A 53,951-nucleotide genomic window follows, 5' to 3' on the forward strand; every position below is an offset into this window, starting at 1 on the left:
ATAGTGACGGGGAGAAGTGCCCGGCAGGGCGATGAGGGGCAGCGCCGACCTGGATCGTTTCACTGCCAATCTCGCGCCACGCCCCGTCTGCTGGACCATGAGCCTTTGCTTGCCGCCGGCTGGAGGAAACCGTACGCACGACCGCAACTCCGTTTCCGACCTCCGACCACACGCAACCTCTCGCCACCCACCCATCATGAAACCCAGGGATATCGCCGCCTACATCTTCCTGGCCATCACCTGGGGCTTGTCCTTCCTGGTGCTGCTCAAGGTGGTGCATGCCTTCGGCTGGGTCGGTGCGGTTACCTTGCGCGCGCTGATCGCCGGCATCACGCTCTTCCTGCTCGCCACGGCGACGCGGCGGCGGCTCGATTTCAGCGCCGGCTGGCGGCACTTCGCCGTGGTCGGCGCGACGACGGTCGCGGCGCAACTGATCGGCCTGTCCTACGCCACCCCGCGCATCGGCACCGCGATGGCGGCGATCCTCGTTGCCGCGATCCCGCTGTTCTCGATGATCCTCGGCCAGTTGTGGGGGCTTGAACGCATCACTCTTCGCGGACTGGCCGGCCTGCTGCTCGGCGCCGCCGGCATCACCGTTCTGGTCGGCTTTCCCGCCGTCCCGGTCACGGCACCCTTTGCGTTCGGCTGCGCCGCCTCGCTGTTCAGCTCCTTCTCCGCCGCCTTCGGCAGCAACTACGCCAACCGCCATCTGCGCGCGGCCGGCTCGTTCGAACTCACCAGCGCCGCCTTCCTGTTCGGCGGCCTGATGACGCTGCCGCTACTGTTGGTCGTGCCGGTGCCAGCCATGCCGCGTCCCGTCGACTTCCTCTACCTCGTACTCCTCGCCTGCGCGATGAGCGCGCTGACCTACCTCGTCTATTTCCGGCTGGTTGCCAGCATCGGCGCCACCAGGACGATCAGCGTCGAATTCGCCGTGACCACGATCGCGGTGCTGGCCGGAACGCTCCTGCTCGGCGAGCAGCTGACCATCGTCCAGGGCTTCGGCGCGGTGGCAATCATCGGCGGCTGCATACTGGTGCTGGACCCGTTTCCGCGCCGGACGGAAGCGGCCGTCTTGCCATCGGCCCCGCCTTTGGTGTAATCGCTCCGCACACTCGAACGTCTTGAAAGGAGGGCTCACGTGTTTACGTTCTATCGTCACCATCGTCAGCGTGGCCCGATTTCCGCCCTGCGAGCTTGCTTGCAGGGCTAACCAGGGACGGTCCGGGTTTTTCCCGCTTCGATTTTTTGGTCTGCCCTTCGTGGTGCCGCTAAGCCGAGCCTGATGGCCGGCACGCGCACCGTCAAAGTGCACCCGGAGTTGTCTCCGGCAAGACCAGAGAAATCCAAAATGGCCCTGATCAGCCTCAAATCCCTCGGCGTCACCGTGAGTGCGCCGCTGTTTTCCAATCTCGACCTCACCATCGGCACCGGCGACCGGCTCGGCATCGTCGCCGCCAATGGCCGCGGCAAGTCGACCTTGCTCAAATGCCTGACCGGCGAGATGGAGCCGACCTCGGGCGACATTACCCGCACGCGCGGCCTGCGCGTCGGCCATGTCGAGCAGTCCGTTGCCCCTGCCCTGCTTGCCCGCACCTTTTATCAGGTGGTGGCCGATGCCCTGCCGGCGGAACAGGCCGAAAGCGAGATGTGGCGCGTCGATGTGGTGCTCGACTCGCTCGACGTGTCGGAGGCGATGCGCGAGCGAGAAATGCCGGCGCTGAGCGGCGGCTGGCAGCGACTGGCGCTGATCGCCCGCGTCTGGGTCACCGATCCCGATGTGCTGCTGCTCGACGAGCCGACCAACCATCTCGACCTTGCCCGCATCAGCCAGCTGGAAACCTGGCTGAACGCGCTGCCGCGCGAGGTGCCGGTCGTCATCGCCAGCCACGACCGCGCCTTCCTCGACGCCACCACCAACCGGACGCTGTTCCTGCGCCCGGAACAGTCGCCGGTGTTTGCGCTGCCCTATTCACGTGCCCGACAGGCGCTCGACGAGGTCGATGCTTCGACCGAGCGCAAGTTCCAGCGCGACATGAAGGTGGCGCAGCAATTGCGCCGGCAGGCCGCCAAGCTCAACAACATCGGCATCAATTCGGGCAGCGACCTTTTGACGGTCAAGACCAAGCAGCTCAACCAGCGGGCGGAAAGACTTGAAGAGTCGGCGGCCCCTGCGCATCGCGAAGAGTCGGCCGGTGCCATCCGGCTCGCCAATCGCGGCACCCATGCCAAGGTGCTGATCACGCTCGACGACGCGGCGGTCGAAACGCCGGATGGGGCGCTGCTGTTTCGGACCGGCAAGCGCCACATCTGCCAGGGCGACCGCATCGTCCTGCTCGGCCGCAACGGCGTCGGCAAGTCGCGTTTTGTCACCCTGATCCGCAACGCCATTCTCGAGCCGGAAACGGTGCCGAATGTGAAGGTGACGCCGTCGACGGTGCTCGGTTATAGCGACCAGGCGCTGTCCGGCATCAGCGGCGACGACACACCGCTGGCGATGGTTTCGCACCGCTATGATGTCGGCGAGCAACGCGCGCGCTCACTGCTTGCCGGCGCCGGTGTCAGCATCGAGATGCAGGCGCGCAGGATCGGCGTCCTGTCCGGCGGCCAGAAGGCGCGGCTGATGATGCTGGCGCTGAGGCTCGCCAATCCCAACTTCTACCTGCTCGACGAACCGACCAACCATCTCGACATCGACGGCCAGGAAGCGCTGGAGGAGGAATTGCTCAAGCATCAGGCAAGCTGCGTGCTCGCCTCGCACGACCGCTCCTTCATCCGCGCCATCGGCAATCGCTTCTGGCTGATCGAGAAGCGTCGGCTGACCGAGGTGGAGGACCCGGAGGATTTCTTCCGCTCCGTGGCTGAGATGGCGGGTTGAGGCGAAGGATCGATGTCCCGCCGGACTATGAAGGATCAATCGGCCCGTAAATTATTTGCTTACAGGCTCTTGATGAGCGTAAGCAATCTGTTTACATATGTCGATGATCAAGTCCTTCAAGAACGAGGCACTGTCGGACCTCTTTCAAACCGGGAAAACCGGAAAGATCGATGCCAAGATGCACAAGCGCATTCTTGTCCGGCTTGACCGCCTGGAAGCTTCGGAGAAGCCGGAGGAGATGAACCTCCCCGGCTTCGACTTCCACCCGCTGAAAGGCTTCGATCCCATCCGCTACACGGTTCATATCAATGGCCCGTGGTGCATAACATTCGAATTCGACGGTAAGGACGCCGCCCGCGTCGATTTCGAGCAATACCACTGAGGCGGCGAGATTGGAGAAGTTCGACTTATGACCGTGCACGAGCCGACGCGTCCGATTGAGCGTTGTCCGTCCCACCCGGGAGCGCTGCTTGAGGACATTATCCCGGCAACTGGAAAGACCAAGGTGGAAATTGCAAACCTGCTCGGGATCTCCCGGCAGCAGCTCTATGACATCATCCGCGAAAAGAAGCCGGTTTCGCCGGCTGTGGCCGCTCGCCTTGGGAAGCTGTTCGGCGACGGCGCCGCGATCTGGCTTCGGATGCAGGCGGCTTTCGATGCCTGGCACGCCGAGCGTGAGGTTGATGTCTCAGCTATTCCGACGCTTAAGGTCGCATAGGCGCCGCTCGGCGGTGCCTGAATCAAACCCCGCCACAAAATAATTTCGACGACCTGTCGGATCGTCCGATCCTGCCTCGTCCTTGGGATGCCGACACGATGATGCCGGCGCCAACCCAGGGAGAACTATCATGTCGGTCCTGTCATCAATTGGTCGCATCGCAACCCGGTACGCGGCGGCGCGCGCCCGCCACCGCAGTGATCGCATCCTGCTTTCGCTGCCGCCCGAACTGCGCAAGGACATCGGCTTTCCGGAAATCTTGGACGCACGAAACAGCCGTCGCGCGGCCACCTTCTCGGCCAAGGTTATATGACCGCGGCGAACCAGCCCAGGTGCCTTTCGTTCGAATCCGCCGGTTGCCCGGCCTGTCCGGGCGCGGCCTTCGAACAAATTTTCGCAGCCATGTAGGATTGCCGTCACCTCACGCGTCCTATGGCTCGCAAGGCCCACGCCATACGCCAAAGCCATACGCCAAAGAGGAGTAACACATGACTGACCAGACCCCCGTTCAGCCCAGGGCAGAAGTGCTCGGCGGATTGACCCCCTATCTGCAGGTGGACGGCGCCTTCAAGGCGGCCGAATTCTACAAGAAGGCCTTCGGCGCGGAGCAGGTCTTTGCCTATCCGGCAGATGAAAAAGGCCGCACCATGCATGTCCATCTCCACATCAACGGCTCGACGCTGATGCTGGGCGACGCCTATCCCGAACACGGCCATCCGCACAAGGATGCTCAGGGCTACACGCTGCAGCTTCATCTCGGCAGCGATGCCATCGACAGCTGGTGGCAGCGCGCCATCGACGCCGGCTGCGAAGTGGTCACGCCGTTACAGGTGATGTTCTGGGGCGACCGCTGGGGCCAGGTGAAGGATCCGTTTGGCGTCGCCTGGGCGATGAACGCGCCGGTGAAGTAGGTTTCCTAGCGAGCTGGCGTCGCCCGCCAATGGCAGGACTGACGCGCTCACCGCCGGGTCGTATCCCCGCCGACCCGGCGCTCGTTTTTCAGCAGAGGAGTTCACCATGTCCTATGTCGATGGTTTCGTGCTCGCCGTGCCAAAGGCAAAACTCGACGACTACAAGAAGTTCGCCAGCACCGCTGGCGCAATCTGGAAGGAGTATGGTGCGCTCGCCTATGTCGAATGCGTCGGCGAGGACGTGCCCTATGGCGAGATCACCTCGTTCCCGCGTGCCGTGCAGGCCAAGGACGACGAGGTCGTCATCTTTGCCTGGGTGACGTATGAATCGAGGCAGAGCCGCGATGCTGTGATGGCCAAGGTGATGGCCGATCCGCGCCTGCAGCCGGACTGGGCGACCATGCCGTTCGACGGCAAACGCATGATCTTCGGCGGCTTCGAGACGTTCATAGAGCTTTGAGCAGCTGGTGGAACGCTATCTGACTGATCGTAGGCCTTGGAGATTGGCCTAAGCGCCCATCGCTTCGTCCTATGGCGGAGCAAGGAGCGAAGCGACGCGGCTACCCGCCGAGCTTATCAAGCAGCGGCTTCAGCCGCTCGCCATAGCGCTTCCACAGGTCGACCGAGCCTTGGTACATCGGCTGGCGCACTTGCGCGGCGGATGCCGTGCGCACCGGCCGGTCGGTCTCGTGGAACGACAGCACGGCATCGTCCCATGGCAGCCCGAGATAGTCGATGAGTGCCCGGCTCTGCCCTTCCTGGTCGGCGACGAAATCCTCATAGCGCACGTCATGCACGACGCCGGGCAACACCCTGTCCCAATGCGCCATGATATCGGTGTAGAGATTGTGGAAGTCGGCGAGTTCGCCGAGATCATAGCCATAGCGATGGCTGTCGCCGCGGAAATGCACCTTGTAGATCGAAAGGCAGGTTGCCGCCGCATCGCGGGCGCAGTGGATGATCCTGGCCTTCGGCATCATCATGTGGATGAAGCCGACAAGCAGGAAGTTGCCGGGCATCTTGTCGGTGACGTGGCTGATATGGGGATAGCGGGCATGCAGCATGTCGAGATAGGCCTGGCCTGCCTCGGCAAAATCCGCGTCGCCTGCGTCAGATACCCCCCAGGGAAAGCCGCCCGGCATCGTCGCCGAGAACTGCTTGCCGACCGCCTGCTTCAAGATGCTGAGCTCGCCCGCGCCATAGACTCGCGGATGGCTGGCAATGATCTGCTCGACCAGCGTCGTGCCCGAACGCGGCATGCCGACGACAAAGATCGGCGCGTCATCGGTGATCGGGCTCGGCTTGTGCCTTTCGAAGAAGCCGGCATCGAACACCGTCTTCATCGCCTCGAATTCCGCGCGCGTCCTGACGGGGTCATAGTTGATCCCCTTGCGGCGAATGGCATTGCCTTCGGCGAAATAGTCGAAGGCCCTGTCATAATCCTTCAAATCGTCATTCGCCTTGCCGAGGCCGAAGGATAGCTGCATGCGCGCCACGCTGTCCTGCGGCGCCTTGGCGTGCTGGGCTTCCATGCCGGCCAATTCGGCATCCCGCTCCTTCTGGCGCTTGACCTGCGTCAGCATCAGCCAGGCTGTGGCCATGCCGGGGTTGATCGTCAACGCCTGCCGGAACAGATCGGCCGCCTCGTCGAGCTTGCCCTTTTCCATCAGCCCAACGCCGAGCCCGTGCAGCAGGTCGGCATCCCTGGGGCGTATCGCCAGCGCTTCGCGGAAGACAGCCAGTGCCTCGTCCAGCCGCCCGGCTTCCTGCAGGGTTTCGGCAAGCCCGATGCGGGCGCGCACATGAAACGGGTTGCGTGCGACCGTGCCGCGATAGATCTCTTCAGCTTCCTCGAATTGGCCGAGCTGTTTCAGCGACGAGCCGAGATTATCGCGCGCCGCGAGCTGGTCCGGCCGCAGGTCCACCGCGCCGCGGAAGAAGTCGATGGCCGCCGCGACGCGGCCGAGATCGCGCATCACCGTGCCGAAATTGTTCAGGAAATCGGGATTCGTCGGCTGCAGGCTCACCGACCGTTCGATGAGATCCAGCCCTTCTTCACTGCGCCCGGTCTGGTGCAGCAGCAACCCCAGGAAATGCGCGGCGGCCGCGTGTTTGGGCTGACGCGCCAGCACCTGCCGGTAGATCGACTCGGCCTCTTGCCGACGTCCGGCCTGGTGCAATTGCAGCGCCTGCTGCACATACTGGTCGAGGCCCAGCGGCGGCTGTCCTCCCGCGCCAGACCTGGCTCCCGCACCCGCCGCTCGTCTTTGATCTCTGTTAATGGGAAACCTGCCGTATTTGTCCGCCTGCCGCGATCTAGGCCATTGGCGCGGCAGGTTCAAGGCTTTGCGTGGTTCTGCGCCTTTCTGTCGCCGTGAAAACGATCAGATCAGGCGGTTGTTCTCGGCAACCTGCCTGGCCCGCCTCACGGTGCCATCGGTGTCGGAGATCATTCGCCTTGCCGCCTCATCGCTTCGGATGGTCAGCCGTGCCGACTTGACGATCATCGGCTGGCCAGCTGGGTCGACGGCAATGGCGTGTATGGCGGTTGGCCTGATGATCGGATTGACCGCTACGGTCTTCGAGGTTCTGACTGAGACCATGATTTCATCCTTGTTCCGGAGCAAATAAAAATAGAGGCACCAGGGCAAATCCCCTGCGCGTTCTCAAGACTTTTTTAGAAATATATCGGACCATAGCAGAATTGTTCAAACGTTTATAGCGATCTGTTTTTCCATCAAAGCGGGCGGATTTTGTAAATCTTCTTGAAGATCGAGCTCAATCGAGCTATATAGCACTGATCGTTTGGGCCAGAATTGGCATCTCGGCGTCAGAGGTTCTCGACCCGCCAATCTCATTCCAAATCGTCGATACCGGATGCACGGCGCACTCGCCCTGCGATTTCTCAATCCCCGAAAGACACCAATGAACACCGGAACCGTGAAATTCTATAATGGCCAGAAGGGCTTCGGCTTCATTCAGCCGACCGATGGCGGCAAGGACGTTTTCGTCCATGTCAGCGCGCTGGAGCGCGCCGGCTTCCCGGGCCTTGCCGAAGGCCAGAAGCTGCAGTTCGAGTTGGAGCGTGACGGCAAGGGCCGCGAGTCGGCCGCCAACCTGCAACTGATCTGATCTGGCCGAATTCGATGAACGCTGACCACGGATGTACTGGCAGCTCTCGAAAGCGGCTTATTTCCAGCGATTGCCGGAAATAGGAAAGCGGGGCTCGTCCCCGCCTTTTTGCTTCAGGATCGCCGTCTCGCATGCACGCCAAGGCATAAAAAGATCAAGGCCAAGACAATGCCGGACCGCACCACCCATTCCATCGCCCATTTCACCGCACCCTTCGGGCTCGGCGGGTTGGAGGGACAGCTGCCGGCCGGCGACTACGACATCGATCACGACGAAGAGCTGATCGAGGGCATGTCACGCATTGCCTGGCGCCGCGTCGCCACCTTCATTCACCTGCCGGCAAGGGCGGTGAAGAACCCGACCACCAGCCAGCTTGTCGCCATCGATCACCTCGAACTCGAAACCGCGCTGAAGCGCGACCGGGAGAATGCAGCATGATCCGTTTCCAGCAGAATGCACGTCCGCGCACCGATACGCCATCGCACCTCTTCGCCGTCGGCCAGACCGTGCGCATGAAGAGCCGCACCGGCGTCCTCAACAAGACCGCGGAACTGTTCGAGATCAAGAGCAAGCTGCCGGTCAAGGACGGCTCGCCGCAATACCGTATCCGCAGCGAGCAGGAGACCCATGAGCGGGTCACCACGGAAGACAATCTCGAACCGGCCGACAATCCGATTGTTGTCAACAATCCGGCGATCTGAGCCGTCGGCAACGCCAAGACAACCCGCACGAGGAGCAGACAAGATGGCCAAGGGTCAACAGCGCAGCAACCGCGAAACACGCAAGCCCAAGAAGGACAAGGTGGCGACCAAACCCGCCTCCCCGTTCGGCTCCGCCGTCAAGCAGGCGGAGAGCGGCCTGAAGCCGAAGTCCAAGAGCTGACATCCCTTGGGGGGCGCCTCATGCGCCTCTCCGTCATCTCCCGTGTGAGGCCGACGGGCGCAACAGGCCGATGCGATGCTCGGCCACGGAGGCTTGCTTGAATTTCGTCATCGAGTTCTACCGTTCACGCGACACCGAGGAAGCGACGCTCGACAGAGTGCCGCTGGAAGCTCCGACCCTGCGCGCCGCGCTGCAGGGCGCGACCGCTTTGTTCCACAGCCTGGCCATGCCGCAAATTCCCGATCGCCTGCGCATTTCGGATGAAAACGGCAGCGAGCTTTATGCTGGGCCTGCCGATGGAGCCTATCCGGTCTAACCCATGCATGTCGCCCAAAAGTGATCTCGGTTTTGGGAGAACGACATGCATGGGGACCAGAAATGGCTCTCAAGGTCTAGATAACCAGGTCCCATTAGCAGAAAATAGGCGGCGCTTCCCTTCTCCCCTTATTGAACCAGGAAAAACTCAGCACTGCCCGCCGCCAACGATGCGATAGTCCGCGGCGCGGGCTTCGCAGGCGTTGGGGAAGGTGCGCATCTCGCCGTGTCGGCGGGCGCAGACGGGCGCGTATTCGCGGGTACAGAACGTCTGCTCTTCGCCATCGACGCCACCACCGCCGCCACCGCCGTCGCGACAGGGACCGTCGCGCACGATGCGGTAGCCGGCGCGGTCGGCAAGGCAGGCATTGGCGAAGGTCTGGCGGTCGCCGCCGCGCCGGGCGCAGACCGGTTCGTATTGCCTGGTGCAGAATTCCGGTTCGGGCCGCGGCGGGCGCGGACGTGGTCCCGGCCCGTCATCGACGACGACGGTGCAGGCGGCCAGCAGCGACGACAGGAACAGGACGGCAAACCCTTGCCGCGATAAGCGAAACCCTGGCCGCGAAAAGCCAAATCTTGCCTTCGAAAAGAATGCCGCCAGAAACTGCATGCTGATCTCCCTCGATCCCATACCCGATCGCGATCCTCGCCATTCCCTTGTCAAATGCAACCGCAGTTTGCGGCTCTCCACACGGGAAACGGGTGGTGGGCCCGTGACGGGCATCGGTTGGCGCCGCTGGCAACCCTGGCCCATGCGTGACCCTGCCCGTGGGCCGATGACCGGCCCGGCAACGAAGCCTATTTGCGGCCGGTCGACGCTCAGATCGGTCGATTCGTGCGTCGGGATGCGCCCATCGGGGCGGCCCGCGGTGCTATCTTGCAACCTTCACGTTTCCGTGCGATAAATTCCGTGTTCGGGCATTTGCGACCCGGAGAGCGGAACGTTTTGGACGACCTTTCCCCGATACTGTGAATCTCTGACGGCCCCGTTTTTCGGCGGGGGGTTTGACCATGCGCCAATGCATGACTGCCGAAAGCAACCACCGGGAACTGCCCTCGACGCCGGGCAGGACCACCAAAGACTGAACGGGTGAAGGAGTTTCCCCAATGGCCCAGACCGGCACCGTTAAATTCTTCAACGCGACCAAAGGCTTCGGTTTCATCACGCCCGACGGCGGCGCCAAGGACGTGTTCGTCCACATTTCCGCGATCGAGGCATCGGGCCTGCGCACGCTCGTCGACGGCCAGAAGGTCACCTTCGACGTCGAGCCGGACCGCATGGGCAAGGGCCCGAAGGCGGTCAATCTCCGCGCTGCCTGAACCCTTCGCACCGCGCGTCCTCGATAGCGAGCGAACGACACCCTGAGCTTGCCCGCCTCTGGGGCACGCAGACAGATTTTTGAAAGGCGCGGCGATTTTCGTCGCGCCTTTTTCATGTCCGCCACACAGCATAAAAGCATGTCGCCCGGAAGTTGATCCGGCTTCGGGTCGACGACATGCATCATAACAAAGACTTAAGCGCGTCGCGCTTTAAGTGCCTGCAAAAACTTTCTCTTGCCGATGACGCTAAAATAAAGGACAAATTTCCTCTCGGGCATTTGCCGGCCCGAGACTGGAATTTATGGGATCAAAGGAGCTTCCCATGCCGCAGACCGGCACCGTCAAATTCTTCAACCATGCCAAAGGCTTCGGCTTCATCACGCCGGACGATGGCGCGAAGGATGTCTTCGTCCATATTTCGGCCGTGCAGGCGTCGGGTCTTCCCGGTCTCGAAGATGGGCAGAAGGTAACGTTCGACACCGAGCCGGACAAGCGCGGCAAGGGGCCCAAGGCCGTTAACCTGTCGATCGGCTGAGCCGGCTTCACACTGTCGGCTCCGACAGGCAGCCGGCTCGTTTCGAGCGTGGTTTTTGGCGACCCTCTTGAATCGGCAGTCGAAATCCGTTCAGCCTCCGTTCAGCCACGGTCGCATATTAGTCTTGGGTAAAGCCGGACCGCATCCCCTGCAAGACTGCACGGCCCGGTACGAAGGAGACCAAGATGAACCGAATTTTCAAGACAGCCGTGCTGTCCACCGCCGTGGCCGCTACCATGCTTGTGGCCCTGCCCGCGGCCAACGCCGATGAGTGGCGTCATCACCGCCATCATGGTCATGGCGACGCGATCGCCGCCGGCGTGCTCGGCCTCGCCGCAGGCGCACTGATCGGCGGCGCGTTGGCCAACCAGCAGCCGCCTCCGCCTGACTATTACGATGACAGCTATGACTACGATCGCGAAGTGCGCATTATTCGCCCGGCCCCGATCCGCCGCTACTACGCGGAGCCGCGCGTCGTCTACCGCCAGGCCTATGCCGAGCCGTGGACGCGTGACTGGTACGAGTATTGCTCGGACCGCTATCGCAGCTTCAACAGCCGCACCGGAACGTTCACCGGCAATGACGGCGAACAGCATTTCTGCACGGCAAACTGAGGCTTCCCTACCCCCAAACAAAAAGGCGCTGACCGCAAGGCCAGCGCTTTTTTGTTGTGGCATTCTCCGATCCAGTTGGCCACCAGGGTGTGTCGAGATTCAGGTCAGGCCGAGTCGAAAATGGCAGCATCAGAGAACCGGAGCGGAGCGTACTTTTGGGTACGTGAGCACCGGCCTACGCCGGCCGTAGCCCTTGATTGCCACGACCATTCATAAATGCTTCGGCCGGCGAAGGCCGGAAGCGCAGGAAGCTGCCATTTGCAGACCGGCCTGACCTGAATATCGGCACACCCTAGACCAGAAACGGATTGGTCCTGCGCTCCTCGCCGAAACGGCCGCCAGGACCGTGGCCGCAGATGAAACCGATATCGTCGCCGAGCGGCAACAGCTTGTCCTTGATCGAGGCAATCAGCGTCGCGTGGTCGCCGCCCGGCAGGTCGGTCCGGCCGACCGATCCGCGAAACAGCACGTCGCCGACATGGGCGAACTTGGCCGCGCGGTTGTAGTAGACGACGTGGCCAGGCGCATGGCCGGGACAATGCAGCACCTCGAACACATGCGAACCGAACGACACCGTCTCGCCTTCGGTCAGGAACCGGTCGGGCACGCAGTTGCGCGAACCGCCAATGCCATAACGCCTGCCCTGGTTCTCCAGATTGTCGAGCAAGGGCTTGTCGGCTTCGTGCGGCCCGATGATCTCGACGCCGAGTGCTTCCTTCAACTCCATCGCGCCGCCGGCATGGTCGATATGGCCATGCGTGATCCAGATCGCCCCGGCCGTGATCGCATTGTCCTTCAGCACCGCCAGCACCTTGTCGATATCGCCGCCCGGATCGACGACGACTCCGTGCTTGTCGTCCATGTCGAACAGGATGGTGCAATTCTGCTGGAACTGTGTGACCGGCACGATGCCGGCGTTGAGCTGACCCATGATCGTCCTTTCGGTATCTCGGCGGTGATGTAGAGACATCGGCGAAAGCCGTCCACCGCTGAAAGGGCAAACAGTGCGTCTCAAAGAAATGGGCGGCCGAAGCCGCCCATTTGAAAAGCAGAATTAGACAGAAATGGCTTACTTCTTCATGGCGCCCATGACCGCGCCGAGAATGCCGGTCAGGATCGCGCCGCCGCCGGCGCCGCCGATGATGTTCTGCAGATTGAGCGCGCTGCCCAGACCGCCCGTCGCCGCCGCGGCCGCCGCCGGATCGACGCCGTGGCCAAGCAGGCTGCCCAGGATCGCCGCGCCGCCGACGCCGCCGATGGCGCCGCCCCGGATTTTGGGAAGCTGCCCCATCGCCGCCGTCTTGATCGCCGCGCCGACCGCCTGGCCGCCGATGATGCCAGTAATGATCTGAATGATGATCGGAAGAAGCGTGTTCATGTCCATATGATTAGTCCCTCCATAGCGCCAGCCTCCCGGGCCGGACACCATCATGAGACGCCGAATTGGATGAAAGTCAAATGCAGAAACGCTGAAATAAAGAGGCGGCCCGAAAACCGCCCCTGCTTGCGTGAAAAGCTGTGACTATCGTTATTCTGCGGCTATCGCGTGCTTGGGCTGAACGGCCACAGAATAGTCATTCATGAGATTCTTGGCGATTTCACCAACCTCGAATCGGTAAGGGCCGATCTCCGAAACCGGCGTTACTTCCGCCGCTGTCCCGGTCAGGAAACATTGCTCGAAACCCTCGAGTTCTTCCGGCATGATGGCGCGTTCGATCACCTCCAGGCCACGATCCTTGGCCAGGCCAATGACCGTGCGGCGGGTGATGCCGTCGAGGAAGCAATCGGGCTTGGGCGTATGGATCTTGCCGTCCCTGACGAAGAAGATGTTGGCGCCCGTTGCTTCTGCAACCTGGCCGCGCCAGTCGAGCATCATGGCGTCGGCATAGCCTTTTGCTTCAGCGGCATGCTTGGACATGGTGCAGATCATATAGAGGCCGGCGGCCTTCGACTTGGACGGCGCCGTGCGCGGGTCGGGCCGGCGCCATTCCGCCACATCGAGGCGAATACCCTTCAGCTTCTGCGCCGGATCGAAATAGCTCGGCCACTGCCAGATGGCGATGGCGCAGTTGATGCGGTTGTTCTGTGCCGAAACGCCCATCTGCTCGCTGCCGCGCCAGGCGATCGGCCTGACATAGGCGTCCTTGAAGCCTTGCTTCTTCAACAGCGTGGTCGAGGCGTCGTTGAGCTCGGCCACCGAATAGGGAATCTTGAAGCCGAGCAGGCGCGCCGATTCATGCAGGCGCTCGGTGTGCTCGTTGAGCTTGAAGATCTCGCCGCCATAGGCGCGCTCGCCCTCAAAGACCGCGCTGGCGTAGTGCAGACCGTGGGTCAGCACATGGATCTTGGCGTCGCCCCACGGAATAAACTCGCCATTCATCCAGATGAAGCCGTCCAGTTGATCGAAGGGAACGGATGCCATGGTAACCTCCCGCGGACCGCGGCCCGCATATCCTTGGTGTCGTTGCGTGTTCTTTTTGGCCGCGCCACGCGATTGGAGACGCCGGCCGGTATCTCGAAAGGTAGGAGGATAATAGCACTCTGGCAAACTCAGGAAATTCCGGAAAAACCGGTCTGCCTTGCCTTTTCGTTCGCAATCCGCCCAAAAGCTTGTCAAAAATTACCATTGCAGGGAAATTACGTCAATAGTACTGACATAATCTCCCGTTTCCATGGAGAAATGATGACGGATCGAAGCCACGCAGCCAGGAAACCGATAAGAACCGCGATTACGGACGAGGACGGCATCGATTTCGCCATCATCGAACTGTTCTTCTTCGCCTATCGCGACTTCACCTCCGATCCCGACCAGATCCTGGCCGATTACGGCTTCGGCCGCGCCCACCACCGGGTGCTGCATTTCGTCAACCGCCGGCCGGGCCTGACGGTCGCCGAACTGCTCGACGTGCTGAAGATCACCAAGCAAAGCCTGGCGCGCGTGCTCAAGCAGCTGATCGACACCGACCATGTCGTGCAGTTGCAAGGTCCGCGCGACCGCCGCCAACGTGAGCTCTACCCCACGGCCAAGGGCCGTGCGCTGGCCCTGGCGCTGGCACGGCCACAGTCACGCCGCATCCGTGCTGCATTGGAAGATTCCGGAGCCACCGAACGGACCTTGGTGGAACGCTTCCTCGAAGCGATGGTCAATCCGGAACTGAGAGCTCAGATCGACGTTGGGTCCGCAAAAATGTCAGGAAAAAGCCATGGAGAGCACTGAGAGGGTCGATCAGGCGGCCGCACCGGACGACGACGCGCCGCATCTGCTTGTGGTCGACGACGACACCCGCATTCGCAATCTTCTCAAGCAGTATCTGACCGAAAACGGCTTTCGCGTCACCGTTGCCGGCAATGCCGGCGAGGCCAGGCGCAAGCTCGCCGGTCTCGATTTTGACCTGCTTGTGCTGGACGTGATGATGCCGGGCGAAAGCGGCGTCGACCTCACCAAGGCGCTGCGGGCCGAAAAGAACGTGCCGATCCTGATGCTGACGGCGCTGTCGGAAACCGACAGCCGCATCTCCGGACTGGAAGCCGGCGCGGACGACTATCTGCCAAAACCCTTCGATCCGCGCGAGCTGATCCTGCGCATCAACAACATCCTGCGCCGCGGCGGCCCGGCGACCACGCCCAAGGTCGAACAGCTGGTCTTCGGCCCCTACACCTTCCAGATCGCCAGGCGCGAACTGAAGCGCGGCGGCGAGGCGCTGAAGCTGACCGACCGTGAGCAGGAGATCCTGGCGATCTTTGCCGCGCGCGCCGGCGAAACCATCCCGCGCCACGAGCTGGTCGGCGACGATTCGGAAGTCGGCGAGCGCACCATCGACGTGCAGATCAACCGGCTGCGCCGCAAGATCGAGCGCGATCCCTCCAACCCGGTCTGGCTGCAGACCGTGCGCGGTATTGGGTATCGGCTCAGCGTGGAATAGAGTACCGGCCGCGGCCCTAGAGCATGATCCCGAAAAGTGGGAACCGGTTTTCGGAAAAGATCGTGCTCCAACAAAGAGTTAGATCAGGATGACGATTGAACAAAACGTCGTTCTGATCCAGTGCCGCCGACGGATGAAAAGAGCCAATGGCGACCACGGAACTGGAACAGCCGGGGGATGACGGCTTGAGCGCACGCGCCACGCGAACGCTCAAGGCGGTGCCGCGCATCTGGAACCGGTTCTGGCGTCTCGTCTCGCTTTACATGCCCAAGCGCCTTTATGCGCGCTCGCTGATCATCGTCATCGCGCCGATGATCCTTCTGCAATCGGTGGTCGCCTTCGTGTTCATGGAGCGCCATTGGGCAACCGTGACGCAGCGCCTGTCGCAGGCCACCGTGCGCGACATCGCTGCGATCATCGACATGATCGAGACCTATCCGCACGACGCCGACTACGCCAACATCATCCGCATCGCGCAGGACCGCATGCAGCTGAAGGTCGATCTGCTGCCGCCGGACCCCTTGCCGCCGCCCGGTCCAAAACCGTTCTTCTCGATCCTCGACGACGTTCTCTCGGCCGAAATCACCCGCCAGATCAACCGGCCGTTCTGGATCGACACGGTCGGCAATTCCAATATCGTCGAGGTGCGCGTCCAGCTCGAGAACAAGGTGCTGCGCGTTTTCGTGCGCCGCAGCCAGGCCTATGCCTCGAACACCCACATCTTCCTGATCTGGATGGTCGGCACCTCGCTGGTGCTGCTGATGATCGCCATCCCGTTCCTGCGCAACCAGATCCGGCCGATCCTGACGCTTGCGGAGGCTGCGGAAAGCTTCGGCAAGGGCCGGCCGATGCCGCGCGATTTCCGTCCGCGCGGCGCCGAAGAGGTTCGCCGCGCCGGCTTTGCCTTCATCCAGATGCGCGAGCGCATCGAGCGCCAGATCGAACAGCGCACCGCCATGCTGACCGGCGTCAGCCATGATCTCAGGACCATCCTCACCCGCTTCAAGCTGCAGCTGGCGTTGGCCGGTGGCAAGGCCGAGACCAAGGCAGCCCTCAACCAGGACATCGACGACATGCAGTCGATGCTGGAAGGCTATCTCTCCTTCGCCCGTGGCGAGGCCTCGGAGGATCCCGGACGTTTCGATCTGGAAGCCTATTTCCAGAAGCTCGGCGAGGAAGCAACCTTGCGGAAATGCAAGCTGTCGACGACGCTTTCCGGCGATCCGACCGTGCATGTGCGGCCGAACGCCTTCGCGCGGCTCCTGTCCAACGTCATCGGCAATGCCTTCCGCTATGCCAAGACGGTAGAGGTCGACGCCAATCACGGCCGTGGCTCGCTTGTGGTCACCATCGACGACAATGGTCCCGGCATTCCAAGCGACAGGCGCGAGGATGTGTTCAAGCCTTTCATGCGGCTCGACGAAGCCCGCAACCTCGATGCCAGCGGCACCGGGCTCGGCCTGTCGATTGCCCGCGACATCGCCCGCAGTCATGGCGGCGACATCACCCTCGACGATAGCCCGCTCGGCGGCCTGCGCGCCATCATCCAGGTTCCGGCGTAATCGGAGCATGATCCCGAAAAGTGGAACCGGTTTTCTCGGACAAACGGAAACCGTTTGTCCAGAGATCATGCTCCCAAAAGACCTGCTTCATCCGCCCGTCATGAAATCATGGTGAAGAGCGCGCATGAAGCGCGCGACCACTCTTGATTCGGCCCAGGCGCCTCACTTCGACTCCGTACCCGCCCGGGTGCGTTGGAGCGAAGCGAGGGCTGCAGGTTGGTCGCCGTTCCGGCATCGTCTCAAGGCAACCGTCGACCTTTCCAGCAAAGGGCCGCCATGCGCATATTGATGGTCACCGACGCCTGGCGCCCGCAGGTCAACGGCGTCGTCCACACGCTGGAGCGGCTCACCGAAACGCTGAAATCCTTCGACGTCGCGGTCGATTTCCTGACGCCCAACATCTTTCGCACGCTGCCCTTGCCGACCTACCCCGACATCCGGCTGGCGCTGACCACGCCCCGCCATGTCGCGCGCCTGATCGACGGCTATAAGGCCGACCACATCCACATCGTCACCGAGGGACCGCTGGGCATCATGGCGCGGCGCTATTGCCGCAATGCCGGCCGGCCGTTCACCACCAGCTACCACACGCGCTTTCCCGAGTATTTGAGCGCCCGCCTGCCGGTGCCGGAAAGCTGGGCCTATCGCTGGCTGCGCGATTTCCACAATTCCGGCCAGGGCACGCTGGTCGCCACCCAGTCGCTCGCCGACGACCTTTCGGCGCGCGGCTTCAACAAGCTGAGGCCGTGGACGCGCGGCGTCGACACCGACCATTTCCGCCCCGACAAAAGGAAGGACCTCGGCTTTCCCGGCCCGATCTTCCTCTGCGTCGGCCGCGTCGCCATCGAAAAGAACCTCTGCGCCTTCCTCGATCTCGACCTGCCCGGCAGCAAGGTGATCGTCGGCGAAGGGCCTGAGCTCACCAAGCTGAAGGCGCGCTACAAGCAGGCGCATTTCCTGGGCCATCGTCCCAATGACGAACTGGCCGAGATCTATGCCTCGGCCGACGTCTTCGTCTTCCCCAGCCGCACCGACACGTTCGGCAACGTCATCATCGAGGCGCTGGCCAGCGGCACGCCGGTCGCCGCCTATCCGGTGACCGGGCCGATCGACATTGTCGGCGACGGCGTTGGCGGCGCGGTCTCAAACGATTTGCGCGAGGCAGCGCTCGCAGCCCTTGACGTCGATCGCACCGAGGCCCGCGAACGCGCCATGCGCTACAGCTGGAAGGCTTGCGCCGAAATGTTCCTCGATGCGGTCGACGAGGCATTGGGCAGGACGCGCAAGCTGGCGGCCTGACGAGGGCCAGCTAATCTCCAACGCAGCGGGACAGCGCCCCCCTCTGTCCTGCCGGACATCTCCCCCTCAAGGGGGGAGATTAGATGTCGTGACTGCTTTCGCCAATTTTCAACGCTGAAAAGAGAGCGGTGGAGACGAAGCTGCCAATCTCCCCCCTTGAGGGGGAGATGCCCGGCAGGGCAGAAGGGGGCGTGAAGGAACGCGGCGGAGGTGTCCTCTCTAAAACAGCCGCCCGCCGTCCGGCACCTTGCGCTCGATGGCGCCGAGCACCACGGCGCCTTCCTCGTCGGGGAAGCCGAGCGTCAGCACTTCCGACATGAACGGCCCGATCTGGCGCGGCGGGAAATTGACCACCGCGAACACCTGCCGGCCGATCAGCGTTTCCGGTGTATAATATTTGGTGATCTGCGCCGACGACTTCTTGATGCCGATATCGGGTCCGAAATCGATCTTCAGTTTGAAGGCCGGCTTGCGTGCCTCGGGAAACGGCTCGGCCTCGACGATCGTGCCGGCGCGGATGTCGACACGATCGAAGTCGGCAAAACTGATCTGCGGCTTGCGCTCGCTGCTTGAACTCATCTCCCCGCCCTACAGCGCTCAGGCGTTGCCGAAGGTCTCGAACAGCACGCCGGCCAGCGCGTCCTTGGCCGAGGTTCCCGACCAGACGACGAACTGGAAAGCCTGGAAATAGCATTCGCAGGCTTCCAGAGCCGAGGACAAAAGCACCTCGACCTGCTGGCTCGACGGTTCGACTCCGCCGGCGAGCAGCAGCGACTGACGGAACATGATCGCGCCCTCCTGCTCCCAGAGATCGAAATGGCCGAACAGCATCTGTTCGTTGATCAGCGACAACAGCCGCATCACTTCCAGCGCGCGGGTTTCCGGCACCTTGATGTCGAAGGCACAGGCCAGATGTAGCGCCTCGAAATCCTCCATCCAGGAGAAGGAGACGTGATAGTCGGTCCAGCTGCCGGCAACAGAGATCGAAATTTCATCGTCGCCGGCCCGTTCGAAGGACCAGTCATTGTTGTGGGCCACCTGCTCGATAACATCCACCGGATGGATTTCGCGGGAGAATTCGAGTTCGAGAAGTTCCATGGAATGCTTCCTGTCGTTCTGAGGAGCGCCGCCACACGCTCCGCGGGAGGGCACACACAACGAACAATCTGATCTAGAACTCGGACGGCCAGGACTTCTCGACGCAAAGACCCCAGACCGGACCCCACCGCCCGGCCGCATGACCCTGCTCCGAATCATGCAACAAATTCAGTCTATTGATCGGGAGTCGCGTGAACAGCCCAATTTTTCGCACTGCGTCATTCGCATGTGGAAAGGCGCTGTCACAAAGATTCATGCAATGCCGTTAAGCGATTCACGGCAAAGCGCTTTTCAGACTTGGACTATGTGGAAAAGTTTAACGATTATTTTTTTGCGCGGGGCTTCGCCGCCGCCGCTGGTGCGGCATCACCGGCCAGCTCGGCGAGCCTGGCTTCGAGCGCCTCGATACGGGCGGCAAGGCGGGTATTCTCGTCGCGGGCCTTGGCGGCCATCTCGCGCGCAGCCTCGAATTCCTCGCGCTGCACCACGTCCATCGAATTGAGGATCCGCTCCGCCTGGCCCTTGAAGGCGGTCTCGACCTCGCGCCGGACGCCTTGCGCGGCACCGGCCGCGTCGGTCATCAGCTTGGCGAATTCATCGAGAATGCGGTTCGGTCCGGTCGACATGGCAAATCCTCGCTTGCTCGAAGTGACGTAATGGCGCTGGGCGCCGAATGCAAGAAGGTTGAAGGCTGGTGCGGCCTCTGCGTTGCTATGGCGCATGGCGATGCCGTGCTTATAAGAAGCTCTCAACCGCCCCAAGCTGTACTTGAGGTCGCCAAATCGCCTCGTAGTAGGCGGTCCTACGCCGAAGAAACTGGTGGCGGGCTTAGGCCGCCACCTCCTGTGCTCGATATTGTGATTGGTCTATCCTATCATCGGGACGCATGCTGGCCTTGGGTCAATCGGGGCCCGCGGATCCGTCTAGAGCTATGCCCCAGGACCCCATCCGAATTGAACAGTTTTGGGATAAGAACCCATTGGTAATGCAATGGATGGAGCAATTCCTTCCGACAGATCGTATGTGGCAAGATGCGGTGGCCACGGTAATAGGTATATTCATCAATGGCTGTATAGGTTGGACGGTATTATCTCTATTTGTCCCGAATAACGTAGTAATTTGGATAATTAGTGTAATGCCAGCATCGTACCTTTTGGCAGGTCTCAATAATAGAATGGCCCGTGCACAGCGTAAATTCTTCCACGCCAAGAGAGATGATGGAAGAAGTGGCGACGCCAATAGTGCAACTGGCTCAAACGGCCCCTTTGTGGAGAGGTAGCTATCAACCGCAGAGTGTGGGGTTTATGAAATATAAAATCGCGTCGCCTATTGTGTTTCATCGCGTCCCGCGTCCCAGCACTGCTCATCTCCAACACAGGGTCAACCAAATGGCAACGCCCCCGCGCCGACCGACAAATCCGATGGCAGCCGCCGAAGCTGCTTTCAAGCCGGTGAAGAAACTGGCGCCGCCAATTCGCGAAGCCTCGGCCGCGCCTAATGTCCGCGAGCTTGTTTCGATCAGGATCGACCGCGCGGTGCTCGATCATTTTCAGGAAGACGGTCCCGGCTGGCAGGACAGGATCAACGATACGTTGCGGCGGTTGGTGGCAGCCAAGCCTCAGGATTGAACGGGGGCCTGCACGGCGCGATCGCCCGCGAAGGTGATCCCGGTCGCGACACTTGACGGCGACCGCCTTGCCTTGACCCTGCCAAAACCCTGCCGCATGGTCCGCGGCCGAACGCGACCGCAACCGAGAGCTTCCCGTTGAACGAATATTTCCTGCTGCCGCTGGCCTCGCTGCCTTTTCCCCAGATCAACCCGATCCTGATCCAGATCGGGCCGCTGGCGGTGCACTGGTACGGCGTCGGCTACATCGTCGGTATCCTGTTCGCCTGGTGGTATGCCAAGCGTCTCGCCGCCAATGCGAGGCTGTGGCCGAACGGCGTCCTGCCTATGAAGCCCGAAGATCTCGACGATTTCATCGTCTGGGCGGCGATCGGCGTCGTGCTGGGCGGCCGCACCGGTTATGTGCTGTTCTACGATTTGGCGCGCTATATCCAACACCCGCTCGACATCTTCGCCGTCTGGCAAGGCGGCATGTCGTTTCATGGCGGCCTGCTCGGCGTCACCCTCGCCATGACGCTGTTTTCCCTCAAGCGCGGCATCCGCACCTGGTCGCTGTTCGATGTCGTGGCCGCCGGCGTCCCGGTCGGCCTCGGCCTTGTGCGTGTCGCCAACTTCATCAATTCCGAACTCTGGGGCCGGCCGACCGATGTGCCCTGGGCGATCGAATTCCCCAATGGCGGACCGTTCACCCGCCATCCGAGCCAGCTCTACGAAGCCCTGCTCGAGGGCCTGGTGCTGTTTATCGGGCTGCGCATCCTCACCCATTCGCGCCTCAGGCTGAAGACGCCGCGCTTCGTCGGCGGCGCCTTCATCTGCGGCTACGGCCTGTCGCGCATCTTTGTCGAGTTCTTCCGCGAACCCGACCAGCAGCTCGGCTACCTCCTCGGCACCAACTGGTTGACCATGGGCATGATCCTGTCGACGCCGATGGTGCTGGCCGGCATCTGGGCGATGGCGACCGCCAAGCCGGTGCCGCAACCACGGCCGCAGGCGACATGACACGGCTGAAGACCCGGATCGTCGACCTGATCGAGGCGGTTGGCCCCCTTCCAGTCAACGAATACATGGCGCTGTGCCTGTTCGATCCCAGCGACGGCTATTACACGACGCGCGAGCCGTTCGGCGCTGCCGGTGATTTCGTCACCGCCCCCGAGATCAGCCAGATGTTCGGCGAACTCGTCGCCGTCTGGCTTTACGAGGCTTGGGCAGGGATCGGCCGGCCGATGCCGGTGACCATCGCCGAGATCGGCCCCGGCCGCGGCACGCTGATGAAGGACATGCTGCGCACCCTGTCGCGGCTGGAACCGGCACTGGCCAACGACGCGGCCTTCGCCATGATCGAGACCAGTCCGCGCCTGGCCGAGGTCCAGAAACAGACGCTTGGCGCTACACCTTTTGTCATCGGCTGGCACGAAACCATCGACACCTTGCCCCATCAGCCGCTGTTGATCGTCGGCAACGAATTGTTCGATGCCGTGCCGATCCGCCAGTTCGTCCGCGCCGGCGCAGGCTGGCGCGAGCGCATGATCGGCCTCGACGACAAGGGCGAGCTTTGCTTCTTTGCCGGCGCCGGCTCGGTCGATCCGACGCTGCTGCCTGTCGATGCCGCCGAAGCGCCACAAGGCGCGATCGTCGAGATTGCTCCCGCTCGCGCGGCATTGATGGCGGCCATCGCTGAACGCATATCCGGACATGGCGGCGCCGGCCTGTTCCTCGACTATGGCCATCTCCAGCCCAGTGTCGGCGATACTTTGCAGGCCTTGCGCCGGCACAATCACGAAGATGTGCTGGCCAATCCCGGCGAAGCCGATCTCACCTCCCATGTCGATTTCGCCGCCCTTGCCGCGATCGTGCGCGCGCATGGTCTGGACGCCCATCTCTCGACCCAGGGCAATTTCCTGCTCGGCATGGGCATTCTCGAGCGTGCCGGCCGGCTTGGAGCCGATGCCGGCCAGGCGGCCCGCGACAAGATCGCTGCTGATGTCGAACGCCTCGCCGGGCCGCAAGCCATGGGCGAGCTGTTCAAGGTGCTCGCCGTCCTGCCGCGTGGTGTGGCCGCCCGCCTCTCTGCAACGACGCCCTTCGCCACGGCGGATTGACTTTTCATCGCTGCCCCTCCCAATCTCCCGTCCGGTGAAAGAGCGGTCGAACCGCCGACCGCTTTTTCTTGACGAAACCGCCCACACGGACAACAACGCCCGCATGCTGAATCAGACCAAACCGGATCCCGTTCGGTCGCCGCTGCTGGACAAGGCGCAGGCACAAGGCATCCGCCACGGCTATTTCACCCGCACGGGCGGCGTCTCGACCGGCATCTACCAGGGCCTCAACATCGGCACGGGATCGGATGACGACCAGGCGCTGGTGGCGCAGAACCGCGCCCGCGTCGCCGCCTGGATGGGCGTGCCGGCGAACCATCTGTTGACCGCCTGGCAGGTCCATTCCCCCGACGTCGTCGTTGTGAGCGGACCCTTTGCCGGCGAACGCCCCAAGGCCGACGCTATCGTCACTGACCAGCCGGGCATCGCCATCGGCGCCTCGACGGCCGATTGCGGCCCAGTGCTGTTCGCGGATGCCGGGGCGCGCATCATCGGCGCCGCGCATGCCGGCTGGAAGGGCGCCTTTACGGGCGTGCTCGAAAACACCATTGCCGCCATGGAAAGCCTCGGCGCCCGGCGCGAAAACATCGTCGCGGTGCTCGGCCCGTCGATCGGCCCCGAAAACTACGAAGTCGGGCCGGAATTCGTCGCCCGCTTCGTCGAGGCCGATGCGGAAAACAACATTTATTTCAGGCCTTCGGCACATGCCGGCCACGCCATGTTCGACCTCAACGGCTACACGGTCGACCGGCTGACAAGGGCTGGCGTGACGGCCGAGGGTCTCGGCCGCTGCACCTATGCCGAGGAAGATCTGTTTTACTCCTACCGGCGCACCACGCACCGCGGGGAATCCGATTACGGCCGGCAGGTTTCGGCAATCGTTTTGGAGAGGGAATAATGGCGCTGCATTTTGAACGATCGGAATTTGACGCGCGGCGCGACCGGCTGATGATCGAGATGGCCGAGAAGAAGCTCGACGCCATCCTGCTGTTCGCGCAGGAAAGCATGTACTGGCTGACCGGCTACGATACGTTCGGCTTTTGCTTCTTCCAGTGCCTGGTGGTGAAGGCCGACGGCTCGATGGTGTTGCTCACCCGCTCGGCCGATCTGCGCCAGGCGCGCCAAACCTCGATCATCGACGACATCGTGCTGTGGACCGACCGCGATGGCGCCAATCCGGCGGTCGACTTGCGCAATCTGCTCAACGATCTCGACCTGCTTGGCGCCCGCATCGGCGTCGAATACGACACCCATGGGCTGACCGCCTACAATGGCCGCCGGCTGGACGAGCAGTTGCAGACCTTCGGCCAGATCGCCGACGCCTCCGGCATCGTCGGCCGGCTGCGTCTGTTCAAGAGCCCGGCCGAGGTCGCCAAGGCTGAGAAGGCCGCCAACCTCTCCGACGATGCATTGGACGCGGCCTTGCCGCTGATCAAGCAGGGTGGCGACGAAGCCCTGATCCTGGCCGCCATGCAAGGCGCGATCTTTGCCGGCGGCGGCGATTATCCGGCCAACGAGTTCATCATCGGCTCCGGCGTCGACGCGCTGCTGTGCCGTTACAAGGCCGGCCGCCGCAAGCTCACCAAGAACGACCAGTTGACGCTCGAATGGGCAGGTGTCTTCCACCACTACCACGCGCCGATGATGCGCACGGTTCTGACCGGCAAGGTCTCGAAGCGCCACCAGGAGCTGTTCGACGCGGCTCGCGCCGCCCTTCTAGCCGTCGAAAAAGCGATGACGCCGGGCAGTAGTTTCGGCGACGTGTTCGACGCGCATGCCCGCACCATGGAAACGCACGGCCTGACCAAGCACCGGCTGAACGCCTGCGGCTACTCGGTCGGCGCCCGTTTCACCCCATCCTGGATGGACATGCCGATGTTCTACCAGGGCAACCCTGAGCCGATCGCGCCGAACATGACGCTGTTCGCTCATATGATCATCATGGATTCCGAGACCGAGACGGCAATGACGCTTGGCCGCACCTACCTGACCACCGAATCGCAGCCGAAGCCGCTCTCCCGCCATGATCTCGACTTGATCGTACAGTGAATCCATAATGGGAGGCGTTCTTCGCCAAGGAGTTAGAAGGCAAATGAGACGATCGCACGTGACGACCGTGTCATTGCTTGTGGCATTGGCTCTGGCTGCCTGCACCAACGCAAAGGACGTTCTCGAACCTTCCGCCATCACCCCGCCGGCGGCCTCGGGGCAGACCGCGCCGGCAGCCCAGGGCAGCGCGGCGGCCACGGCTCCCGCGACGTCGGCAACCGCGCCTGCCAACACCACCGCCGGCGCCCCCGTGACCGCTGCCGCGCCGCTCACTTCAGCCCAAAGCGCTGCCATCCTGTCGAAGACCCGGCTGCAGATCGCGCCGATCGTCGGCGCCTCGGTGGAAGCCGCCACGCCGTTGACGGCGGAATTGCAGGCGCGGGCCAAGCAGCGCGGCATCACGCTGGCCGGCAGCCAGGACCAGGCCGCGACCCATGTGCTGAAGGGCTATTTCTCGGCCATCTCGGAAGGCAAGGACACCACCGTCATCTACGTCTGGGACGTCTACGACCCCGCCGGCAACCGCCTGCACCGCATCAACGGCCAGATGAAGGCACCTTCGGTCAATTCCGGCGGCGGCGGGGGCACTGACAGCTGGAAGGCGGTCTCATCAGCCACCATGCAGGCGATCGCCGACCAGACCATCGACCAGTTCGCGGCGTTTCTGGGCGGCAAGGCGGGTTAGGGCATCGGACCCAAGAGTGGAAACGGTTTTGGGAAAATCCGATGCGCAAACGAGAAGAGGGAGCAGCGGCGGGACTCCGCTGCTTCCTGTTGCCTGCCGGTGATGGTGTCCAGCTTCCTGGGATTAGCCGGCGGATTCCCGCTTGCAATACCGGCGCGGGCCGCTAAAAGCCCGGTTAACAGGTACAGGCGAGTCCGTCAGGTCTCTCCATCCTCCACCAGGAACGGTGCATGAAACTCTTCGCGGGCAATTCCAACAGGGTGCTGGCCGAAGCGGTCGCCCGCTATCTCAACGTCCCGCTGGGCAAGGCCAGCGTCAGGCGCTTCGCCGACCAGGAAATCTTCGTCGAAATCCAGGAAAACGTGCGCGGCGAGGATGTCTTCATCCTGCAGTCGACTTCATTCCCGACCAACGATCACCTGATGGAACTGCTCATCATGATCGATGCCTTCATGCGTTCGTCGGCCAAGCGCATCACGGCGGTCATTCCCTATTTCGGTTATGCAAGGCAGGACCGGCGCGCCTCCGGCCGCACGCCGATCTCGGCCAAGCTGGTCGCCAACATGATCACCCGCGCCGGCGTCGACCGCGTTTTGACCCTCGACCTCCATGCGGGCCAGATCCAGGGCTTTTTCGACATCCCGACTGACAATCTGTTCTCGGTGCCGGTGATGGCCCGCGACGTGAAGGCGAAATACAAACAGCTCGGCAATGTCGTGGTGGTGTCGCCCGACATTGGCGGCGTGGTGCGGGCGCGTGCGCTGGCCAAGCGCTTCGATGCGCAACTCGCCATCGTCGACAAGCGCCGTGAGCGTCCAGGCGAATCGGAAGTCATGAACATCATCGGCGCGGTCGCCGGCAAGGATTGCCTGCTGATCGACGATATCGTCGATTCCGGCGGCACGCTGTGCAATGCCGCCGATGCGCTGCTGGCCAACGGCGCCACCAGCGTCACCGCCTACATCACCCACGGTGTGCTGTCGGGCGGCGCTGTCGCTCGCATCAGCGGCTCGAAGCTGCAGGAACTGGTGATCACCGATTCCATCCAGCCGACGCAAGGCGTGCTCGACGCTCCCAACATCCGCGTCATCTCGATCGCCGACCTGATGGGCGAAGCCATCTCGCGCACGGCGACCGAGGAATCGGTGTCCAGCCTGTTCGACTAAACTCTTTGTGTTGACGCAATTCCGGACGGAAAGCCGCTTCACACTTTTCCTGGAATTGCTTCAGACCGCGACCCGCCGTTACGGCGCCGGGCTTTCCAGGCGAACCGGGCCGATCAGGCGACGAGCGACCTCGACGCTTTCGCGTGCGCCGCGCATATAGCCGCGCGGCGAGGTCCCCAGCATGCGCTTGAACATGGTGATGAAGGCCGGCACGCTGTCATAGCCCAAGTCGAGCGCCACCCTGGTGATCGGCTCGCCATCGGCCAGCCTCGGCAGCGCCGCGAACAGGCAGGCCTGCTGGCGCCATGTCGACAGCGACAGGCCGGTCTGCCGCTGGAAGGCGCGTGTGAACGAGCGCCGGCTCATGCCGACGGCGTCGGCCCACTCGTCGATCGTCGCGTGCGGCGAGGGTGCGGCGACGAAGCGGCGGCACAGCGCCGCGAGCCTCGGATCGGACGGGAACGGCAGGCCGAGCGGACGTTCCGGCAGGGTCGGGATTTCGTGCAGCAGAAGACTCATGATCAGCCCGCCGCGGCCTTCCAGTTCGCCGCCCTGCGGCAGCTTTTCCGATTCCACGATCAGGCTGTGCATCAGGTCGGTGACGCCGACGACGCGCAGGCCTTCCGGTAGCCCGGCGATCGCCTGCGGCATGACATAGACGGAGCGCATCGAGACATCGCCCAGCATCTCGACGGAATGCTCGATGCCGGCCGGGATCCACATTGCGTGGTCGGGCGGCACCATCCAGCGCCCATGGCGTGTCGTCACCAGCACGACGCCGACCAGCGCATGCAGCAGCTGGCTGCGGCTGTGGCGGTGCAGCGGCACATGGTAGCCGTCGGGATATTCGGTCGGCAACGCCACCACTGGCCCGACAGCCTGTTCGAGCCATTGCCAGCGGCTCTGGTGCAACCGCCCCAATTCGGCGGCGTCACCTCTGAATATCTCCCTGCCATGCGGCATCGGCTATGGCCCACTTGCGAAACTATTGGACCAAACCACGAAAGAAGTCGCCTTGCAAGCAGCTTATAAGGCTGCCTGCGGGAGCATCTCGCCACACACTCTCCCTGGGCGGGAACGCCCCGCCGCGTCATCCTACGGTACCGCCGCCAAAAAAGACCACGGAGCCTATCTTGACCGATACGACAGCCGCCAGCGTCGCGACACCTGCGAGCGCCAGTCACGCTTCAGCCCAGGCGACGGCCTTCACCGTCATCCTGGCGGTGAGCCTGTGCCACTGCATCAACGACATCATGCAGTCGCTGCTATCGGCTATCTATCCCTTGCTGAAACAGAATTACGGCCTCGACTTCTGGCAGATCGGCCTGTTGACCTTCACCTTCCAGGTCACGGCATCCCTGCTGCAGCCGATCATCGGCATGGTCACCGACAAGCGGCCGATGCCCTATTCCCTGCCCTATGGCATGGCCTCGTCGCTGATCGGCCTGGTCGTGCTGGCCTATGCCGGCCACTATTACCTGCTCTTGATTGGCGCTTCGCTGATCGGCATCGGCTCGGCGATCTTCCATCCGGAATCCTCGCGCATCGCGCGCTTTGCTTCCGGCGGCCGGTTTGGCCTGGCACAGTCGCTGTTCCAGGTCGGCGGCAATTTCGGCCAGTCCATGGGCCCCTTGCTGGCGGCCTTTATCGTCGTGCCCTTCGGCCAGACCAGCATCGCCTGGTTCGCTGTCGGCTCACTGATCGGCATCGTCGTGCTGTGGCAGGTCGGCGGCTGGTACAGCCGCCTGCGCGCCGCGCAAGGCAACCGCAAGGCGGCAAGCTTCGTCTCGCCCTTCCCGCGCCGCAAGGTGATGTGGGCTTTGGCGGTGCTGACCCTGCTGGTGCTGACCAAGAACGCCTACATCGCCAGCCTCGCCAGCTACTACACCTTCTATTCCATCCATAAGTTCGGCGTGTCGGTGCAGATGAGCCAAGTGATGCTGTTCCTGTTCCTCGGCGCCTCGGCGCTGGGCATCCTGCTCGGCGGCCCCTTCGGCGACCGCTACGGACAGAAGGCGATGATCTGGTTCTCGATCGTCGGCGTGCTGCCCTTCACGCTGGCGCTGCCCTACGCCAACATGGAATGGACGATGGTGCTGACCGTGCTGATCGGGCTGATCCTGTCGTCGGCGTTCTCCAACATCGTCGTCTTCGCGCAGGAACTGGTGCCGGGCCGCGTCGGCATGATCGCCGGCATCTTCTTCGGCTTCGCCTTCGGCGTCGGCGGCATCGCGGCCGCCGTGCTCGGCGTCGTCGCCGACATGAAGGGCATCGACTTCGTCTTCCAGATCTGCTCGTACCTGCCGTTCCTGGGACTGCTAACGGTGTTCCTGCCCAACATGAGGGAAGCCCGGAAGGCAGTGGCCGCTTAGACCCTCTGAGCTGTATGCGCAAAAGCACCCGCCTGATGGCGGGTGCTTGACGATCTCGAACAGTCTAGGCCTTGAAGAAGGCCAAGAGGTCGGCGTTGATGACATAGGCGTGAGTGGTCGCCATGCCATGCGGAAAACCCTTGTAGACCTTGAGCTCGCCCTTCTTGAGCAGCTTGATCGACAGCAGCGCCGAATCGGCGATCGGGACGATCTGGTCGTCGTCGCCATGCATGACCAGCACCGGCACGTCGATTGCCTTCAAATCCTCGGTGAAGTCGGTCTCCGAGAAGGCCTTGATGCAATCATAATGCGCCTTGGTGCCGCCCATCATCCCTTGGCGCCACCAATTGTCGATGACGCCCTGCGAGACCTCGGCGCCCGGACGGTTGAACCCATAGAACGGACCGGCCGGAACGTCGCGGAAGAACTGGGCCCGGTTGGCAGCCTGGGCGGCGCGGAAGCCGTCGAACACCTCGATCGGCAGGCCGCCCGGATTGGCAGTTGTCTTGAGCATGATCGGCGGCACAGCGCCGATCAGCACCGCCTTGGCGACACGGCCGCCGGCGCCGTACTTCGCGACATAACGCGCCACCTCGCCGCCGCCGGTTGAGTGGCCGACATGGATGGCGTTCTCGAGACCAAGATGCGCCGTGAGTTCGGCCACATCGGCCGCATAGGTGTCCATCTCGTTGCCGATATCGGTCTGGGTCGAGCGGCCGTGGCCGCGGCGGTCATGGGCAATGACGCGATAGCCTTGTGCCAGGAAGAACAGCATCTGGGCGTCCCAGTCGTCGCTGCTCAGCGGCCAGCCGTGATGGAAGACGATGGGCTGACCGGTTCCCCAGTCCTTGTAGTAGATCTGCGTGCCGTCCTTGGTGGTGATCGTGCCGCTGCCCGAGCCAGACTTTGTCTGCGAAGCCATCTCAATCTCCTTTGATTGTTATTGCGATAAATAATATCGCGACATCAATACCGCTAACGCAGCTCGAAGGCCTTGTCCATAAAAATATGTATCGCGATATCATTTTTCGTGGTATGCATTTTGTGATTAATCGGCAAAGGAATGCGTCGTGCCTCTCCCGTTGGACAATCAGCTCTGCTTCACGCTCTACGCCACCAGCATGGCCATCAACCGCACCTACAAGCCAATGCTGGACGAGATGGGGATCACCTATCCGCAATATCTCGTGCTCAACGCACTGGGTGAGGCCGACGGCATGTCGGTCGGCACGGTCGCGCACCGGCTCGCCCTGGAATCGAGCACCGTCACACCGCTGGTGAAGCGCATGGAACAGGCCGGGCTGGTGACCCGCCAACGCAGCCAGACCGACGAGCGCCAGGTGCAGGTTGACCTGACCTCAACCGGGCGCGCCCTGCTTGTCCAGTGCAACTGCCTGAACGAAACCTTGATCGAACGCTCGGGCATGACGTCGGCTGAACTCGACGTGCTGAACCGGCAGGTCCAGGCGCTGCGCAATGCGCTGGGCGGCGACCGGTAGTCAGAACCTGTTCCCGACCACCGCTTGCACCCCTGCCCGCCTTCGGCTATAGAGCCGCCACCCGCGTAGACACCCTTGGAGGCAACGCGGCGGAAGGCTGCCTTCCCCTTGTGATCCCGAACAAAGGTCCGCGTATGCGGCCGCCGGCATTCGGACATCCAGGACCGGCCGCTTTCGACGTTTACGGTTCAGGCAATTTGCCCGCCGCGAACGCTCCATAACACGCGAAAGGAAAAGCCATGAGCCACGATACTTACGAGCTCAAGGCCGAAGCGCGCGAACAGGTCGGTAAGGGGTCCGCCCGTGCAGTTCGCCGCAACGGTAAAGTGCCTGCAGTAATCTATGGTGACAAGCAGCCTCCCCTGGCCATCGCTCTCACCTACAAGGACATCTACTACAAGATCCATGGCGGTGGGTTCCTGACCACGATCGCCACGATCGATGTCGACGGCAAGAAGATCCAGGTCCTGCCGAAGGACTTCCAGCTCGACCCGGTCAAGGATTTCCCTGTCCATGTCGACTTCCTGCGCATCGGCAAGGACACCGAGGTCAATGTCGACGTGCCTGTCCACTTCATCAATGAGGACAAGTCGCCCGGCATCAAGCGCGGCGGCGTGCTCAACATCGTGCGTCACGAAGTCGAGTTCCACTGCCCGGCCAATGCGATCCCGGAGTTCATCACCATCGATCTCACCGGCACCAACATCGGCGATTCGATCCACATTTCGGCAATCAAGCTGCCGGCCGGCGTCAAGCCGGTGATCTCCGACCGCGACTTCACCGTCGCGACCATTGCCGGTTCGTCGGCGATGAAGCCGGAGACGGAAGAGACCGCCGAAACGGCGGCACCTGAAGCGGCGGCACCTGTCGCCGAAGAGAAGTAACTTTTTCACGCCTGGAGCGGACGATGCTTGTCTTTGCAGGCCTCGGCAATCCGGGCGCGAAATACGCTGATAACCGGCACAATGTCGGCTTCATGGCGGCGGACGCAATCGCCCGCCGCCATTCCTTTTCGCCCTGGTCGAAGAAATTCCAGGGCCTGATCGCCGAGGGCACGCTTGGCGGCGAAAAGATCATCCTGATCAAACCGCAGACCTTCATGAACCTGTCCGGCCAGTCGGTCGGCGAAGCGCTGCGCTTCTACAAGCTCTCCCCCTCCGACCTCACAGTCTTCTACGACGAGATCGATCTTGCCGCGGGCAAGGTTCGGGTCAAGGTCGGCGGCGGCTCCGGCGGCCACAACGGTATCCGCTCTCTCGACCAGCACGTCGGCAAGGATTATCGCCGTGTACGCATCGGCGTCGGCCATCCCGGCGTCAAGGAGATGGTGCATGGCCATGTGCTCGGCGACTTCGCCAAGGCCGACCGCGAATGGCTGGACGTGCTGCTCGACACGATAGCCGACGATGCCGGATTGCTGGCCAAGGGCGACGACAATTCCTTCATGAACCGGGTGACGCTGGCATTGCGCGACAAGCTCGTGCCGACCGGCGACGACGACCGCCCGCCACCTAAGGCACCCAAGGCACCGAAGGCCCAGAGCCCAAAAGCCCAGAGCCACATCCGCCAGGCGCGCCCGCAACAGGCGCCCGCCAAGCTGCCGGAGACCGGCCCGATGGCCGCCATGCTGAAGAAACTGTTCGGCGGCAAGGACTGAGCTTCGACAGGATCAAGGCCGCGGGGCTTGACGTTGATCACCCCGATCGCCCATAGCCCTCCTCAAATTTCGCTTTTCCCGATAGGACTGACACAATGGGTTTCAAATGCGGCATCGTTGGCTTGCCCAACGTCGGCAAGTCGACGCTTTTCAACGCGTTGACCAGGACGGCGGCGGCACAGGCCGCCAATTATCCGTTCTGCACCATCGAACCGAACACCGGCGAGGTGGCGGTTCCCGATCCGCGCCTGCAGAAGATCGCCGCGATCGGCAAGTCGAAGGAGATCATCCCGACCCGCATCTCCTTCGTCGACATCGCCGGCCTGGTGCGCGGCGCCTCCAAGGGCGAAGGCCTGGGCAACCAGTTCCTCGCCAACATCCGCGAGGTCGACGCGATCGTGCATGTGCTGCGCTGCTTCGAGGATGACGACATCACCCATGTCGAGGGCCGCATCGACCCGGTCGCCGACGCCGAGACGGTCGAGACCGAGCTGATGCTCGCCGACCTCGACAGCCTCGAGCGCCGCATCGTGCAATTCCGCAAGCGCGCCTCGACCAAGGACAAGGAAGCGACGACCGTATTGCCGATGATGGAGGCCGCACTCGAGCTGCTGCAGGCCGGCAAGCCGACCCGCATCCTGCTCAAGGGCATCTCGGCGGAAGACCTGCGCATCCTGCAGGGGTTGAACCTTCTGACTTCGCACCCCGTCCTCTATGTCTGCAACGTCGCCGAAGCTGATGCCGCCACCGGCAACGAGCACACCAAGGCAGTGGAGAAAATGGCCACCGCGCAAGGCGCCGGTACCGTGGTCATCTCGGCCGCGATCGAGGCCGAAGTCGCCCAGCTCTCGGACGAAGAAGAGATGGAGTTCCTGTCCTCGCTCGGCCTCGACGAGCCTGGCCTGAACAAGGTCATCCGCGCCGGCTACGATCTATTGCATCTCATCACCTATTTCACCGTCGGGCCCAAGGAGACGCGCGCCTGGACCGTGCACAAAGGCGACAAGGCACCGCAGGCCGCCGGCGTCATCCACACCGATTTCGAACGCGGCTTCATCCGCGCCCAGACCATCGCCTACAATGACTTCGTCACGCTGGGCGGCGAAGTGGCGGCCAAGGAAGCCGGCAAGGCGCGCGACGAAGGCAAGGAATATGTCGTCCAGGACGGCGACATCATGCTGTTCAAGTTCAACACATGATGTGACGGAGAACGTGCCGCCAATGGCAGCGTGACTTCGATCGGGCTGGCCCCAAGCCGGCTACTGCCCCACCACCGTCCGGCCGCTCACCCACACAGTGGCGATGTTGGCCCGCGCCGCATTGAGCACGATCTTCTGGAAGACATCGTCAAGCGTGTCGTCGGCCGGGTTGATATTGATGTTCGAGGCGCTTGCCCGCGCATCGATCAGCAGCGCGTCGAATTCGTGGCCGACGCGAAAACTGCCCGTCGGCAGGTCGAGCGCTTCCGCGCCGCCGGCGGTGGCCAGCCAGAACGCCTCCTGATGCGTGATCGGCTCGCCGGGCGCGCCGCGCTGCTCTGGCTGCAGGCCGGCATGCACGCCGCTCTGCAGCGTTCTCGACGCCGACAGCGCATGCCGGCAGCCGTCGAACAGCGACGGGCTGTAGCCGCCCGAAATATCCGTCCCCAGCCCGACATGCATGTGCCGGTCGAGTGCCGCACGCAACGGAAACACGGCGTTGGCGAAATAGACATTGGATAGCGGGCAATGGGCGACGCCGGCGCCCTTCTCCCTGATCAGCTCCATGTCCTGCTCGTCGACGAAATTCGAGTGCGCCAGGATCGTGTGGCGGGTGAGCAGGCCGAAACCGTCGAGGCTTGCCGCATCGGTTTGGCCGAAGCGCTCTTCCACGAACTGCTTTGCCCAGTCGCTCTCCGAACAGTGCGTCTGGACGTGGCAGCCGAATTCGGTTGCGAGCTCCCCCAGCCCTTGCAGCGCCGCATCCGTGCAGCTTGGGATGAAGCGGGGCGTGATCACCGGCTGGACCAGCGGCCTGTCGCCGGGATCCATTGACCTGACCGCCTCGATGAAGCGCCTGGTGTCAACAACAGCGATTGCAGCATCGGCATCGCGATAGAAGGGCGGGCACTGCTCGGGATCGTCCATCGCCACCTTGCCGACCAGGGCGCGCTGGCCCTTTTCGAGGCAGATCCCGGCAAGCGCCAGGCTCGCTTCGACATGGACGGTTGCGAAATAGAGTGCCGTGGTTGTGCCGTTGGCCAGAAGATTGTCGACCAGATCGGCATAGACCTCACGGGCATAGTCGACGTCGGCATAGCGCGCCTCGAGTGGAAACGTGTATTTCTGCAGCCAGATTTCGAGCGGCACGTCCAGCGCCTTGCCCATCTGCGGCCATTGCGGCGCATGGATGTGCAGGTCGATCAGGCCGGGCAGCAGGAACTGGCCCTCGGCAAGCTGCACAAGCTTGCCCGCCTGACCCGCATCGCTCTTGCGCGTCGCATAGTCCGGATGACCGGGCGCCAGGATCTCAGCGATGCGCCCCTGAGCGTCGATGCTGAACAGGTGATCCTCCAGCACCTCCAGCCTGCCGCGCTCCGGCGTGTGGAAGGCGGTGCCGAGCAAAGTGAAGGGCGCTCTCGTCATGTGTCGCTCCGGTGGCACTGCCGCGTGAGACGGCCATCGTGTGGCCTAGAAGAAAACAGTTGGCAAACTTTTGCACGGCTGTCCTTTGGCGCCGACTGATCCCATGATCGGCTGGGGATTTCCAGAGGGGACATCATGGAACGCGTTGCGCCAGAAATCACTTTGATCGCCCAGCCGGACGATCCGTTGCCCCTGGGCAAGGCCGCCCTGCTCGGCCTGCAGCACGTGCTGGCGATGGACGTCTACATCGTGCCGTTCATCATTGCATCGGTGCTTGCCTTCAGCGTCGGCGACGCCGGCGCCTTCATCCAGTCGGCCTTCGTGGCGGCGGGCATCGCGACGCTGATCCAGTCGCAGCTGCTGATGCGGCTGCCGGTCGTGCAGGGGCCGTCCTTCGTTCCGATCGGCGCAGTGTTGGCCATCGCCTTCGGCGCCGGCGGCGGCATAGGCGGGCTGTCGGCCGTGATCGGCGCGCTCATACCCGGCGCCATATTGGTCATGCTGCTCGGATCGCCGACAAAGCTCTTCCACCGCCTCGTCAACCGCTTCGTGCCGCCCATCGTCGGCGGCGCCATCATCATCGTCGTCGGCGTCGCGCTGATGCCGGTGGCGCTCAAGGAGAGCGTGTTCGCCGTCCACGGCACCGCCACCGTCGGCGGCAACATCATCCTTGCCTTCATCGCCGCGGCGGTGCTCGTCGGCTGCATGCTGACCGGCATGACGCTCGGTGCGAAAGGCGCCTGGCTGCGCCTGCTCTCCGTCATCATCGCGCTTGTGGCGGGCAGCGTGGCGGCCGCCTTCATGGGCCAGCTGGACATGACGGGCGTTTCTGCCGCGACCTGGTTTTCCATGCCGCGCATTGCGTTTCTCAATCTCGACGTGACGTTCTCGCTGTCGGCGACGCTGACGATGCTGATCGTCTACATCGTCGTCCTCGCCGAGACCACCGGCACCTGGTTCGCGGTCGGCGCCGTTATCGACAAGCCGCTGTCGGATGAACAGCTCGACAGGGGCGCCACCGGCGAAGGCCTCGGCTGCCTGGTCAGCGCACTGCTCTGCAGCACGCCGGTGACCGGCTACTCGTCCAACGCCGGCATCATCGCCATCACCGGCATTGCCAGCCGTGCCGCCTTCGCCGCGGCCGGCATCTTCCTGGTTCTGTTCGGCCTGATCGGCAAGCTGTCGGCGGTCATCGCCTCGATACCGGGGCCGGTCATCGGCGGCGTCTTCGGCGTGCTGTGCGTCGTCATTGCCATGAACGGTTTTCGCGTCGTGCGCGGCACGCCGCTGACCGAGCGGAACATGCTGGTCATCGGCCTGCCGATCCTGATGGCGCTGTTTGCCACGCTGGCGCCTCCGGATTTCGTCAAGACGCTGCCTGACATCGTGCAGTATATTCTAGGCTCATCCATCGCCTTCGGCGCGGTCTGGGCCATCGTGCTGCACCAGATACTGCCGAACGCCCGGTAGGGGCATTGGGAGGCCGGGCACCAGGACCCAGCCTCCCGCCGGCGGCCGCTCCCCTCACGCTGGCTTACCAGAAAGGACTTGACCAAATCGCCCGCGGCCTGCATCCGGGTTTGCCGATCCATGCGGATCGCGCGTTCTGCAACCGGATTCCAGACCATGACCGGAAAGACATGGGCCTACGAGGATTTCGTCGAGGGTGCTTCGTTCAACCTCGGCACCAAACAGGTGAGCGCGGCCGAGATCGTCGAGTTCGCCAGCGAATTCGATGCCCAGCCGATGCATCTTGACGAGGAAGCCGGCAAGGCCAGCATCCTGGGCGGCCTCTCGGCTTCGGGCTGGCACACCTGCGCCATGTTCATGCGCATGCTATGCGACGCCTTCCTGCTGGACTCCACCTGCCAGGGCGCGCCCGGCGTCGATCACGTCAAGTGGAAGAAACCGGTTCTGGCCGGCGATACGCTGAAAGGCAGCCTGGTGGTCCTGGCCAAGCGCCCGTCCCGGTCGAAGCCGCAACTCGGCTTCGTCACCATGCGCAGCGAACTGGTCAACCAGCGTGGCGAAAGCGTATTCGAGCTTGAGAATTCCGCCATGTTCCTGACGCGGGATGCCGCGAGGTCTCAGGCATGACCCTGGACGAATTCTTCCGCATCGGCACCACGGTGACGCTGGGCACGCACACATTCGAGCCGGCGGCGATCAAGGCGTTCGCCCGCAAATACGATCCGCAGATCTTCCACATCGACGAGGAGGCCGCCAGGAAGAGCGTGCTCGGCGGTCTCTGCGCCTCCGGCTGGCACACCGCCGCCACCTGGATGAAGCTCAACCTCGCAGCCGGCATGGATGCCGGGGGCGCCAGCTGGAACGGCCCTGGCCCGATGCCCGAATTCGGCCCCTCGCCCGGTTTCAAGAACCTGAAGTGGCTGAAGCCGGTCCATGCCGGCGAGGCCGTCACCTTCACGCGCACGGCGCTTTCCCACCGTCCAATCGCCTCACGCCCCGGCTGGCGTCTGCTGGCGCTGCGCTGCGAGGCTTTCGCCTCGGCCGGCGACAAGGTGTTGGAGTTCGAGAGCGCCGTGCTGGTGAAGGTGGAGTAGGTTCCTCCTTCTCCCCGTTTACGGGGAGAAGGTGCCCGAAGGGCGGATGAGGGGCGGCACCAGCGCTGGTGTTTTCAATGTCCCTCGAACCCGATCAGTGTTCGCACCGGCACGCCAAGCGCCTCGAGCTTCTGTCGTCCACCCAGATCCGGCAGGTCGATGACGAAGCAGGCGGCCAGGATATCGGCGCCGATCTGGCGTAGCAGCTTGACCGCCGCCTCAGCCGTGCCGCCGGTGGCGATCAGGTCGTCGACCAGGATCACCTTCTCGCCAGTGGCAACGCCGTCCTTGTGCATCTCCATTTCGTCCAGCCCGTACTCCAGGCTGTAGGCGACGCGCACCGTCTCATAGGGCAGCTTGCCCTTCTTGCGGATCGGCACGAAGCCGGCTGAAAGCTGGTGGGCGACGGCACCGCCCAGGATGAAACCGCGTGCCTCGATGCCAGCGATCTTGTCGACCTTCTGGCCGGCATAGGGATGAACCAGTTCGTCGATGGCCCGGCGGAAGGCGCGTGCGTTGCTGAGCAGCGTGGTGATGTCGCGAAACAGGATGCCAGGCTTGGGATAGTCCGGAATGGTGCGGATCGAGGCCAGCAGCGTGTCTTCGAGCGAAGGTTTCATGAAGGCGGCTCCGGATAGTCCAGCGGGCAGGTGTGAAACGGCGCGGGGACCAATCGTAACCCGACCCGATCGACAACGGCTAGCGCGATGTGGCGGCTGAGACAAGCCGCATCCGGCAAGGGATTGATCTCGCCGGCCCAGCCATCTTCCGCATCCGCATGATCCGCGACGGCCCGCCCGGCCGACTATCTGAAACGGAGATTGGCGCGCGACAATTGTCCGATCGAACTGCAGCCCATCAGCTTCATGTCGCGTTCGACCTCGACCCGCATCTGCTCAAGCGCCCTTTCGACACCCAACTGGCCGGCCGCCGCCAGAGGAAACATATAGTAACGGCCGATGCCAACAGCCTTGGCCCCGAGCGATAGTGCCTTCAGCACATGGGTACCGCGCTGTACGCCACCATCCATGATGACGTCGATCTTGTCGCCGACAGCATCGACGATCTCGGCAAGCTGGTCGAATGCCGCCCGCGAGCCATCCAGCTGCCGCCCGCCATGGTTGGACAGTACGATGCCGCTGCAGCCGATATCGACGGCGCGTCTGGCATCCTCAACCGACATGATGCCCTTGAGGCAGAACGGACCTGACCACTGCCTGACCATCTCGGCGACATCGTCCCAGGTCATCGACGGATCGAGCATCTCGGTGAAGTAGCGGCTGATCGACATCGTCCCGCCGCCCATGTCGACATGTTCGTCGAGCTGCGGCAACTTGAAGCCCTCATGGGTGAAATAGTTGATTGCCCAAGCCGGCTTCAGCGCGAACTGCGCCATGCCGGCAAGGTTGAGTTTGAAGGGAATGGCAAAGCCAGTGCGCTTGTCGCGTTCGCGATTGCCCCCGGTGATGCTGTCGACGGTCAGCATCATCACTTCTACGCCAACCTGCTTTGCCCGCTGCATCATCGCCCGGTTGAGGCCGCGATCTCGGTGGAAGTAGAACTGGTAGATCTGCGGGCTACTGCTGATCCTGCGCACCTCCTCGAGGCTGACGGTGCCGAGCGTGGAAACACCGAACATCGTGCCGTATTTGGCTGCGGCTTTGGCGACCGCCCTCTCGCCCTGATGGTGGAAAAGCCGCTGCAGGGCGGTCGGCGAGCAATAGAACGGCATAGCCAATTTCTGGCCCATGACGGTCACCGACATGTCGATCTCGCTCACCCCGCGCAGGACGTTGGGGACTAGGTCACAGCTTTCGAAACTTGCGGTGTTGCGGCGATAAGTGACCTCGTCATCGGCCGCGCCATCGATGTAATTGAAGATCGGCCCCGGCAGCCTTCGCTGCGCCATCCGTCGGAAATCGGAAAAATTGTGACAGTCGCTGAGCCGCATCATCGATTTCCAAGGCCATGGCTGACGAAGCCTTTGCCGCCGTTGGAATATCAATCAGATGCGGCTATGCCAACGGACTAATTGCTGAGCTCCCCTAGAGAACGGCCGTGATCATGAAAAGGGGCGCCCGAAGCGCCCCTCTCTGCAGAGATGGATTGCCGACGAAAGCTACATGCCGAGGTCGGCCCGCAACTCCGCCCTGGCCACTTCGTATTCGGCCTTGAAGTCGTCCCGGTTGAGCAGGACCGCGGCAATGACGCTGCCCGAGATTTTGCCCATCTCGACGTCGGATGGATAGTGGATGCCGCCGACAACGCGGTTGTGGGCGTATTCGGCCGCGCGCGCCATGATCTCGGCGCGCTTCTCCGGAACCATGTCGGCCAGGATGATGCCCATCATGGTGCCGACGGTAGCGTGGCCGGACGGCCAGGAACCGGAGCTCGACAGCTTCACCGCCGGCTTGACGACGTCGCTGAGCTGGTGCGGACGCGGACGCTTCCAGACATCCTTGGCCGGGTCGACGACGGCGCCTTCGGTGGCCACGACGCGATCGAAGAAGGCGCTGAATTTGGGCAACGTCTCCTTGTTGAAATTCGGCCCCATGACGTCGGCGAAGCGCCACACATTCTCCTCGGCATCGGCGACCGCGCGGGCTTCCATCTCAGGCGTGCGGGTCACCTGCAGCGTCAGCACCTCGCCGAGTTCCGCCTTGGTCTCAGCCGAATCGTTCGCGGGAGGTGGCGGCAGGATCACCGTCAGGTCGATATCCTTGTTGGTGACGAACGGCTTTGCATCTTCAGCCTGGGCGGCCGAGCCGATGACCAGCAGCAGCAGACCAGCCGCCAGCGACGCGTATTTCTTCATGGGTGCGAATCCTTTGTTGGAATAACGCAAGATCGCCCCATGCGGTGACGGCCATGTGACATGACTCCCAGAATCAAAAAGGGCGCCTCTTGGCGCCCGTGCATGACCGTATTGCCGTCAGAACGGCTTAAGGCCTGTTGAGATTCAGGTCAGGCCGAGTCGAAAACGATGGCTTCCGAGAACCGGAGCGGAGCGTACTTAAAGTACGTGAGCACCGGCCTACGCCGGCCGTAGCCTTAATTTAACCGCCACGCCGCTCATGAGTGCTTCGGCCGGCGAAGGCCGGAAGCGCAGGAAGCCATTGTTTGCAGGCCGGCCTCACCTGAATATCAGCGGGCTTTAGTGCGCCACGCCTTCCCATACCTTGCGCTTGGTGAGGTAGACCAGCGCACCGAACAGCAGCAGGAACACCAGCACCCGGAAGCCCATCTTCTTGCGGTCTTCCATATGCGGCTCGGCCGCCCATGTCAGGAAGGCCGCGACATCGCGGGCATATTGGTCGACGGTCTGCGGCGAACCGTCATCATAGGTGACCTGGCCGTCGGAGAGCGGCTTGGGCATCTTCAACGAGACGGCGGAGATGAAGTAGGGATTGTAGTGCGTGCCTTCCGGGATGACCATGCCGGCCGGCGGCGTCTGGTCGTAGCCGGTCAGCAGCGAATGGATGTAGTCGGGGCCGCCCGCATCATACTGGGTGAAGATGTCGAAGACGAACTGCGGAAAGCCACGCTCGACGCCGCGCGCCTTGGCCAGCAGCGACATGTCGGGCGGGGCCGCGCCGCCATTCGAGGCAGCGGCGGCTTCCTCATTGGCGAACGGCGCCGGGAAATGGTCGGACGGCTTGCCGGGACGGTCGAACATGTCGCCCGCATCATTAGGACCGTCATGGATGGTGTATTCAGCCGACAGCGTCTTGATCTGCGCATCGGAATAGCCGAGGTCGGACAGCGTGCGGAACGCCACCAGATTCATCGAATGGCAGGCCGAGCAGACTTCCTTGTAGACTTTCAGGCCGCGCTGCAGCTGCGCCTTGTCATAGGTGCCGAACGGGCCGGTGAAGCTCCAGCTCATTTCCTTCGGCTCGTTGATCGGGAAATGCGTCGGTGCCGCCGCATTGTGCGCCTCTTCGGCCGCGAACGCTGAAGTACCCGCGGCCCCGGTGCCGATGGCCACAAGGCCGAGCAGCGCCAGCGAGGTGAGAATCTTTTTCATGCCAAATCCCCTTAGATTCTCTACCGCTCTGTCTTTCTGTTCGAGCATGATCTCTGGACAAACGGTTCCGTTTGTCCGGGAAAACCGGTCCCCACTTTTCGGGATCATGCTCTAGCCCTTGGTCTGTGGTGCGGCCGCGGCGGCCGCCGGATGCCCGCTGCCACCCTTGTTCTTCTCCAGCACCGCCTCGGTGATCGAGTTCGGCAGCCTGCGCGGCGTCTCGATCAGGCCGAGCACCGGCAGCGCGACCAGGAAGAAGAAGAAGTAGAACAGCGTCGCCATCTGCGCCATGAACACATAGCTGCCTTCCGCCGGCTGCGAGCCCAGCCAACCAAGCAGGACGGCATCGGCCACGAACAGCCAGAAGAACAGCTTGTACCAGGGCCGGTAGACCGCCGAGCGCACCTTGGAAGTGTCGAGCCACGGCACCAGGAACAGCATGATGATGGCGCCGAACAGGCACAGCACGCCGCCGAGCTTGGAATTGATCGGCCCGATGTTGAAGGTGATGGCACGCAGGATCGCGTAGAACGGCAGGAAGTACCATTCCGGCACGATATGGGCCGGGGTCTTCAGCGGGTTGGCGACCGTATAGTTGTCCGGATGGCCGAGATAGTTCGGCAGGTAGAAGACGAAATAGGCGAAGAAGAACAGGAACACGATCATGCCGAACGCGTCCTTGATGGTCGCGTAAGGCGTGAAGGCGACGGTGTCGGTCTTCGACTTGACCTCGATGCCGGTCGGGTTCGACTGGCCCACGACATGCAGCGCCCAGATGTGCAGCACGACGACGCCGGCAATCATGAACGGCAAGAGATAGTGCAGCGCGAAGAAGCGGTTCAGCGTCGGATTGTCGACCGCGAACCCGCCAAGCAGCAGCTGCTGGATCCAGTCGCCGACCAGCGGAATGGCGGTGAAGAAGCCGGTGATGACGGTGGCGCCCCAGAAGCTCATCTGTCCCCAAGGCAGCACATAGCCCATGAAGCCGGTCGCCATCATCAGGAGGTAGATGATGCAGCCGAGAATCCAGAGCAGCTCGCGCGGCGCCTTGTAGGAGCCGTAATAGAGGCCACGGAAGATGTGGATATAGACGGCGATGAAGAAGAAGGAAGCGCCGTTGGCATGCATGTAGCGCAACAGCCAGCCGGAATTGACGTCGCGCATGATCTTTTCGACGGAGCCGAAGGCGAGATTGGCATCGGACGTATAGTGCATGGCCAGCACGATGCCGGTCACCATCTGCGCCACCAGCATGATCGACAGGATGCCGCCGAACGTCCACGCATAGTTGAGGTTGCGCGGCACCGGATAGGCGACGAAGCTGTCATAAACCAGCCGCGGCAGCGGCATGCGGGCGTCGAACCAGCGTCCGAGACCGGTTTTGGGCGTATAGGTCGAGTGTCCCTCGCTCATCGAAATATCCCCCTGCCTCAACCGATAAGGATCTTGGTATCGGAAACGAACTTGAATACCGGGATCGCCATGTTCTCGGGCGCCGGGCCTTTGCGGATGCGGCCGGCGGTGTCGTATTGCGAACCGTGGCACGGGCAGAACCAGCCGCCGAAATCGCCTTCCTGGCCGAGCGGGATGCAGCCCAGATGCGTGCAGACCTGAACCATCACCATCCAGGCTTCCTTGCCGGGCGTGGTGCGGTTGGCGTCGGTCGCCGGCGCATCGGACGGCAGGTTGGCGTTGCGCGCGATCGGATCCTTGAGATCGGAGAGATTGACGGCTTCGCCGTCCTTCATTTCCTTCTCAGTGCGGTTGCGCACCACGACCGGCTTGCCGCGCCACTTGACGATCAGAGAACTGCCAGGTGCCAGGGAGGAGACATCGACTTCGACCGAGGCCAGTGCCAGCGTCGAGGCATCGGGGCGCATCTGGTCGATGAACGGCCATGCGACGGCACCGGCGCCGACCACGGCGGCCATGCCGGTGGCGACGTAAAGAAAATCTCGACGATTGGGATCGTGGATGTCGGTTGCGCTCACGGGTGCCTGATCCTTTTGCCTCTTCCGCGCCGGTGGCCGAGCCTTGTTCCCCGCTCCATCACGCCAACCCGACAGCGCATGGCGAACAGGCTAGCGAACTCCTCCGGCATTTGGACTTCGGTTTATGCGTGAAGCCTGTTTTTGTCCAGACGGATCAAGGCACATGGGCAGATTGTCGCGGGGACAAAATCCCCTGTCGCGCAGCAAGGCAGTGAATGGTCGCGAATGGCGGCTAAACCGCCGGGAAACAACCGCAAATCCAGTGTCCTCGACAGGAGGCCTATATGGTCTATCTTCCTTCACATGGCGCATATCATAGATCGCGAGGAATGGGCTGTTCGTCCCGGCCACTGGCCCGACCGCTGGAAGGGCGAACTGCAAGGCGGCGCCTACGGCTCCAACTCCTGCCTGATCTTCAACCACCTGCCCGACGTCGGCGGCGGCCCGCGGCTGCACTCCCATCCTTACGCGGAGATCTTCATCATCCGCCAGGGCACCGCCCTGTTCACGGTCGGCGACAAGGAAATCGAGGCCTCCGCCGGCCAGATTGTCATCGTACCACCCCACACGCCGCACAAATTCACCAATCCCGGTCCGGGTCCGCTGGAAACGATCGACATTCACGAGAACGGCACCTTCATCACAGAATGGCTGGAGTGAGGGTGCGTAGCCCTGTCGGTTTCCCGATTGCCGCCTAGATTTATGGGACAGGCAGTCGGCAGGACCAGGACATGCAAACCTCGAACGTCGAAATCGAAGGGCTGAGCATCGCCATCCGCGAGGCAGGCCCGGCCGGAGCGCCGGCTTTCCTCCTGCTGCATGGATGGCCGCAAAGCTCCTACGCGTTCGAACGGGTGATCGGCCGGCTGGCAGCCGACTACCGGGTCGTCGCCCCCGACCTGCCCTGCATCGGCGGCTCGCAAGGCATGCCCAAGGCTGGCGACAAGAGGACCCTGGCAAGGCTGATGAGAGGCGTCGCCGAGGCATGCGGGCTGCGGCAACTCGTGGCCGCCGGCCATGATGTCGGCGGCCAGGTCGTGTTTGCCTTGTTGCGCGACCACCCGGAGTTACTTTCCGGCGCGGCGATCATGGACGTCGTCGTTCCAGGTGTCGCGCCGTGGGAGAAGGTCATTCGCAATCCGCAAATCTGGCACTTTGCTTTCCATGCCGTCCCGGCCTTGCCGGAAACGCTGGTCAGCGGCCATCAGAGCGCCTATTTCGACTTCTTCTTCAATACGCTTTCGAAGCATCGTGCCTCGATCCCTGACGAGGCCAGGGAAATTTACGCAAAAGCCTATTCCCGTCCTGAAAGCCTCCAGGCCGGATTCGACTGGTATCGCGCCTTCCCGGAGGATACCAAGGCCAACGCCGTGCGGCCGGCGAAGCCGATCGCGGTTCCGGCGCTCTATCTGAGGGGTGCGGCCGAGTCAGGCGACATCGGCGACTATGTCGATGGCCTGCGGGCAGCCGGGCTCTCAAATGTCGAGGGCGACATCATTGCCGACAGCGGACACTTCATCGCCGACGAAAACCCCGAAGCGCTCGCCATCCGCCTGGCGCGATTCCACAGGGAAATCAGCGCTGCAAGCTCCGACCCTACATGGCGCCAAGCCTGACCAGCACGGCTTTCGGGATGTTGTATTCGCGGATCACGGCGTCATGCTTTCGAAGGCCGCACAGCTCGCGCTGGATGAAATAGCCATGCACCGCCATGGCGGCCTCCTTAAGAAGCCGAGGGCGCAACTGCTCGTCGCCATTGCCACGCAGTCTGGCCAATGTCTCTTCCACACGCTGTCCGGCACGGCCGAGTGCCGCCGCCTTCTCGGCGAGGATTTCGTGGCCAAGCGCATCGAAGGCAGCTTCGGCAGCGGTGGCGCTGGCAAGATGAGATGGCGGACGCAACGACATGTCAGCCTCCTTTCCCAAAAATCATACGGTGTGTGACGAATTCTTCGCCCGCCACCGGCTGGAAGCCAAGTCGCTCATAGAAACCAAACGCTTCTTTCGGCGCGCGGGTGTTCAGCACAGTGAAATACTGGCGTGCCCTGTCGATGACCGTCTCCACAAGCACGCGCCCAAGGCCGTTGCGGCGATGACGCGCGCTGACGAACAGGTGCCGGACCCGGCCGTGGCGCATGCCCCCGAAATAAGGATCGATGTTCAGCCCGCAGACGCCAGCGAGTTCGGGCCCATGCCATGCCCCGAACAGCGCCTCGCCCCGCTTCAGGAACTTGTTGCGGCCGCCTGCCCAGCCATCCGCCAGCCGCACCAGCATCCAGTAGCCTTCCAGCCGGCTCTCTTCCTGTAATGCGTCGAAGGCCGGCATGATTGGCCGGAAACGCTTGAGCACATAGCCGGTTTCTGGCGATCCACTCATGGTTCACTCCGCCGGCCGCGTCTCTTCGAGCACGCTTTCCTCGTGATAGAGGAAGCCGCCCGACTGCCGCTTCCACAGCCGCGCATAGAGCCTGTCGAGCGCCACCAGCTCGTCATGGGTGCCTTGCTCGACGATGCGGCCACCGTCGAGCACCACGAGGCGGTCAAGTGCTGCGATCGTCGACAGCCGGTGGGCGATGGCGATGACCGTCTTGTTCTCCATCAGCCTGGTGAGATTCTCCTGGATCGCCGCCTCGATGTCGGAATCGAGCGCCGAGGTCGCCTCGTCGAGGATCAGGATCGGCGCGTCCTTGAGGAAGACACGCGCGATCGCCACGCGCTGGCGCTGCCCGCCCGACAGTTTCACGCCGCGCTCGCCGACAAAGGCCTCGTAGCCGGCACGGTCCCGGTTGTCGCGCAGGCCAAGGATGAACTCGTGCGCCTCGGCCTTCCTGGCCGCCGCGATCACCTCGGCGTCGGTCGCGTCAGGCATGCCGAGCTTGATGTTGTCGCGCAGCGAGCGATGGAACAATGCGGTGTCCTGGCTGACGACGCCGATATTGGCGCGCAGCGAATTCTGCGTCACCTCCGAAACGTTCTGGCCATCGATGGTGATGGAGCCGCGTTCCAGGTCGTAGAGCCGCAGGATCAGATTGGCGAGCGTCGTCTTGCCCGCACCCGATGGTCCGACCAGCCCGACCTTTTCGCCTGGCTTGACGACAAGGTCGATGCCGTTCAGCACGCCGAACCCCTTGCCGTAATGGAACTCGACTTTTTTCACGTCGATGCGCCCGCCGGCGACGACAAGCTCCCTGGCGTCGGGCGCGTCGGTGAGCCCGAGCGGCTGCGAGATCAGTGCCTTGGAATTCTCCAGCACGCCGAGATTCCGCAAGATGCCGTTGAGCTGCATCATCAGCCGGCCGAGCAGCATGTTAAGCCGCAGCACCAGCGACAGCGTGAAGGCGACCGCGCCGACGGTGATCGAACCCTCGACCCAGAGATAGACGGCAAAACAGCCGATCGCCGTGATCATGATGCCCGACAGCATCGTCAGTGCCATGCGCACGCCGGTCAGCCGGCGGGTGAAGGGGCGCAGCGCGTCGAGATAGATGTCGAAACCGTTCCTGATGTAGCGGTCGTCGCCATCGGCCGAGAACAGTTTCAGCGTCTGCACGTTGGAATAGGAATCGACGATGCGGCCGTTGATCATCGAGCCGGCCTCGGCGGTCGCCTCGGCATGTTTGCGGATTGCCGGCAGATAAAGCCGGGCCAGCCAGCCGAAGGCGACGATCCAGATCACCACCAGCACCGCGAGCCTGAGATCGAGACCTGCGACCAGCGCCAGCGTCGTCACCGTGTAGACGATCATGAACCAGACGACCTCGATGAAGCTTTCCATCAGGTCGCCCGTCGCCTGCCCCGCCTGCCAGACTTTTGTCGCGATGCGGCCGGCGAAATCGTTCTGGAAGAAGGCATAAGACTGGCGCGAGACATGCCGGTGCGCCTGCCAGCGCACCAGATTGTAGAAGCCGGGCGTGATCGTCTGTTCGTCGACCAGCGCCGACAGGCCGACGATGATGGTGCGGATGACCAGCACCACGGCGGCCATGAACACAAGTTCCGGGCCGGCGGCGGTCCACAGCGCATGCCAGCTGCGTTCGCCGGGAAGCTGGTCGAGAATGTCGACCAGCCGCCCGACGAAGTAGAACAGGCCGGCCTCGACCAGCGGCGCGATGCCGCCGATGACGAGCATGGCGAAGAAGGCGAACTTCGCCTGGCCGACATAGTGCCAGATGAAGCCGCCGACGCTGGATGGTGGCCGAAGGCTCGCCGGCTCCCTGAACGGATAGACCCAGTTCTCGAACCAGCGATAGACGGCTGTCATCATGCGGCGGCCATCATTCTGCGGCTTGTCCCTTTGCGATCGCATCGTTGGCGGCATCGGCCGGGATGTCCTCGAGCAGGAACCCGCCCGACTGGCGCTGCCAGAGCTGCGCGTAGAGCCCGCCCCTGGCGACCAGCTGCTCGTGCGACCCTTCCTCGATGACGCGGCCCTGGTCCAGCACCACAAGCCTGTCCATCGCCGCGATGGTCGACAGCCGGTGGGCGATGGCGATGACGGTCTTGCCCTGCATGAGCTTGTAGAGGTTCTCCTGGATGGCAGCTTCCGCCTCGGAATCCAGCGCGGAGGTCGCCTCGTCAAGGATAAGTATCGGCGCGTCCTTCAACATAACGCGAGCAATCGCGATGCGCTGCCGCTGGCCGCCCGACAATTTGACGCCGCGGTCGCCGACATGGGCGTCGAAACCCTTGCGGCCACTGGCGTCCGAAAGCCCACCGATGAAGTCCAGCGCCTCGGCCCGCCGAGCGGCCTCGACAAGCATCTCGTCTGACGCGTCGGGACGGCCATAGAGGATGTTGTCGCGCACCGAACGATGCAGCAGCGAGGTATCCTGCGTGACCATGCCGATCTGGGCGCGCAGCGAATCCTGCTTCACGTCGGCGATCTCCTGGCCGTCGATCAGGATCCGGCCGCTTTCCAGGTCGTAGAATCGCAGCAGCAGGTTGACCAGCGTCGACTTGCCGGCACCCGAGCGGCCGACAATGCCGACCTTTTCACCGGGCTTCACCGCCAGCGACAGGTTTTCGATCACGCCTTTCTGCTTGCCGTAGTGGAAGCGGATAGCCTCGAAGCGGATCTCGCCTTTGGAAACGGCGATCTCCTTCGCATCGGGCTTGTCTTCGACCAGGCGCGGCAGCGAGATCGAGGCGATGCCGTCCTGCACCGTGCCGATGTTCTCGAACAGGCCCGACATTTCCCACATGATCCACTGCGACATGCCCCACATCCGCAGAACCAGGCCGATGACCACGGCAACCGCGCCGATCGTCACCGCTTGCCCCATCCACAGCCACAGCGAGATGGCGGTGACCGAGAACAGGAGCAACGAGTTCAGTATGTAGAGCGAGCCGAAAAGCACCGTCACCAGCCGCATCGACCGGTAGACCGTGTCGAGGAAGCCGCCCATGCCCTCCTTGGCGAAGGACGCCTCGCGGCGCGCATGGCTGAACAGCTTGACCGTCTGGATGTTGGAGTAGCTGTCGACGACACGGCCGGTCATGACCGAGCGCGCATTCGCCTGTTCCTCGCCGACCTTGCCGAGGCGCGGGATGAAAAAGCGCAGCAAAAGTATGTAGCCGACCAGCCAGACACCCAGCGGTGCGGCCAGCCGCCAGTCGGCCGAACCGACGATGAACAGCATGCCGAGGAAATAGACGATGACGTAGTTCAGGACGTCGATCACCTTGATGACGCATTCGCGCACGGCAAGCGCCGTCTGCATCAGCTTGGTGGCGATGCGGCCGGCAAACTCGTCCTGGTAGAAGCTCATCGATTGCTTGAGCAGGTAGCGATGCACCTGCCAGCGGATGCGCATGGGATAATTGCCCATCAGCGTCTGCTGGTTGAGCAGCGAATGCAGCCACACCGTACCCGGCAGCGCGAACAGCACGATGAAGGCCATGCCGGCGAGCTTCCAGGCTTCCGTCTGCAGGAAGGTTTCGCGATTCTGCCCCGACAGCCAGTCGACGATGCGGCCGAGGAAGCCGAACATCCACACCTCGGCGATGGCGATGGCCGTCACCAGCACCGCATCGATGAGGATATAGGGCCAGGCGCCGCGCGTGTAATGCAGGCAGAAGGCCACCAGCGTCTTGGGCGGCTCGACCGGTTCCGCTGCCGGGAACGGATCGAGCCTTCTTTCAAACCAGCTAAACAACAACATAGGTCATGCTCATAAATCTGTTTTCCGCTTACGCGGCCTGGCGACGTACGAAGTCCCCGGGCCGCATGGCGCCGAGGGCCGACGGTCCGGAATCATCCGGACCGGCGGCCCTGCTTCGCGCAATATAGGGGCTCGCGGGCTTTTCGCCGACAGGCGCGTTTGCCGATCCTGACGACACGGTGCCGCCGGCCCGGTTTTTCGCGCCTGGCCGGATCAGCCGGATGATCCGGCGCACCAGCGACGGCCGGCTCGGATCGGGAACCGCGTGCGAGAAATCGACATCCGGCAGCATGCCGCGATGCGGCCGGCGGCGAACCTGGGCGTGGACCGCCGACGAATAGGTCTCGCCGATCAGCAGCGCCCAGGTCGCCATCTTGCGCTCGTGCAGGTTTCTTGAGCCGGGTATTCTGTAGGGATCGAACATTGGTCCGTCCTCCATGTGAAGATGCGATAAAAAGGGTGAAGCAGCCTCGACCACCGGCATTCGGCCGGAGGTGCGCATTGCCTCGGTCAGGGCACGATGACGAGCATCGGTCCGGACACGACTGAACGAGTCGGTCTGGACATGTTCAGACTGGGCGTTCAGCCCTTTTGACTTTTTGAAAAACATCGCAGGATTCCTTCGAGAGCCGAAAAATCGTTTCGGCGGGAATCGGTGCGATCAAGTCTTAGAGAGTCAGGAGAACCGTCGTACCGAAACCGCCGCGGGCCGTACTGGCCCCCAGGAGAGGTGCAGGATGTGCATGGTCATCATGAATTACCCCTCCATCGGTTCGGGTTGACAATGGACCTGACATACCCGACTTCGCAGAAAATGGCCACCCGCAGGTCCAGCAATTTCCAAAACCGCGACCTCGCTGTTGCCGATCTGCCACTTATTAGAAGGATGCGGAATTGAACTGTTGTCTCCGCATCGCGCTCTACCAGCCGGACATTGCCGGCAATACCGGGACAATCCTGCGCTTCGCCGCTTGCCTCGGGCTTGGCGTCGACATCATCGAACCCGCTGGCTTTCCGCTCTCCGACAAAGCGCTGAAGCGCGCCGGTATGGACTACCTCGAAATGGCTGATCTGACCCGGCATGTCGACTGGCACGCCTTCGAGGCGTGGCGTAAGTCCGGCGCTCGCCGGCTGGTGCTTTTGTCGACCAGGGCCGCCACCCCCTATACGAGCTTCAGCTTCGCCAGCGGCGACATATTGCTGTTCGGCCGCGAATCCGCGGGCGTGCCGGATCCGGTCCATCAGGCGGCCGATGCGCGGCTGACCATCCCGATGCAAGGTAGCGCGCGCAGCATCAACGTCGCGCTCTCCGTCGCCATGGTGGCGGGCGAAGCCATCCGGCAGCTCGGATAGGATCCGCGGCCCGTCGACGACACCACCCTTGCCGCTGCCGACGACGGCGGTTTCTCCAGTCATTCTCACCCAGGCGCACATCGCCTTCTCCTCGTTTGCCCAATCGATATTTCTTCGCTACAAGCTCAACTTAACTTGAGGTCAAGCGGAAAGTGGGAAATGGCGCCAGCAGCGGAATTGACGGTCGGCCAGGTGGCCATGCGCAGCGGCGTCGCGGTGTCGGCGCTGCATTTCTACGAAGCGCGCGGGCTGATCCGCAGTCACCGCACCTCAGGCAACCAGCGCCGCTACGGCCGCGACGTGCTGCGGCGTGTGGCGATCATCAAGGTCGCGCAGGAGGTCGGCATCTCGCTGGCCGAAATCGGTGCCGCACTTGAATCGTTACCTGAAGGCCGCACGCCGACGCGCGAGGATTGGAATCTGCTTTCAACGGCTTGGCGCGATAGCCTCGACCACAAGATCAGCCAGCTAAAGAAGCTGCGCGACGGCCTTACCGACTGTATCGGGTGCGGCTGCATGTCGATCGACAAATGCCCGCTCAGGAACAAGGGCGACAGGCTGGCCAGGGAAGGCACGGGGGCGAGAAGGCTGGTGGCAGGCTGAGACAGGGCGCTCGCGCTAGTCCGCGGCCGGCAACCGCCTGATGGTGAATTCAATCAAATCACCCGGCCGTTCGAACCAGCTTTCGATCTCGGTCCAGTAGGCCTGCTTGGGGAAGCGCTCGAACCATTCCTTGGCCTTGAGGCGCGCATCGGAGCGCGGCAGGACGAAGGTCTCGCGCAGGAAACCGTCGCGCGGCATGCGTGCACGTTCGGCCCGGCTTTGGTCGAGCCTTTTCTTCAGGCCATCCAGCGGCGGTCTTGCCGGGGTGCGCACGAAACCACTCCTTGCACCTGGCGCATGACCCCGAAATCGGAATCGGGTTTCGGAAGGATCATGCGCAAAACCAAAGTGACTTGACCCTGTCCCTTAAGAGATTAGGGATCCCGCCCGGAAAAGACGAGTCTTTTGTCGACTCACCGCCCCGCAACCGGAGACGGCACTTGGAACGACCTGAAATACCGGCTGGCCTGCCCGCCGACATCGAAGAGAAGAAGATGAAGGCCCGCCTGTGGTTCGAAGCGCTGCGCGAACGCATCTGCGCCGCCTTCGAGCAGATCGAGCAGGATCTCCAGGGCCCTCTCGCCTCGTGGTCGCCGGGCCGTTTCGAAAAGACGCCCTGGGAGCGAGACCAGGGCAAGGGCGGCGGCGGCACCATGTCGATGATGCATGGCCGTGTCTTCGAGAAGGTCGGCGTCCACACCTCGACCGTCTATGGCGAATTCTCGCCGGAATTCAGGAAGCAGATGCCCGGCGCCGAGGAAGACCCGCATTTTTGGGCCTCCGGCATTTCGCTGATCGCGCATCCCTGGAACCCGAACGTTCCGGCCGTGCACATGAACACGCGCATGGTGGTTACTTCAAGCCAATGGTTCGGCGGCGGCGCCGATCTGACCCCGGTGCTCGACCGCCGCCGCACCCAGGACGATCCTGATACCGTGGCCTTCCACCGCGCCATGCAGTTCGCTTGCGAAAAAAACGCTGATGTCGCCGATTATCCGAAATTCAAGGCGTGGTGCGACGAGTACTTCTTCCTGCCGCACCGCAACGAGCCGCGCGGCACCGGCGGCATCTTTTTCGACTGGCTGCATTCGGCGCAGGACAAGGGCGGCTGGAATGCCGACTTCAACTTCGTCCAGGATGTCGGGCGCTCCTTTCTCGTCGTCTACGGCCATCTCGTGCGCGCCAACTTCAACGAGAACTGGACCGACGGCGACCGCGACGAACAACTCATCCGCCGCGGCCGCTACGTCGAATTCAACTTGCTTCACGATCGCGGCACCATCTTCGGCCTGAAGACCGGCGGCAATGTCGCGTCGATCCTGTCCAGCCTGCCGCCAGAGGTGCGCTGGCCGTAAAAATATGGTGAGCGCGATGTGAACCGCATTGACGTCCCATTCCAGCGAAATGGGCACGGAATGTGGCACTGGTTGCCGTGAAAAATTTCTTTTTCGTCTAATAGTCAATTGAAAAGACTGGGTTATTTTTGGGCCGGGTCGGGAAGCGCCGGTGGTCCGCCGAGGGCGATTCCAGGAAAGTGCGAGACGGTTTTCCCTCAGGAATTGCGTTCAAAACAAGCGAGCCGCGACTCGACGCGACCGGACGGCCCAAGACGATGCGGGATTTCCAGTCAAAAGCATGCCCGCTCTTTCCAGGAGTACTTTCCAATGCGCAAGATCATTGTTTCGGCTGCCGCGGCGGCCTTGCTCGCTTCCGGTTCGGTGGCATTCGCCGCCGTCAAGCACACCACCGGCACGATCAAGACCTTCGACGCGACGGCCATGAGCCTGGTTCTCGACAATGGATCATCCTTTACGCTTCCCAGCACCTTCAAGGATCCTGGCCTGAAGGTCGGTGAAAAGGTCAGAGTCTCATGGGATATGAGCGGCAAGAACAAGATTGCCGAGTCAGTCAAGATCGTGAAGTGACGACCAACCCGCCCGGGCTGGACAAGACGATGTCCGGCCCTGCCCTGGGGTAAGCGTAGAGGGCGAAGCAGCGCTGCTTCGCCCTTTTTGCCGGTTGACGACAACCAATACCACCCCATCTGTGTTATGCTTGCCCGCTCGCGGTTCAAAGATCCAGAACCGGACCTTGAGCCAAGAAAGTGCCGGAGCCCCGTCCAGGCCCGATGGAGGAAAAAGGAGAAATCTGATGAAGGAATTTCACTGCGGGTCGCTCGTTCCCGGCTGTGACTGGCACACGCGTGCCGAGGAGGAAGCCGAAGTGATGCGCCGCGCCGTCGAGCATATGCGCGAGACGCACGGCGAGACCGTTATCCGCGAGACGA

Annotated in this window: 65 protein-coding genes (1 of these 65 running past the window's edge); 41 read left to right on the top strand and 24 right to left on the bottom strand. The window is 62.8% G+C overall.

Annotated elements, in window-relative coordinates; translation table 11 throughout:
• Nucleotides 1–196: 196 nt before the first annotated feature.
• The 7 genes from JT360_RS25250 to JT360_RS25280 all read left to right on the top strand — a co-directional run bounded on the left by JT360_RS25250 (nt 197) and on the right by JT360_RS25280 (nt 4,967).
• Complete coding sequence (locus JT360_RS25250; RefSeq protein ID WP_214474989.1) at nt 197–1,102, top strand: DMT family transporter; 906 nt, start codon at nt 197–199, stop codon at nt 1,100–1,102.
• Between the two features lie 249 nt (nt 1,103–1,351).
• A complete protein-coding gene (locus JT360_RS25255) occupies nt 1,352–2,878 on the top strand; it encodes an ABC-F family ATP-binding cassette domain-containing protein (protein WP_214474990.1) in 1,527 nt (508 codons plus the stop codon).
• A gap of 103 nt (nt 2,879–2,981) precedes the next feature.
• Complete coding sequence (locus tag JT360_RS25260; RefSeq protein ID WP_214475119.1) at nt 2,982–3,260, top strand: type II toxin-antitoxin system RelE/ParE family toxin; 279 nt, start codon at nt 2,982–2,984, stop codon at nt 3,258–3,260.
• Nucleotides 3,261–3,287: 27 nt separating this feature from the next.
• Nucleotides 3,288–3,596: a HigA family addiction module antitoxin gene (locus JT360_RS25265; protein WP_057143482.1), complete on the top strand. Its 309-nt coding sequence runs from the start codon at nt 3,288–3,290 to the stop codon at nt 3,594–3,596.
• Nucleotides 3,597–3,726: 130 nt separating this feature from the next.
• On the top strand, nt 3,727–3,909 hold the full coding sequence (locus JT360_RS25270; protein ID WP_214474991.1) for a hypothetical protein: 183 nt from the start codon (nt 3,727–3,729) through the stop codon (nt 3,907–3,909).
• A 175-nt stretch (nt 3,910–4,084) separates the two neighbouring features.
• Entirely contained in the window at nt 4,085–4,507 is a 423-nt protein-coding gene (locus JT360_RS25275; protein WP_214474992.1) for a VOC family protein, read from the top strand.
• Between the two features lie 106 nt (nt 4,508–4,613).
• Nucleotides 4,614–4,967: a DUF1428 domain-containing protein gene (locus JT360_RS25280; RefSeq protein WP_214474994.1), complete on the top strand. Its 354-nt coding sequence runs from the start codon at nt 4,614–4,616 to the stop codon at nt 4,965–4,967.
• A gap of 100 nt (nt 4,968–5,067) precedes the next feature.
• On the opposite strand, the gene JT360_RS25285 is transcribed toward JT360_RS25280, so the two are convergent.
• A complete protein-coding gene (locus JT360_RS25285; protein ID WP_214474997.1) occupies nt 5,068–6,705 on the bottom strand; it encodes a tetratricopeptide repeat-containing sulfotransferase family protein in 1,638 nt (545 codons plus the stop codon).
• A 186-nt stretch (nt 6,706–6,891) separates the two neighbouring features.
• A complete protein-coding gene (locus JT360_RS25290; protein WP_214474999.1) occupies nt 6,892–7,110 on the bottom strand; it encodes a hypothetical protein in 219 nt (72 codons plus the stop codon).
• Between the two features lie 322 nt (nt 7,111–7,432).
• On the opposite strand from JT360_RS25290, the gene JT360_RS25295 reads away from it, so the two are divergent.
• From JT360_RS25295 to JT360_RS25315, 5 genes are all read left to right on the top strand, one after another.
• On the top strand, nt 7,433–7,639 hold the full coding sequence (locus JT360_RS25295) for a cold-shock protein (RefSeq protein ID WP_214475001.1): 207 nt from the start codon (nt 7,433–7,435) through the stop codon (nt 7,637–7,639).
• 168 nt (nt 7,640–7,807) lie between these two features.
• Entirely contained in the window at nt 7,808–8,077 is a 270-nt protein-coding gene (locus tag JT360_RS25300) for a hypothetical protein (protein ID WP_214475010.1), read from the top strand.
• Entirely contained in the window at nt 8,074–8,340 is a 267-nt protein-coding gene (locus JT360_RS25305; protein ID WP_214475012.1) for a hypothetical protein, read from the top strand. The genes JT360_RS25300 and JT360_RS25305 overlap by 4 nt, the downstream gene beginning before the upstream one ends.
• A gap of 43 nt (nt 8,341–8,383) precedes the next feature.
• Nucleotides 8,384–8,521: a hypothetical protein gene (locus tag JT360_RS25310; protein WP_214475014.1), complete on the top strand. Its 138-nt coding sequence runs from the start codon at nt 8,384–8,386 to the stop codon at nt 8,519–8,521.
• Between the two features lie 97 nt (nt 8,522–8,618).
• Nucleotides 8,619–8,837, top strand: coding sequence for a hypothetical protein (locus tag JT360_RS25315; RefSeq protein WP_214475016.1), 219 nt, complete (start codon nt 8,619–8,621; stop codon nt 8,835–8,837).
• A gap of 147 nt (nt 8,838–8,984) precedes the next feature.
• On the opposite strand, the gene JT360_RS25320 is transcribed toward JT360_RS25315, so the two are convergent.
• Nucleotides 8,985–9,446 carry a Kazal-type serine protease inhibitor family protein gene (locus tag JT360_RS25320; protein ID WP_250889071.1) on the bottom strand — a complete coding sequence of 154 codons (462 nt, stop codon included), beginning with the start codon at nt 9,444–9,446 and terminating at the stop codon, nt 8,985–8,987.
• Nucleotides 9,447–9,943: 497 nt separating this feature from the next.
• On the opposite strand from JT360_RS25320, the gene JT360_RS25325 reads away from it, so the two are divergent.
• The 3 genes from JT360_RS25325 to JT360_RS25335 all read left to right on the top strand — a co-directional run bounded on the left by JT360_RS25325 (nt 9,944) and on the right by JT360_RS25335 (nt 11,305).
• The gene (locus tag JT360_RS25325; RefSeq protein WP_006202520.1) at nt 9,944–10,156 is read left to right on the top strand and encodes a cold-shock protein; all 213 of its coding nucleotides are present in this window, start codon (nt 9,944–9,946) and stop codon (nt 10,154–10,156) included.
• Nucleotides 10,157–10,478: 322 nt separating this feature from the next.
• Complete coding sequence (locus JT360_RS25330) at nt 10,479–10,691, top strand: cold-shock protein (protein WP_006202521.1); 213 nt, start codon at nt 10,479–10,481, stop codon at nt 10,689–10,691.
• A 185-nt stretch (nt 10,692–10,876) separates the two neighbouring features.
• Nucleotides 10,877–11,305, top strand: coding sequence for a BA14K family protein (locus tag JT360_RS25335; RefSeq protein ID WP_214475018.1), 429 nt, complete (start codon nt 10,877–10,879; stop codon nt 11,303–11,305).
• Between the two features lie 292 nt (nt 11,306–11,597).
• Here JT360_RS25335 and JT360_RS25340 read toward each other — a convergent pair whose 3' ends face one another.
• The 3 genes from JT360_RS25340 to JT360_RS25350 all read right to left on the bottom strand — a co-directional run bounded on the left by JT360_RS25340 (nt 11,598) and on the right by JT360_RS25350 (nt 13,727).
• A complete protein-coding gene (locus tag JT360_RS25340; RefSeq protein ID WP_214475020.1) occupies nt 11,598–12,236 on the bottom strand; it encodes an MBL fold metallo-hydrolase in 639 nt (212 codons plus the stop codon).
• A 138-nt stretch (nt 12,237–12,374) separates the two neighbouring features.
• Nucleotides 12,375–12,689, bottom strand: coding sequence for a hypothetical protein (locus JT360_RS25345; protein WP_214475022.1), 315 nt, complete (start codon nt 12,687–12,689; stop codon nt 12,375–12,377).
• Between the two features lie 144 nt (nt 12,690–12,833).
• Entirely contained in the window at nt 12,834–13,727 is an 894-nt protein-coding gene (locus JT360_RS25350; RefSeq protein ID WP_214475024.1) for a branched-chain amino acid aminotransferase, read from the bottom strand.
• A gap of 261 nt (nt 13,728–13,988) precedes the next feature.
• On the opposite strand from JT360_RS25350, the gene JT360_RS25355 reads away from it, so the two are divergent.
• The 4 genes from JT360_RS25355 (at nt 13,989) to JT360_RS25370 (ending at nt 18,089) form a co-directional block, all read left to right on the top strand.
• Nucleotides 13,989–14,522: a MarR family winged helix-turn-helix transcriptional regulator gene (locus JT360_RS25355; RefSeq protein WP_214475026.1), complete on the top strand. Its 534-nt coding sequence runs from the start codon at nt 13,989–13,991 to the stop codon at nt 14,520–14,522.
• On the top strand, nt 14,509–15,228 hold the full coding sequence (locus tag JT360_RS25360) for a response regulator (protein WP_214475028.1): 720 nt from the start codon (nt 14,509–14,511) through the stop codon (nt 15,226–15,228). Before JT360_RS25355 ends, JT360_RS25360 begins: the two co-directional genes overlap by 14 nt.
• Before the next feature lie 146 nt (nt 15,229–15,374).
• The gene (locus JT360_RS25365) at nt 15,375–16,790 is read left to right on the top strand and encodes an ATP-binding protein (RefSeq protein WP_214475030.1); all 1,416 of its coding nucleotides are present in this window, start codon (nt 15,375–15,377) and stop codon (nt 16,788–16,790) included.
• A 276-nt stretch (nt 16,791–17,066) separates the two neighbouring features.
• The gene (locus JT360_RS25370; RefSeq protein ID WP_214475032.1) at nt 17,067–18,089 is read left to right on the top strand and encodes a glycosyltransferase family 4 protein; all 1,023 of its coding nucleotides are present in this window, start codon (nt 17,067–17,069) and stop codon (nt 18,087–18,089) included.
• A gap of 219 nt (nt 18,090–18,308) precedes the next feature.
• On the opposite strand, the gene JT360_RS25375 is transcribed toward JT360_RS25370, so the two are convergent.
• The 3 genes from JT360_RS25375 to JT360_RS25385 all read right to left on the bottom strand — a co-directional run bounded on the left by JT360_RS25375 (nt 18,309) and on the right by JT360_RS25385 (nt 19,813).
• Nucleotides 18,309–18,668, bottom strand: a complete 360-nt coding sequence (locus tag JT360_RS25375; RefSeq protein WP_214475034.1) for a tRNA-binding protein — start codon at nt 18,666–18,668, stop codon at nt 18,309–18,311.
• An 18-nt stretch (nt 18,669–18,686) separates the two neighbouring features.
• Nucleotides 18,687–19,187, bottom strand: coding sequence for a type III secretion system chaperone family protein (locus tag JT360_RS25380; protein ID WP_135898323.1), 501 nt, complete (start codon nt 19,185–19,187; stop codon nt 18,687–18,689).
• A gap of 323 nt (nt 19,188–19,510) precedes the next feature.
• Nucleotides 19,511–19,813, bottom strand: coding sequence for an accessory factor UbiK family protein (locus JT360_RS25385; RefSeq protein WP_140745441.1), 303 nt, complete (start codon nt 19,811–19,813; stop codon nt 19,511–19,513).
• A 762-nt stretch (nt 19,814–20,575) separates the two neighbouring features.
• Here JT360_RS25385 and JT360_RS25390 point away from each other — a divergent pair.
• From JT360_RS25390 to JT360_RS25420, 7 genes are all read left to right on the top strand, one after another.
• Nucleotides 20,576–20,815, top strand: a complete 240-nt coding sequence (locus JT360_RS25390) for a BrnA antitoxin family protein (RefSeq protein ID WP_214475123.1) — start codon at nt 20,576–20,578, stop codon at nt 20,813–20,815.
• Between the two features lie 137 nt (nt 20,816–20,952).
• A complete protein-coding gene (gene lgt / locus JT360_RS25395; RefSeq protein ID WP_214475036.1) occupies nt 20,953–21,813 on the top strand; it encodes a prolipoprotein diacylglyceryl transferase in 861 nt (286 codons plus the stop codon).
• Nucleotides 21,810–22,913, top strand: a complete 1,104-nt coding sequence (locus JT360_RS25400; protein ID WP_214475038.1) for a class I SAM-dependent methyltransferase — start codon at nt 21,810–21,812, stop codon at nt 22,911–22,913. Before lgt ends, JT360_RS25400 begins: the two co-directional genes overlap by 4 nt.
• A 103-nt stretch (nt 22,914–23,016) precedes the next feature.
• On the top strand, nt 23,017–23,811 hold the full coding sequence (gene pgeF, locus JT360_RS25405) for a peptidoglycan editing factor PgeF (RefSeq protein ID WP_214475040.1): 795 nt from the start codon (nt 23,017–23,019) through the stop codon (nt 23,809–23,811).
• Nucleotides 23,811–24,962 (top strand): M24 family metallopeptidase, encoded by a 1,152-nt coding sequence (locus JT360_RS25410; RefSeq protein ID WP_214475042.1) that lies wholly within the window; start codon nt 23,811–23,813, stop codon nt 24,960–24,962. The genes pgeF and JT360_RS25410 overlap by 1 nt, the downstream gene beginning before the upstream one ends.
• 43 nt (nt 24,963–25,005) lie before the next feature.
• Nucleotides 25,006–25,647, top strand: coding sequence for a hypothetical protein (locus JT360_RS25415; protein WP_214475044.1), 642 nt, complete (start codon nt 25,006–25,008; stop codon nt 25,645–25,647).
• A 230-nt stretch (nt 25,648–25,877) separates the two neighbouring features.
• On the top strand, nt 25,878–26,813 hold the full coding sequence (locus tag JT360_RS25420) for a ribose-phosphate pyrophosphokinase (protein WP_015316090.1): 936 nt from the start codon (nt 25,878–25,880) through the stop codon (nt 26,811–26,813).
• 78 nt (nt 26,814–26,891) lie between these two features.
• Here JT360_RS25420 and JT360_RS25425 read toward each other — a convergent pair whose 3' ends face one another.
• Complete coding sequence (locus JT360_RS25425; RefSeq protein WP_214475046.1) at nt 26,892–27,776, bottom strand: AraC family transcriptional regulator; 885 nt, start codon at nt 27,774–27,776, stop codon at nt 26,892–26,894.
• A 170-nt stretch (nt 27,777–27,946) separates the two neighbouring features.
• On the opposite strand from JT360_RS25425, the gene JT360_RS25430 reads away from it, so the two are divergent.
• Nucleotides 27,947–29,185, top strand: a complete 1,239-nt coding sequence (locus JT360_RS25430; protein ID WP_214475048.1) for an MFS transporter — start codon at nt 27,947–27,949, stop codon at nt 29,183–29,185.
• A 64-nt stretch (nt 29,186–29,249) separates the two neighbouring features.
• On the opposite strand, the gene JT360_RS25435 is transcribed toward JT360_RS25430, so the two are convergent.
• Nucleotides 29,250–30,107, bottom strand: coding sequence for an alpha/beta fold hydrolase (locus JT360_RS25435; RefSeq protein WP_214475049.1), 858 nt, complete (start codon nt 30,105–30,107; stop codon nt 29,250–29,252).
• A 148-nt stretch (nt 30,108–30,255) separates the two neighbouring features.
• Between JT360_RS25435 and JT360_RS25440 the strand changes: the two genes are divergently transcribed.
• From JT360_RS25440 to ychF, 4 genes are all read left to right on the top strand, one after another.
• Nucleotides 30,256–30,684, top strand: a complete 429-nt coding sequence (locus JT360_RS25440; protein WP_214475051.1) for a MarR family winged helix-turn-helix transcriptional regulator — start codon at nt 30,256–30,258, stop codon at nt 30,682–30,684.
• Nucleotides 30,685–30,923: 239 nt separating this feature from the next.
• Entirely contained in the window at nt 30,924–31,568 is a 645-nt protein-coding gene (locus JT360_RS25445; protein ID WP_214475053.1) for a 50S ribosomal protein L25/general stress protein Ctc, read from the top strand.
• A gap of 23 nt (nt 31,569–31,591) precedes the next feature.
• Nucleotides 31,592–32,341 carry an aminoacyl-tRNA hydrolase gene (pth, locus tag JT360_RS25450; RefSeq protein ID WP_214475055.1) on the top strand — a complete coding sequence of 250 codons (750 nt, stop codon included), beginning with the start codon at nt 31,592–31,594 and terminating at the stop codon, nt 32,339–32,341.
• Between the two features lie 95 nt (nt 32,342–32,436).
• Nucleotides 32,437–33,540: a redox-regulated ATPase YchF gene (ychF, locus tag JT360_RS25455; RefSeq protein ID WP_214475058.1), complete on the top strand. Its 1,104-nt coding sequence runs from the start codon at nt 32,437–32,439 to the stop codon at nt 33,538–33,540.
• Between the two features lie 60 nt (nt 33,541–33,600).
• Here the strand turns inward: ychF and guaD are convergent, their stop codons facing one another.
• The gene (guaD, locus tag JT360_RS25460) at nt 33,601–34,965 is read right to left on the bottom strand and encodes a guanine deaminase (RefSeq protein WP_214475059.1); all 1,365 of its coding nucleotides are present in this window, start codon (nt 34,963–34,965) and stop codon (nt 33,601–33,603) included.
• A 135-nt stretch (nt 34,966–35,100) separates the two neighbouring features.
• Between guaD and JT360_RS25465 the strand changes: the two genes are divergently transcribed.
• The 3 genes from JT360_RS25465 to JT360_RS25475 all read left to right on the top strand — a co-directional run bounded on the left by JT360_RS25465 (nt 35,101) and on the right by JT360_RS25475 (nt 37,529).
• On the top strand, nt 35,101–36,435 hold the full coding sequence (locus JT360_RS25465) for a uracil-xanthine permease family protein (protein ID WP_214475061.1): 1,335 nt from the start codon (nt 35,101–35,103) through the stop codon (nt 36,433–36,435).
• A 156-nt stretch (nt 36,436–36,591) separates the two neighbouring features.
• Nucleotides 36,592–37,062 carry a MaoC family dehydratase gene (locus JT360_RS25470; protein ID WP_214475063.1) on the top strand — a complete coding sequence of 157 codons (471 nt, stop codon included), beginning with the start codon at nt 36,592–36,594 and terminating at the stop codon, nt 37,060–37,062.
• Nucleotides 37,059–37,529, top strand: coding sequence for a MaoC family dehydratase (locus tag JT360_RS25475; RefSeq protein WP_214475064.1), 471 nt, complete (start codon nt 37,059–37,061; stop codon nt 37,527–37,529). Before JT360_RS25470 ends, JT360_RS25475 begins: the two co-directional genes overlap by 4 nt.
• A gap of 74 nt (nt 37,530–37,603) precedes the next feature.
• On the opposite strand, the gene JT360_RS25480 is transcribed toward JT360_RS25475, so the two are convergent.
• The 6 genes from JT360_RS25480 to petA form a co-directional block, all read right to left on the bottom strand.
• Nucleotides 37,604–38,149 (bottom strand): adenine phosphoribosyltransferase, encoded by a 546-nt coding sequence (locus JT360_RS25480; protein ID WP_214475066.1) that lies wholly within the window; start codon nt 38,147–38,149, stop codon nt 37,604–37,606.
• A 185-nt stretch (nt 38,150–38,334) separates the two neighbouring features.
• Nucleotides 38,335–39,480, bottom strand: coding sequence for an alpha-hydroxy acid oxidase (locus JT360_RS25485; RefSeq protein WP_214475068.1), 1,146 nt, complete (start codon nt 39,478–39,480; stop codon nt 38,335–38,337).
• 168 nt (nt 39,481–39,648) lie between these two features.
• Nucleotides 39,649–40,344, bottom strand: coding sequence for an acid phosphatase (locus tag JT360_RS25490; protein ID WP_214475070.1), 696 nt, complete (start codon nt 40,342–40,344; stop codon nt 39,649–39,651).
• 339 nt (nt 40,345–40,683) lie between these two features.
• A complete protein-coding gene (locus tag JT360_RS25495; RefSeq protein ID WP_214475072.1) occupies nt 40,684–41,556 on the bottom strand; it encodes a cytochrome c1 in 873 nt (290 codons plus the stop codon).
• Between the two features lie 111 nt (nt 41,557–41,667).
• Nucleotides 41,668–42,969, bottom strand: coding sequence for a cytochrome b (locus tag JT360_RS25500; protein WP_214475075.1), 1,302 nt, complete (start codon nt 42,967–42,969; stop codon nt 41,668–41,670).
• A gap of 17 nt (nt 42,970–42,986) precedes the next feature.
• The gene (gene petA / locus JT360_RS25505) at nt 42,987–43,547 is read right to left on the bottom strand and encodes a ubiquinol-cytochrome c reductase iron-sulfur subunit (RefSeq protein ID WP_214475077.1); all 561 of its coding nucleotides are present in this window, start codon (nt 43,545–43,547) and stop codon (nt 42,987–42,989) included.
• A gap of 303 nt (nt 43,548–43,850) precedes the next feature.
• Between petA and JT360_RS25510 the strand changes: the two genes are divergently transcribed.
• Complete coding sequence (locus JT360_RS25510; protein WP_214475079.1) at nt 43,851–44,207, top strand: cupin domain-containing protein; 357 nt, start codon at nt 43,851–43,853, stop codon at nt 44,205–44,207.
• Between the two features lie 71 nt (nt 44,208–44,278).
• Nucleotides 44,279–45,163, top strand: coding sequence for an alpha/beta fold hydrolase (locus JT360_RS25515; protein WP_214475081.1), 885 nt, complete (start codon nt 44,279–44,281; stop codon nt 45,161–45,163).
• Here JT360_RS25515 and JT360_RS25520 read toward each other — a convergent pair.
• From JT360_RS25520 to JT360_RS25540, 5 genes are read right to left on the bottom strand one after another with little or no spacing between them, the layout of a single operon-like run.
• Entirely contained in the window at nt 45,144–45,455 is a 312-nt protein-coding gene (locus tag JT360_RS25520; RefSeq protein WP_214475083.1) for a DUF6665 family protein, read from the bottom strand. The two genes, JT360_RS25515 and JT360_RS25520, sit on opposite strands and share 20 nt — an antisense overlap.
• Nucleotide 45,456: 1 nt before the next feature.
• Nucleotides 45,457–45,924: a GNAT family N-acetyltransferase gene (locus tag JT360_RS25525; RefSeq protein WP_214475085.1), complete on the bottom strand. Its 468-nt coding sequence runs from the start codon at nt 45,922–45,924 to the stop codon at nt 45,457–45,459.
• A 3-nt stretch (nt 45,925–45,927) separates the two neighbouring features.
• A complete protein-coding gene (locus JT360_RS25530) occupies nt 45,928–47,811 on the bottom strand; it encodes an ABC transporter ATP-binding protein (protein ID WP_214475087.1) in 1,884 nt (627 codons plus the stop codon).
• A gap of 10 nt (nt 47,812–47,821) precedes the next feature.
• Nucleotides 47,822–49,708: an ABC transporter ATP-binding protein gene (locus JT360_RS25535; RefSeq protein ID WP_214475089.1), complete on the bottom strand. Its 1,887-nt coding sequence runs from the start codon at nt 49,706–49,708 to the stop codon at nt 47,822–47,824.
• Between the two features lie 28 nt (nt 49,709–49,736).
• Nucleotides 49,737–50,132, bottom strand: a complete 396-nt coding sequence (locus JT360_RS25540) for a hypothetical protein (RefSeq protein ID WP_250889072.1) — start codon at nt 50,130–50,132, stop codon at nt 49,737–49,739.
• A gap of 470 nt (nt 50,133–50,602) precedes the next feature.
• Between JT360_RS25540 and JT360_RS25545 the strand changes: the two genes are divergently transcribed.
• Complete coding sequence (locus JT360_RS25545; RefSeq protein WP_214475095.1) at nt 50,603–51,061, top strand: tRNA (cytidine(34)-2'-O)-methyltransferase; 459 nt, start codon at nt 50,603–50,605, stop codon at nt 51,059–51,061.
• Nucleotides 51,062–51,220: 159 nt separating this feature from the next.
• Entirely contained in the window at nt 51,221–51,664 is a 444-nt protein-coding gene (gene soxR / locus JT360_RS25550) for a redox-sensitive transcriptional activator SoxR (protein ID WP_214475097.1), read from the top strand.
• Between the two features lie 15 nt (nt 51,665–51,679).
• Here the strand turns inward: soxR and JT360_RS25555 are convergent, their stop codons facing one another.
• Nucleotides 51,680–51,937 carry a hypothetical protein gene (locus tag JT360_RS25555; RefSeq protein ID WP_023770299.1) on the bottom strand — a complete coding sequence of 86 codons (258 nt, stop codon included), beginning with the start codon at nt 51,935–51,937 and terminating at the stop codon, nt 51,680–51,682.
• A 167-nt stretch (nt 51,938–52,104) separates the two neighbouring features.
• On the opposite strand from JT360_RS25555, the gene hemF reads away from it, so the two are divergent.
• The 3 genes from hemF to JT360_RS25570 all read left to right on the top strand — a co-directional run.
• Nucleotides 52,105–53,019, top strand: coding sequence for an oxygen-dependent coproporphyrinogen oxidase (gene hemF / locus JT360_RS25560; protein WP_214475099.1), 915 nt, complete (start codon nt 52,105–52,107; stop codon nt 53,017–53,019).
• A gap of 309 nt (nt 53,020–53,328) precedes the next feature.
• A complete protein-coding gene (locus JT360_RS25565; RefSeq protein WP_214475101.1) occupies nt 53,329–53,589 on the top strand; it encodes a DUF1344 domain-containing protein in 261 nt (86 codons plus the stop codon).
• A 226-nt stretch (nt 53,590–53,815) separates the two neighbouring features.
• On the top strand, nt 53,816–53,951 hold the 5' portion of the coding sequence (locus JT360_RS25570; protein ID WP_214475103.1) for a DUF1059 domain-containing protein. It continues 50 nt past the right edge of the window; only the first 136 of its 186 coding nucleotides appear in the window; the start codon lies at nt 53,816–53,818; its stop codon lies beyond the right edge, outside the window.

It is taken from the genome of Mesorhizobium sp. dw_380 (assembly GCF_018588885.1).
GTDB lineage: Bacteria > Pseudomonadota > Alphaproteobacteria > Rhizobiales > Rhizobiaceae > Mesorhizobium.

Excerpts from the sequence above, each read along its gene's own strand:
- JT360_RS25355 (WP_214475026.1), top strand. The coding sequence starts at position 13,989 with ATGACGGATCGAAGCCACGCAGCCAGGAAACCGATAAGAACCGCGATT.
- JT360_RS25535 (WP_214475089.1), bottom strand. The coding sequence starts at position 49,708 with ATGTTGTTGTTTAGCTGGTTTGAAAGAAGGCTCGATCCGTTCCCGGCA.
- guaD (WP_214475059.1), bottom strand. The coding sequence starts at position 34,965 with ATGACGAGAGCGCCCTTCACTTTGCTCGGCACCGCCTTCCACACGCCG.
- JT360_RS25415 (WP_214475044.1), top strand. The coding sequence starts at position 25,006 with ATGAGACGATCGCACGTGACGACCGTGTCATTGCTTGTGGCATTGGCT.
- JT360_RS25250 (WP_214474989.1), top strand. The coding sequence starts at position 197 with ATGAAACCCAGGGATATCGCCGCCTACATCTTCCTGGCCATCACCTGG.
- ychF (WP_214475058.1), top strand. The coding sequence starts at position 32,437 with ATGGGTTTCAAATGCGGCATCGTTGGCTTGCCCAACGTCGGCAAGTCG.
- JT360_RS25370 (WP_214475032.1), top strand. The coding sequence starts at position 17,067 with ATGCGCATATTGATGGTCACCGACGCCTGGCGCCCGCAGGTCAACGGC.
- JT360_RS25300 (WP_214475010.1), top strand. The coding sequence starts at position 7,808 with ATGCCGGACCGCACCACCCATTCCATCGCCCATTTCACCGCACCCTTC.
- soxR (WP_214475097.1), top strand. The coding sequence starts at position 51,221 with ATGGCGCCAGCAGCGGAATTGACGGTCGGCCAGGTGGCCATGCGCAGC.
- JT360_RS25345 (WP_214475022.1), bottom strand. The coding sequence starts at position 12,689 with ATGGACATGAACACGCTTCTTCCGATCATCATTCAGATCATTACTGGC.
- JT360_RS25375 (WP_214475034.1), bottom strand. The coding sequence starts at position 18,668 with ATGAGTTCAAGCAGCGAGCGCAAGCCGCAGATCAGTTTTGCCGACTTC.
- JT360_RS25380 (WP_135898323.1), bottom strand. The coding sequence starts at position 19,187 with ATGGAACTTCTCGAACTCGAATTCTCCCGCGAAATCCATCCGGTGGAT.
- JT360_RS25470 (WP_214475063.1), top strand. The coding sequence starts at position 36,592 with ATGACCGGAAAGACATGGGCCTACGAGGATTTCGTCGAGGGTGCTTCG.
- JT360_RS25425 (WP_214475046.1), bottom strand. The coding sequence starts at position 27,776 with ATGCCGCATGGCAGGGAGATATTCAGAGGTGACGCCGCCGAATTGGGG.
- JT360_RS25260 (WP_214475119.1), top strand. The coding sequence starts at position 2,982 with ATGATCAAGTCCTTCAAGAACGAGGCACTGTCGGACCTCTTTCAAACC.
- JT360_RS25410 (WP_214475042.1), top strand. The coding sequence starts at position 23,811 with ATGGCGCTGCATTTTGAACGATCGGAATTTGACGCGCGGCGCGACCGG.
- JT360_RS25335 (WP_214475018.1), top strand. The coding sequence starts at position 10,877 with ATGAACCGAATTTTCAAGACAGCCGTGCTGTCCACCGCCGTGGCCGCT.
- JT360_RS25530 (WP_214475087.1), bottom strand. The coding sequence starts at position 47,811 with ATGATGACAGCCGTCTATCGCTGGTTCGAGAACTGGGTCTATCCGTTC.
- pth (WP_214475055.1), top strand. The coding sequence starts at position 31,592 with ATGCTTGTCTTTGCAGGCCTCGGCAATCCGGGCGCGAAATACGCTGAT.
- JT360_RS25290 (WP_214474999.1), bottom strand. The coding sequence starts at position 7,110 with ATGGTCTCAGTCAGAACCTCGAAGACCGTAGCGGTCAATCCGATCATC.
- JT360_RS25525 (WP_214475085.1), bottom strand. The coding sequence starts at position 45,924 with ATGAGTGGATCGCCAGAAACCGGCTATGTGCTCAAGCGTTTCCGGCCA.
- JT360_RS25320 (WP_250889071.1), bottom strand. The coding sequence starts at position 9,446 with ATGCAGTTTCTGGCGGCATTCTTTTCGAAGGCAAGATTTGGCTTTTCG.
- JT360_RS25420 (WP_015316090.1), top strand. The coding sequence starts at position 25,878 with ATGAAACTCTTCGCGGGCAATTCCAACAGGGTGCTGGCCGAAGCGGTC.
- JT360_RS25310 (WP_214475014.1), top strand. The coding sequence starts at position 8,384 with ATGGCCAAGGGTCAACAGCGCAGCAACCGCGAAACACGCAAGCCCAAG.
- JT360_RS25490 (WP_214475070.1), bottom strand. The coding sequence starts at position 40,344 with ATGAAGAAATACGCGTCGCTGGCGGCTGGTCTGCTGCTGCTGGTCATC.
- JT360_RS25270 (WP_214474991.1), top strand. The coding sequence starts at position 3,727 with ATGTCGGTCCTGTCATCAATTGGTCGCATCGCAACCCGGTACGCGGCG.
- JT360_RS25515 (WP_214475081.1), top strand. The coding sequence starts at position 44,279 with ATGCAAACCTCGAACGTCGAAATCGAAGGGCTGAGCATCGCCATCCGC.
- JT360_RS25480 (WP_214475066.1), bottom strand. The coding sequence starts at position 38,149 with ATGAAACCTTCGCTCGAAGACACGCTGCTGGCCTCGATCCGCACCATT.
- JT360_RS25330 (WP_006202521.1), top strand. The coding sequence starts at position 10,479 with ATGCCGCAGACCGGCACCGTCAAATTCTTCAACCATGCCAAAGGCTTC.
- JT360_RS25400 (WP_214475038.1), top strand. The coding sequence starts at position 21,810 with ATGACACGGCTGAAGACCCGGATCGTCGACCTGATCGAGGCGGTTGGC.
- pgeF (WP_214475040.1), top strand. The coding sequence starts at position 23,017 with ATGCTGAATCAGACCAAACCGGATCCCGTTCGGTCGCCGCTGCTGGAC.
- JT360_RS25520 (WP_214475083.1), bottom strand. The coding sequence starts at position 45,455 with ATGTCGTTGCGTCCGCCATCTCATCTTGCCAGCGCCACCGCTGCCGAA.
- JT360_RS25485 (WP_214475068.1), bottom strand. The coding sequence starts at position 39,480 with ATGCGGCTCAGCGACTGTCACAATTTTTCCGATTTCCGACGGATGGCG.
- JT360_RS25500 (WP_214475075.1), bottom strand. The coding sequence starts at position 42,969 with ATGAGCGAGGGACACTCGACCTATACGCCCAAAACCGGTCTCGGACGC.
- JT360_RS25350 (WP_214475024.1), bottom strand. The coding sequence starts at position 13,727 with ATGGCATCCGTTCCCTTCGATCAACTGGACGGCTTCATCTGGATGAAT.
- JT360_RS25255 (WP_214474990.1), top strand. The coding sequence starts at position 1,352 with ATGGCCCTGATCAGCCTCAAATCCCTCGGCGTCACCGTGAGTGCGCCG.
- JT360_RS25325 (WP_006202520.1), top strand. The coding sequence starts at position 9,944 with ATGGCCCAGACCGGCACCGTTAAATTCTTCAACGCGACCAAAGGCTTC.
- JT360_RS25495 (WP_214475072.1), bottom strand. The coding sequence starts at position 41,556 with ATGAAAAAGATTCTCACCTCGCTGGCGCTGCTCGGCCTTGTGGCCATC.
- JT360_RS25295 (WP_214475001.1), top strand. The coding sequence starts at position 7,433 with ATGAACACCGGAACCGTGAAATTCTATAATGGCCAGAAGGGCTTCGGC.
- JT360_RS25540 (WP_250889072.1), bottom strand. The coding sequence starts at position 50,132 with ATGTTCGATCCCTACAGAATACCCGGCTCAAGAAACCTGCACGAGCGC.
- JT360_RS25385 (WP_140745441.1), bottom strand. The coding sequence starts at position 19,813 with ATGTCGACCGGACCGAACCGCATTCTCGATGAATTCGCCAAGCTGATG.
- JT360_RS25265 (WP_057143482.1), top strand. The coding sequence starts at position 3,288 with ATGACCGTGCACGAGCCGACGCGTCCGATTGAGCGTTGTCCGTCCCAC.
- JT360_RS25365 (WP_214475030.1), top strand. The coding sequence starts at position 15,375 with ATGGCGACCACGGAACTGGAACAGCCGGGGGATGACGGCTTGAGCGCA.
- JT360_RS25280 (WP_214474994.1), top strand. The coding sequence starts at position 4,614 with ATGTCCTATGTCGATGGTTTCGTGCTCGCCGTGCCAAAGGCAAAACTC.
- JT360_RS25510 (WP_214475079.1), top strand. The coding sequence starts at position 43,851 with ATGGCGCATATCATAGATCGCGAGGAATGGGCTGTTCGTCCCGGCCAC.
- JT360_RS25435 (WP_214475049.1), bottom strand. The coding sequence starts at position 30,107 with ATGGCTTCGCAGACAAAGTCTGGCTCGGGCAGCGGCACGATCACCACC.
- JT360_RS25565 (WP_214475101.1), top strand. The coding sequence starts at position 53,329 with ATGCGCAAGATCATTGTTTCGGCTGCCGCGGCGGCCTTGCTCGCTTCC.
- JT360_RS25445 (WP_214475053.1), top strand. The coding sequence starts at position 30,924 with ATGAGCCACGATACTTACGAGCTCAAGGCCGAAGCGCGCGAACAGGTC.
- JT360_RS25475 (WP_214475064.1), top strand. The coding sequence starts at position 37,059 with ATGACCCTGGACGAATTCTTCCGCATCGGCACCACGGTGACGCTGGGC.
- JT360_RS25305 (WP_214475012.1), top strand. The coding sequence starts at position 8,074 with ATGATCCGTTTCCAGCAGAATGCACGTCCGCGCACCGATACGCCATCG.
- JT360_RS25390 (WP_214475123.1), top strand. The coding sequence starts at position 20,576 with ATGGCAACGCCCCCGCGCCGACCGACAAATCCGATGGCAGCCGCCGAA.
- JT360_RS25340 (WP_214475020.1), bottom strand. The coding sequence starts at position 12,236 with ATGGGTCAGCTCAACGCCGGCATCGTGCCGGTCACACAGTTCCAGCAG.
- JT360_RS25275 (WP_214474992.1), top strand. The coding sequence starts at position 4,085 with ATGACTGACCAGACCCCCGTTCAGCCCAGGGCAGAAGTGCTCGGCGGA.
- JT360_RS25465 (WP_214475061.1), top strand. The coding sequence starts at position 35,101 with ATGGAACGCGTTGCGCCAGAAATCACTTTGATCGCCCAGCCGGACGAT.
- JT360_RS25360 (WP_214475028.1), top strand. The coding sequence starts at position 14,509 with ATGGAGAGCACTGAGAGGGTCGATCAGGCGGCCGCACCGGACGACGAC.